The following is a 44,380-nucleotide window of genomic DNA, read 5'->3' as shown; positions in this document are numbered from 1 at the left end:
TTAATAAGATTTATAAAGCTCTAAAAAAGGGCGGAATTTTTTATTCTTCCTTTAAATACGGCAATGGAGAAGAAATAAGAAACGGGAGATTTTTTAATAATTATGATGAAAGTTCTTTATGCGAGCTTTTAAAAAACCATCAGTATTTTTCGATTTTAGAAATAAAAATTACCCGTGATGTGAGAAAAGGCAGAGAAGATGAAAAATGGCTGAATGTAGTTTTAAAAAAGGAGTGAAAAAGCTTGATAAATAAGCCTATTATCGGAATAACTATGGGAGACCCTGTCGGGATTGGCCCGGAAATTGTGGTAAAAGCCTTGTCAAAAAAACAAATTTATGAAAAGGTAAATCCTTTGGTAATAGGTTCAAAAAATATCATAGAAAAAGCTATGGAAGTTACAAAGATAAATTTGGACGTTATTGTAATAAATGAGGATGAGATAAATACATGGAGGGAAAAGGATTTTTCCTTTGGTAAACTTTACCTTATGGATCTAAATAATGTAAGAGATGATATACATTTCGGGAAAATTTCAGCCGAGGCGGGAAAGGCCGCTTTTGAGTATATAAAAAAATCTATTGAACTTGCTATGGAGGGGTTAATAGACGGGGTTGCCACCGCTCCGATAAATAAAGAAGCTATTCGCGCTGCGGGAATAAACTTTATCGGCCATACCGAAATATTTGCAGAGCTTACAAAAAGCGAAGATGTTTTGACGATGTTTCAGGTGGATAAACTTCGCATATTTTTCCTTACAAGGCATATATCCTTACTCGATGCTTGTTTTAAAGTAAAGATGGATAATATTTATAAAACTTTAATTGCCTGCGATAAAGCGTTGAAAAATTTAGGGCTTTTAAATGCGACGATAGCGGTAGCTGCCCTGAATCCTCACGGAGGAGACGGCGGGCTTTTTGGCTCGGAAGAGGAGAGGGAGATAATACCGGCAATAAAGAAAGCACGGGAAGAAGGGATAAGGGTGGAAGGGCCGGTACCTGCCGATTCCGTTTTTTATTGGGCAAGGCTTGGCCGATATGATGCGGTATTGTCCCTTTATCACGATCAGGGACATATTGCTGCAAAAACGCTGGATTTTGAAAGAACCGTAAGCGTTACCACTGGGCTGCCGTTTATAAGAACATCGGTGGATCACGGAACCGCTTTTGATATTGCAGGAAAAGGTATTGCAAGCTCTGTTAGTATGGAAGAAGCCATAAAAGTTGCAGGGGAATATGCAAAGTTTTTTACCTCACCATCTTTAAGATTTGATTAATTTTTTCTATATTAAATTCTTCAGGGTCAAATGAACCTCCTATCCATTGTAGCATTAATTTATGTTCCGGATGACGAGGGTTTTTTATTGCTTCAAGGAAGTTTTGATATCCCCAGGGGCCTCCTACGTCTTCGGGAGGACAGTTTCTTTTTCCTGCTATGCATAACGGATATCTTATACCTTCTTGGGGTTCAAGTACTTTTTCAACCAATATGCTGTGTTCCCAGTTATCGCCAAAATCGTAAATATAGAGGAATTTATCTTTTGGTTCAAAATTCATGTTGCTTAATTTGAACCTTTTAGCATTTTTGAATTCATAATCATCGTAAAGGTCCCAACCATCATCCTTTTCACCTATTACCATATCGCCAATCCTGAATTCATAAAGGTGGTATCCAGACCATCCCATTACATACTGTATAATCGTATTTAGCTTATAAAATGTTATATCATCTTTTACCAAAATCCTCCTCCAAACAGGAGGTTTTATATCTTTAAGGGTTATTTTCATCTGAAGGATTTTCATAATGTTTGCCGCTCCTTCCATTTATTCAATAATAAAATTATAATATTATTATGAGTTCTATAAAATTGCTCAAATTCCTTTTTTAAAAATTTTAAAGTCAGAAAAAAGGATTTTTATAAATTAAAGAAGAAAATATACTGTTAAAGCAGATAAAATCGGAGGAAAAAACAAATGGGAGTTTATAATCAGGATTATTTGAGGATGATAGCTTCACCGGAAGTAGTAAAAAGAGGCATTGCCTATTATGAATCAGGTGCTGTGAAAAACATTAAGTTTGAGGGCGAAATACTTCATGCCGTTGTTAAAGGCAGTGAGGATTATGATGTTTTTTTCGAAATAGAAAATAATTTTATCAAGGATTACAGGTGCTCATGCCCGGCTTATTTTCAATTTGATGGTGCCTGCAAGCATGTGATTGCCGTTTTGTGTCATATTTTTGAAAAAGGGCTACCGAGAAAGAATAATAACAAACACAAAGATATCAAAGAAGATTATTACATAGAAGATTATGTTTTATTGGAACTATTTAAAAATAGTAATAGCGAAATTAAAAAGCAAGAAGTAAAGGTGGAATACTATTTTGAGTTCAAAAAGTATAATGTACATGATTTTGTATGCAGCATGCACATGCGCATTGGGGATAAACGTTTATATATTTTAAAGGACATCAAAGAGTTTATTAAAAAAATAGAAAATAATCTGCCCTTTAGTTTCGGTAAATTATTTGAATTTAATCCACTTCTTCACGTGTTTTCAAAAGAAGACGCCGAAGTGTTAAAAATTATAAAAGAATTGTATGAGATAGAACAAAGTATAACGATTTATAGTACTCCTAATGTTTTCTTAGACGGAAAATACGTTAATTTAAATTATAATTTTTTAATGAAAGTTGCTAAAGCATTGGGGAATAAACCTGTTAATATGATAAGCCCCTTCGAAAAGGTAATAAGCTTTGAAGTTAACGATTTGCCTTTCAATATTAAAATAGAAAAAAATAATGACGGTATATATGTTAAACCTGAGGGGGAAATGGGATTACCTTTAGATGGGGAAGAAAGAATTATTTTAAAGGACGATAAGGTATATTTGTTAAATAATAATGAACAAGTATTTCCAATCGTTAAAGGGCTTTATTTGAAAGACTGGAATGAGTTAAAATTTACCGGAGAAAATCAACATAAGCTGTTTTCTGTATTACCGCACCTGCAGAAATGTAAAAATATAAAACTTTCCGAAGACCTGAAATATGCGGTAGAAAGGAAACCCCTTAAATTTAAAATGCATATTGAGGGATATAAAAAAGGAATTGCTGTTGATGTTAAGTTTATTTACGGCGAAGAAGAGTTTAATCCCTTTACAAAGGAAAGTTTACAGCATCTTATTGTAAGGGATTATGAAAAAGAAATGTATATTATAAAACTTTTAGGAGATACGGGTTTTTCAATAGAAAGAGGAAGGGCAGTGCTCCAAGATGAGGAAAAACTTTATATTTTTATAAAAGAAGTGCTGCCAAATCTTACTCAAATGGGGGAAGTTTATTATTCGTCCGATATTAAACACCTTTTTTCCATAAAAACCCCGAAAATAAGGTCATCTGTAAGTTATTTAAGCGGAAATCTTCTTGAAATAAAAACCGATTTTGAAGACATTGATGTGAGGACGGCAGAGGAGATACTGCATTCTATTAAGGAGAAAAAGAAGTATTTTAGATTGAAAGACGGTTCTTTTATTTCTTTAGAAGAAAACCGTATTAATAAATTGGCTGAGCTTTTGGAGGATGTATCAAAAGAAGATATAGAACAAAACAAGGTAAACCTATCAAAATACCGATTTTTAGGGTTTTTAAACAATGTAAAGGATAAATCAAACCTGTCTATTGAACAAGCAGGAGAGTTTGAAAGGATAATCGAGAATATAGTAAATTCAAAGTATCAAAAGGTAGAACCTCCTGAAAGTTTAAAAGGGATATTAAGGGAATACCAGGTTATCGGGTTTAAATGGCTGAAGATACTTGCCGAAAACGGGCTTGGAGGTATTCTGGCAGATGATATGGGGCTTGGTAAAACCCTTCAGGCGATAAGTTTTTTGCTTTCGGTAAAAGAGTCAAAAATTTCACCGCACACTTCCCTTATAGTTGCCCCTTCAACCTTAATGTTTAACTGGGAAAACGAAATTGCAAGATTTGCGCCTCAATTAAAAACGGCGGTAGTATCCGGGTCAATTTTTGAAAGGAAAAAACTAATAAAAGAACTTAATGAATATGATGTAATAATTACATCGTATCCGCTTTTAAGAAATGACCTCGAATTTTATATCCGTCATAACTTTTACTGTGTTATATTGGACGAAGCCCAGCATATCAAAAATTTTGATTCCCTTAATGCAAAATCGGTTAAAAAATTAAAATCTAATGTGAGGTTTGCTCTTACAGGGACTCCTATAGAAAATTCCCTGGCGGAATTATGGTCAATTTTTGATTTTATAATGCCGGGTTACCTTTATTCTTATAAAAAATTCAATGAATACTACCAAAAGCCTATAATAGAAGGAAATAATGAGGCCTTAGAGGAACTTAAAAAGTTAATATCCCCCTTTATTTTAAGAAGAACTAAGAATGATGTTTTAAAGGAACTGCCGGAAAAAACAGAGACCACCCTTTTGGTTGAAATGACTCCCCAGCAGAAAAAAATCTACCTTTCATATTTAAAAAATATAAAAGGGGAGCTGGAAGAAAGGATAGAGCGGGAAGGTTTTGAAAAAAGCAAAATGCATATTTTTTCAGGGCTTTTAAGATTAAGGCAGATATGCTGCCATCCAGCATTATTTATTGAAAATTATAAAGGAACCAGCGGGAAAATGGAGTTATTGGAGGAATTGTTGCAGGAATTGATGGATAGCGGCAGGAGGGTCTTAATATTTTCTCAATTTACATCTATGCTTTCCTTAATAAGAAAAATGTTGGAAGAAATGAACATTAAATACGCTTATCTTGACGGGAGTACATGTGTTAATGAAAGAAAAAGGATAGTAGATGATTTCAATAACGGCTGCGGACGGGTATTTTTGCTTTCGCTGAAAGCAGGAGGAGTGGGATTAAACCTCACATCAGCGGATACGGTTATACACTTTGACCCCTGGTGGAACCCTGCCGTAGAAAATCAAGCCTCCGACCGGGCTCACAGAATTGGGCAGAAAAACAAGGTGCAGGTTTTCAGGCTTATAACTAAAGGGACCATAGAAGAGAAGATAAATGAACTGCAGATGAAAAAGAAGGACCTTATCAATTCGGTGGTAATCGAAGGCGAGCTTTTCATAAACTACTTAACCAAGGAAGAGCTGATGGAATTGTTCAGAATTTAGGAGAGCAGGACGCATTTACAAAAGGTAAGAAAATTGATAATATTAAAGAAACATTATAAGTAGTTTTGAAAGAAGGTGTAAAAATGCCTTTGCCAAAAGAGGATAGAATATATACTTATTCGGATTATATTAATTGGCCGGAAAATCAAAGAATAGAACTGATTAATGGCCGAGTTTACTTGATGACTTCTCCTTCAAGAATTCATCAAAAAACCTTAGGTAAAATTTTTTATCAATTTGCTAATTATCTAAAAGATAAATCCTGTGAAGTATATATGGCACCTTTTGATGTGAGATTCCCAGATAAAAATGAAGAGAATGAAAAAGATATAAAAAATGTGGTTCAGCCGGACATGATAGTTGTTTGTGATGAGGCAAAGCTTGATGAGAAAGGGTGCAAGGGAGCTCCTGATTTGGTAGTAGAAATCGTTTCGCCCTCAACTGCTCAGAAAGATAAGCTGCATAAATTTAACTTGTACGAAAAACACGGGGTAAAAGAGTACTGGATAGTAGAACCCGAAAACAAAATCTTGAATGTGTTTACTTTACAGGAGAACAAAAGATACGGACGGCCTGATATTTATTCTCAGGATGACAAAGTAAAAGTTTCTATTTTCGAAGATTTGATGATTGATTTAAAAGATATTTTTTAATAATTATTTCATTTTTACGCATTTCCTCCAAATCTGATTTGTCTATATTAAGTTCTGTATTTCCGATGCGGTTTGCAAGCTTTTCTAGTTTATACCTCCTTATGAAATCTTCAAGAGCTTTATTTACAGCTTCGGTCATTTTATTAGCCCCCGAAGTTTTTAATCCCAAATATATCGGGGTTTTAATTATAATCCCAAAAGTATGCCTATTTTTTCTTCCAGTTCATTTAGTTTCTCTTGTGGTAACATACCAATTCTTTTTATTAACCTTTCTTTTGAAATTGATCTTATATCTTCAGTTTTTGCATAGGATAATGCATCAAGCCCGCTTTCTTTGGGAAGTATTTCTACATGCAATGGAATATTTTTGTTTTTGGGTGTAATAGGAACGACAATAACTAAGTCTGCAGGGCAGGAATTGAATTCATCAACGGAAATTATAACTGCAGGCCTTATACCGTGTTGCTCGCGGCCGCGTGTCGGGTTTAAGTCTACAAGCCATATTTCACCTCTTTTGGGGTACACTTTTATTCCTCCAAGTCTTCCAAAGTATTATCCCAGAGATTTCTTTCTTCTTTTTCTTCCTGCCAAAGCTTTTCATTAGATTTTAAGTTAGCAAAAGCTTTTGCAGTATTTTCTAATAGAATTTTTCTATGATATTCTTTAACAGCTTTTTCAATAATACTTTGCATAGATTCTTTGAGTTCTGTAGATAATTTTTTAATTGCTTCATAAGTACTTTTGTCAATTCTTACTGTGGTTGTTTTATTCAATTTTAAACACCTTCCTTTTGTAGACTATAAAATCTACTTTTTAGTATAACATATTTTTATAATAGTTCAAGTGATGTAGAAGATTCAATATTATAATTTGTTGTTAGTAAAATTTTTTTGTAATACAATCTTATTAGAAATACCTCATAAAAGAATTACTTTTTCAAGCTTTAAGGGGGAAAAATACACTTTGGAAATAGAATCTTATAGAGAAAATTTAAAAAAAATAATTGATGAAGAAAAACGTGAATTAGAAAATAGGTATAATGGATTTTGGGAAATTGCAATAAAAATAGCTTCTTTACTTAAAGAAAAATACGGTGCAAAAAGAGTATGGGTTTTTGGATCGCTTACTAAAAAGGAAATGTTCAATCAATGGTCGGATATTGATATGGCTGTAGAAGGAATACCCCATGAGATTTTCTATAAAGCTGTAGGAGAGGCAACATCTATTTCATCCGATTGTAAAGTTGATATAGTGGATATGTCGGATTGCAGTCCTGCACTCAGAGAAAATATTCTAAAAGAGGGGATACTGATATGATAAATAAGTTTTTAACCCTTTCTGCAAGGATAAGACAGGAGTTAAAAGAAATTGAAAAGGCGGTTGACCGTTCTAAAAAAGCATGGGAAAAGGCTCATATTCAAAAAGATACTTTGTATCTTGATAGTGTAGCATTAAATATTCACGATTTTTACGGAGGGCTTGAAAGGATATTTGAGCTTATAGCTGAAAACCTTGATGGAATTAAACCTCAAGGATCAAACTGGCATCAAGAATTGCTGAGGCAAATGACAGTGGATATACCGAAAATAAGGCCTGCAGTTATCGATATTAAACTAAAAAATGAATTGGATAATTACAGGGCATTTAGACATATATTTAGGAATGTATATGCGCATAATTTTTTGCCGGAAAAGATGGAACCATTAATGAGAAATATTGAAGAGGTATTTAATAAAATTAAAGAAAGTTTAGAAAGATTTTGTGATTTCCTCGAAAGTGTTTAAAACAGGGGGTATTTTTATGGACCTTATTCAAAAGTTTGAAAATGCCAGAAAGGTATTAGAATTTGCAAAGGATTGCGAAGGCGTATCAAAGGTAAAACTCATAGAAACCAGGGATATTGTGGTGGACGAGAGGGTGAGATTTCAATGCTCTCACTCGGGGTGCAGGGAATACGGGAAAAGGCTCATGTGCCCGCCTTTTGTACCCGAGATGGAGGAATTTAAAAAGGTGTTTTCAAACTATATATTTGCGGTTTTAATTCAGGTGAGCGGACCATCCTGCGATGTTTTGCGGCTTGCTAAACTGCTTCACGAAGCAGTATATAAAACTGAGAAAAAAGCTTTTTCCTTGGGATTTCCCTTTGCTGCCGGATTAATAGGCGGCCCCTGCAGTCTCTGCGAAAAATGCCCCACTGGTGAAAACGCCAAATGCATAAAAAGGGAAAAAGCAAGGCCTTCTATGGAAGCTATGGGAATAGATGTTATAAAAACCTGTAAAAAAGTCGGAATGGAAATAGAATTTAAAGAAGGAGAGGTAACCTGGACGGGTCTTGTGCTATTGGATTAAAAGGGGGAAATTTGTGAAAAATAGCGATTTAAGGCAAAAACCGGAGAAAAACTCCGGCTATTATTTTTTTTATCCAAAAATCTGATAGAATTTAGTTTAATAATTTTTATTTTTATTTCGATAATCACTATAGAAAGCATAAAAAATTATAAAGGGTGGTTCTTGTGCGGGTAGAGGGAATAAAAGGTTCGGATTTTTCTTCGATGAAATCTGTGGTAGAAACGGTACAGGCACCTCAGAAATCGGAGGAAGCGATAAATACTATTTCATCAGAAAAAAATGATTTTATGATCAAAGATGAAGAAAAAGGAAATGAAGATTTTAAAAACCTTATCCAAGATTTAAAAAAACTTTCTATTGAAATCAAAAACACCCGCTTTGAATTTGATATTCACGAGGCAACCAAGAGGGTAATAGTCAGGGTTATCGATAAAACCACGGATAAGGTTGTAAGTGAAATACCTCCCGAAAAATTCCTCGACCTCATTGCTGATATATGGAAACAGGTAGGGCTTATTGTGGACAAGAAGGTTTAATAAAAAGAGGTGGGTAAAATGGTAGACAGCATTTCCAGGACATTGAGGATAGGTGGCCTTGCTTCGGGAATGGATATAGACCAGATAGTTTCGGACCTTATGAAAATCGAAAGACAAAAAGTGGATAAGCTCTACCAGCAAAAGCAGATCCTTGAGTGGCAGAGAGAGGATTACAGGAATATTAATTTAAAGATCAAAGCTTTATACGATTCGGCATTTAATATGAAACTTCAGGGGACGTATTTGAAATACAGAGCAACGGTTTCCTACGACGACGGCACCGCCCCCGACAGTATATTTACAGCGACACCCGGAGCCTCTGCAATGCCGGGGACTTACAGTGTGGAAGTAAAAAAGATTGCTCAAGAAGCTAAAATAGAAAGTTCGGGTTCGATTTCAAAAAATTATATTTTAGGAAATATCCTTGACCTTTCTCAGAATCCTATTACTGTAAATGATAGCAATTATAAATTCGTAATTTCCTTAGATGGAGTGGAAAAAACAATTGAGCTTACAAAGGGTGTAACCTATGATGGAACCACTAAAACCCTTGATGAATTAAAGAATGACATTCAAACAAAAATTAATGCAACTTTTGGTAATGATCAGATAACCGTTTCGGTAGAAAATAATCAAATTAAATTCAGTCCGGGAACATCCTACAGCGGGGCTTATAAACCCAACATTGTGCTAAAAAATTCGTCGGTTGCGAATATTCTTGGAAACCTCGGCTTTACCAATGGAGTAAGTTCGAAAATAAATATCTATGCCAAATTGAAGGATGAAGCTTATAAATTTGAAAATAATCCCCTTAATAATGGGGAACTAATAAAATTTAAGATTAACGGCAAGGAATTTACTTTTGATTTTAGCGATACAGGGTTGGAAAAAAATTACACATTAAACGATGTACTGAATAAGATAAATCAGGATGCGGATGCAAAGGTTACTGCTTATTACGATGCAATAACGGATAAGATAGTGATTAAATCAAAAGAAACGGGTCTAAGTGCCAAGGTTGAAATAGTAAATTTATCAGGTAACCTTTTTGGGAATACGGGGGCTTTAAAAATTGCCTCTGGAAGCGTGGATTTCGGCGAAAATGCATTAATTTCAATAAATGGTATTGATATATCGAAACCCACAAACACCTTCACAATAAGCGGGATACAATTTTCATTGAAAAAAGAAGCACCTGGCAAGACGGCTACCCTCACCATCGAGAGAGATGTGGATACTGTTGTAGAGACAATAAAAAATTTTATAAACACGTATAACGATACAATTAGTGCTATAAATTCAAAACTGACCGAAGAAAGATACCGGGATTACCTGCCGCTAACCGATGAACAGAAAAAAGAATTGAAGGAAGACGAAATCAAAAAATGGGAAGAAAAGGCAAGGAGCGGCTTATTGAGGGGAGATACGGTTCTTTCCGGGCTGGTAAACAAATTAAGACAAGCGGTATACGGAACAGTAGAAGGACAGCCCTCTGATTTCGATACCCTGTTCGATGTGGGTGTAAAAACGGGAAGTTATTATGAGAAAGGAAAATTATACATTGATGAAGCAAGATTAAAAGAAGCCATATCCCAAAATCCGGAAGCGGTTGCAAATCTTTTTGTTAATATAACTTCTTCAATATACAACATTGCAAAAAGTGGAATGGACAGCATAACGAAAAAGGCAGGAAGTTCCACCCAGTATTTCGATAACAGCTTAATAGCTCAAAACATCCGTAGCTTAAACGATAGAATTTCAAAAATGGAAGAGGATTTGAAAAAGGTAGAGGATCGCTACTGGAAGCAGTTCACCGAAATGGAAAAAGCGATCCAGTCCATGAATCAGCAAAGCATGTGGCTGGCAAATCAGCTGGGTATGTATCAATCACAGTGAGGAGGAGATAAAGTATGATAAATGCCTACCAGCAGTATCAGCAAAATGCTATTTTATCTGCGCCGCCGGAAAAACTCGTTTTAATGCTCTACGAAGGCGCTCTTAAATTTTTAAAACTTGCCAAAAAATCCATAGAAGAAAGAAATTTTGTGGAGGCTAACAACAATATAATAAGGGTAGAAGATATAGTGATGGAGCTTAACATGAGCCTTGACACCAATTATGAGATTTCAAAGAATTTAAGAAGCCTGTACAATTTCATATATGAAAAATTGATTGATGCAAACATTAAAAAGGATGTGAAAATATTAGAGGAAGTAGAAGGGATTTTAGGGGGCTTGAAGGAGGCATGGCAGGAGGCCTACCTTGAAGTAATGAAAACAAAGAAGGCTGCCTTGTAAATTTATAAAGCCGGTGTCATTTACCGGCTTTTTGCATTATAATAGATTTATTATAGCGTTAAATTAAAAGGCAGAATGGAAAGGGAAAATTTATGGAAGAATTGAGGAATTTGCTACAACAAAAAAAAGAAAATTTAGAAGAAATTTCTTCGGTTACCAGTAAAATGAAAGATGCTTTGCTTTTGGAAAATGTGGAAGAATTTATATTGTTGCTGGATAAAAGGCAGGGATTGATGGATATTTCTGCTGATATCGATGAAAAAATATCAAAAAAAGGATTAAATGCTTTAGGAGATGAAAAAATAAGCATTATGAAAAAAGAAATCTATGAAAAAGTTAACGAAATAATAAAAACGGATGAAGAAGTTTTAAATCTTGCAAAAATATTTCTTAATAATATAGAGAAAAAAATAGAGGATCTTTTTTTAGCAAGAAATGTTTCCAGAAAATATAATTCATTATATGATAAGGTAAATTATGATGAAGGTATTTTTATTGATAAGAAGGAATAAAAAGTGATAGAATATTTTTGAAAACTTACGAAACGGTTTAAAGAACTTCCAAAAGATTTTCAAATGCAAATTATAGAATATATTGAGTTCCTAATTAATAATCATCCTATGATTGATGGGAAGTGGTTATATTATGCGAATTAAATGGCATAAGATTGAGTTATTCTCAAGAAGAATTGGTAGAGTTAGGATTGGGTATTGCAAAAGGAGAATTTAAAAAATTTCTAAGAAATTCTATTTTTTCCTTGCTTTTTAAAAAGATTAGGTATATAATAGAGTAAGGCATTCTAAAGGGATTATTTTTTCGATGCTTTGCGAAGGCAAAGGACCGGAAAATGGTACTCTAAGGAATGCCGGAGAATCTTATTAATAAGTGAGGGGTTTTTTAATGGCATTCCAGGACAAAGTGTTAGTATGTAAAGACTGCGGTAAAGAATTTGTATTCACCGCAGGGGAACAGCAGTTCTATGCTGAGAAGGGCTTTGAAAACGAGCCTTCCAGGTGCAAAGCCTGCCGTGACGCAAGAAAGGGCAGAACAAGAAACGAACGCGAATACTCGAGGAGAGAAGGCGCAAAAACACTTTACGATGCAGTTTGCGCTGAGTGCGGTGCACCTACAAAGGTTCCCTTTAAGCCAAGAAACGACAGACCTGTCTACTGCAGCGAGTGCTTCCAGAAGCATAAGGCTGTTCGCGCTTAAATAGGGAGAACAAAAGGGTTCGGGAAATTCCGGACCCTTTTATTTTTTTGTAATTTACTTTATGCATAAAATGTTTTCAGAAAAATAAAATTTTATTGGAGCTATTGCAATATTATACATTTGCAATTATAATTATACTCATCAAGCATATATATAAATATACAAGAATATAAATAAATATACAATTATTAAGTTTAGGAGGAGAATTATGAAAAAATACTTTAAAATTACGGCTTTATTGATGGTAATTTTACTTATGGCGACGGTTTTATTCGGATGTGCCCAGAAAGAAACTTCACAGAATAATCAAAGCCAGCAGCAAACAAATCAGCAAAACAATAACTCAAATCAGCCGGTAGATACGGTAGATGCTATAAAGAAAGCTGGAAAATTGGTTGTAGGTACCAGTGCGGACTATCCGCCTTTTGAATTTCACGATATTTCTTCGGGCAAAGACGTAATAGCCGGTTTTGATATAGACCTTGCTAAAGCTATTGCAAAAGAACTGGGAGTAGAGCTGGAAATAAAAGATATGTCCTTTGATACGATAATCTCGGCGGTTTTAACGAAAAAGGTGGATATGGGAATAGCGGGATTCACTATAACCGAAGAAAGAAAAAAGAGCGTAAATTTCTCCATACCCTATATTCAGGGTGGACAGCAAATAATAACTTATAAAGGCAGCGGTATAACCGGCAAAGATGATTTGAAAGGCAAAACGGTGGGCGTTCAGCTCGGGACAACCGGAGAAGAAATTGCCAAAAAGATCGAGGGTGCAAAACTAAAGCAGTTTGACAAGGTAGATACGGCGGTTCTTGACCTTCTCAATAAAAAGGTGGATGCGGTTATTGTGGATTTTGCGGTAGCAAAAGCCTACGCATCCCAGAACTCGGATAAGTTGGAACTTGTAGGCAATTTGCTGGATGATGCGGCTAAAGCGGTAGTTTTAAGAAAGGAAGACGAAAAACTGCTGGAAGTGGTGAATAAGGTCATCACTGACCTGAAAAACAGCGGTGAACTGGATAAGATGGTTCAAAAGTGGTTTGTGGAATTTAAGCCAAAACAGTAAAATTGAAAAAAATTATAAAGGGCTCGAGGGGAGCCCTTTGCCTTTGAAAGGAGATAAGGATGAGGAATCTTGATTTTACAATAGTACTTCCCTACATTACACTTTTTATTCGCGGTTCATTAATAGCAATTGAAATTACTGCCCTGGCGGTCATGATGGGTGTGGTAATCGGAACCTTTGTGGGAATGGGTAAGATGTCCCGGATTTTCATCATCCGCGCATTATGCACCGTATACGTGGAGGTTATAAGGGGGACGCCTTTGCTGGTGCAGATATTGATATTTTACTTTGGGTTGCCTCAGCTTACAGGATATTCTCTGTCGGAATTCCCCGCTGCGGTGATAGCGCTGGGTATTAACAGCGGAGGATATGTAGCGGAAATCGTAAGAGGTGGAATACTTGCGGTGGATAAGGGACAGATGGAAGCTGCCAGGTCCCTCGGTATGAGTTATGCCCAGGCCATGAGGTATATAATCCTTCCTCAGGCGTTTAAAAAGATGATACCGCCCCTCGGAAATGAATTTATTACTCTATTAAAAAATTCTTCTCTTGCAACTACAATTGGTTTTCCAGAGCTGACAAGGGCAGCACAGGTAGTTGCGGGAAACACCTACAGGCCTTTCGAACCCTATATTACAGCAGCGCTATTTTACCTAATTATGACTTTGAGTTTTACCCAATTACTCGGGGTAGTGGAAAGGAGGCTTGCCAGGAGTGATTGAAATTAAGGATGTGCACAAGTATTTTGGGAAATTAGAGGTATTAAAAGGAATAAGCAATACCATCCACAAAGGAGAAGTAGTGGTAATTATAGGTCCCTCGGGGTCGGGCAAAAGCACCCTCCTTCGCTGCCTCAATATGCTGGAAGAACCCACAAAAGGTGAAATTTGGATTGAAGGGAAGCCTTTAAACCATAAAGCGGTGGATATAAATAAAGTGAGACAGGAAGTTGGAATGGTTTTTCAGCATTTTAACCTTTTTCCTCACAAAAAGGTGATTGAAAATGTAACCCTTGCTCCAATAAAGGTGAAAAAAGAAAATCCGGAAGAGGCCAGAGAAAAAGCCTTAAAACTTCTTGACAGGGTAGGTTTGAAGGATAAAGCGGAGTGTTATCCTGCATCCCTTTCTGGTGGACAAAAGCAGAGGGTAGCAATAGCAAGGGCTCTTGCCATGAACCCGAAGATTATGCTTTTTGATGAACCTACTTCAGCCTTAGATCCCGAAATGATAAAAGAAGTACTGGATGTAATGAAGGATTTGGTCCAGGACGGCATGACAATGGTAGTGGTTACTCATGAGATGGCCTTTGCAAGAGAAGTAGGGGATAGGGTAATTTTCATGGATGAAGGAGTGATAGTTGAAGAAGGCACTCCTGAAGAAATCTTTGAAAATCCCAAAAACCAAAGGACAAAAGAGTTTTTAAGCAAAATACTGTAAATTTATATACACCCCTCCCGTAATAGGAAATGCCCGGGTTTACGCCCGGGCAAAAATATTTATAGTAACATTTCCCTCGATTTATAAAGATAATAAGCCATGATAAAAGAAGATGCTAAGAGAACTAAAGCAAAAACTGGCGGCACTATTACAAAAAATTTGGCTATGTTAACGGGTTTCCCCAGGGTATGGGCGGTATCAAAAACAACTTTTTGAAAGTTTAAAACCGCATTTATTCCAAAACGAATCCATAGAGCCGCAACCCCAAGAGCAACGGGAAATATCATCATTGCCATTTTAAATCCAAAAATCCTTCGCCTTTTAAGTCCATTAAGACCCAGGAAAATAGGAACTAAAAATAATAGAGAAAAGGCACCTCCTAAAAACTGGGGAGAAAGGCCGATAAATAACGCTGACGTAAGTGCAAAAAGGCGAATTCCTGTATTTAAAGGTTTCAATTGGTCTTTAAAATCAAAATAAGCAGCCCGTATATAGAGTAAAAAGGATAGAATGTATTTTTCTTTTTCCTTTGAATCAATATTCTTAGATTTTAATTTTTCCAGTAAATCTTTACCCTTTACGGTAATCCCCTGGTATACCTTCTTTTTTTCCTCTCCAGCTATCTCCTCTTGATTAATTTTTTCATACCTTTGTTTCTGGGCAGCAATATCTTTTGATATCTTTTCCTTTCTTTTTTCAGGGATATTTAACTTTGATAAAGCATTTTCAAGGGATTCGAGTATTTCCAGGACAGGATTATTTGAGTTTTTCAAAAAAATATTCACCCTTTCATATGTTTAGCGCTTTTTATTTCTTAGAAAAAATTTATAATTAAATCTCCTTTGTGTCAAGATGAAGTTTATTATTTTAAGCTTATTTATAAATAATAAAAAATTAAAAACTGAATAAATTAATATTTTTTTAACAAAAAGGAATTTTTAGACAAATAAAGAATAAATTAAATATAAAGGAATAATATTCCGCATTATGAAATAAAAAATATAAAGGGGGGTATTATTTTGAAGAATAACAAAGTAAAAGATGATCCGAGGTATCTACAAACAACGAAGGAAACCTTGACAGTATTTATTCTTCTAATTGTAAACATAATTTGGTGGTTTGCCTTTGCTTATGGTTTAGGCTCCAAATCTCCGGATGAATACTCTTATGTTTTAGGTTTTCCTGCATGGTTTTTTTGGAGCTGTATAGTCAGCCTCTTTGTTTTTAGCATCTTAGTAGTTTTAGTTGTATCTTTTGTTTTTAAAGATATACCTTTAGATCCTTTGGATAAAGAAATGTTGGGAGGGGATGATAAATGAACCTAAGCAAAGATATTTTATTAGAAATTTGGGTGCCACTTATCATATATCTACTTGTGGTATTGTATATTGGTTTTTACAGCAATAGGATAGCAAAACAAAAGGAAGGTGGTTTCTTAAGCGAGTACTTTTTAGGCAACAGGAATTTTGGTGGTTTTGTGGTTGCTATGACATTAGTCGCTACATATACGAGTGCTTCCAGCTTTTTGGGAGGACCAGGGACGGCCTATAATCAAGGGTTAGGATGGGTTTTACTTGCTATGACCCAGCTCCCCGCTGCATACGTAACCTTGGGTATTTTAGGTAAAAGATTTGCTATTATTTCAAGAAAAGTAAAGGCTGTTACCTTAATTGACGTTATAAGGGAAAGATACGATAATAATCCTGCCGTTGTATGGTTATCATCTTTGGGGGCTGTTATCTTCTTAATAGTTGCGGTCGTCGCGCAATTTGTAGGAGGGGCAAAATTATTCCAGACTATAACGGGTTTGCCTTACATTTGGGGGCTTATATTATTTGGCGGTGTTGTACTTGTATACGTAACCTATGGTGGATTTAGGGCGGTTGTATTAACGGATGCAGTTCAGGGAACGGTGATGTTTTTTGGCACCATTATTCTATTATTAATGGTATTTTCTAAAGGCGGCGGAGTTTATAATGTGATGCAGACGCTTTATAAAATAAATCCGGAACTTATTACACCTTTTGGGGTCAAAAAATTTATTACTGTACCGTGGATATCTTCCTTTTGGGTACTGGTTTGTATCGGAATTTTAGGACTTCCACAAAATGCATTGAGGGCAATGGCTTATAAAAATTCAAAGGCTATGCATTCTGCAATGATTATTGGGACTGTGGTAGTTGGAGTACTTATGTTAGGTCTTCACCTTGTAGGTGCAGCGTCAAAGGCAATTTTGCCAGAGATACCCAAAGGTTTATCCAGCGATACTGTTATTCCACTTGTGGCTATAAAACTTCTCCCGGGATGGATTGCAGGAGTTTTATTAGCTGCTCCTCTTGCAGCAATAATGTCAACTGTTGATTCACAGATGATATTGATTTCAAGCACTATAGTAAAGGATTTATATTTGAATTACATTAACCCTAAGGCGACACAAAAACAGATTGTAAATTTGAGCATATTATCTACTGCTTTAATCGGTATAATTATCCTGCTGCTATCAATAAAACCTCCTGCCTTAATAATTTGGATTAACCTTTTTGCTTTTGGAGGTCTTGAAGCTACCTTCTTTTGGATAATAATACTAGGTCTTTATTGGAAACGGGCAAATGCAGAAGGTGCTATAGCGTCTATGATTACAGGAGTGGCATGTTTTATAATTACAAGCAAGTATTGGCCAAGGCCTTTTGGTATGCACCCAATAGTTATTACTCTTGTATTGGCTTTTGTGGCATTTTATATAGTATCTATTTTGACAAAGCCACCTAAGGAAGAAACAATAGAAAAGTTTTGGTCAATTTAAAAGAGGATATAAAATAAAAGAGTCTATACCATGGCTGAAATTTTTAATGACGGTGGTTTTGTAAAAACCAAAATGAATACGTATTATAAAGGGTTTAGTAATGGCTTATATATTTTAAGGGAGTGGTTAAATTGGACGAAGTAATAAATAGTGTGATGAGGTTTATTAAAGAAGATGATTTGGTTTCGCTTACTAAAGAACTTATAGAAATACCCAGCGTGTATGACCCATTGGATGATAATGCGAATGAAGAAAAGGTAGCAAAATATATATACGAAAAGCTTAAACAAGTGGGATTTGAAGTCTACATTGAAGAGGCGGCACCAAAAAGGCCTAATGTGATTGCCGTTTTAAGGGGCAATATGCCGGGAAAGACGATACTTTTGGAAGGTCATACAGATGTGGTTACACCCGGGGATGCAAGTAAATGGAAATATCACCCTTTTAAAGGAGAAGTTGTTGATAGGAAAATATACGGAAGGGGGGCATGTGATACTAAAGGTAATCTTGCAGCTTCTATAATTGCGGCTAAAGCTATAAAAGATTCAGGGATTTCTTTCCCCGGAAAGATAATTCTTTGTATACCCGTTGATGAAGAGGGTATGATGACAGGCATAAAGGATTTTATTAGGCGCGGCTGGGCTGATGACGTAAATGGAGCAATAATTTGCGAGCCTGTGGACAATAATATATGTCTTGATATAAAAGGTGCAATAAGAATTCTTGTTAGGATAAAAGGGAAAATGGCCCATGGTTGCATGCCCTATGCTGGGATAAATCCCAATATAGGGATGGCAAATGTGATATTAAAGCTTAAAGAATTAGAAGAAAAGGAAAAAGAAAGGTTAGGACGTCACAAGTATTTAGGATTTCCCAGTATAACTCCGACTGTGGTTATGTCGCCTTCGAACGGAAAAGGGCAGTTAAATGTGGTTCCCGAAGACAGCTTAATTGCTTACGATTTACGGACAATTCCTGGGCAAAAGGAAGAGGTACTTTTAGGGCAAATAGAAGAAATTTTTAATCAATTAAAAAAAGAAGTAGAAAATTTTGACTGCGAATACGAGGTCATAGAAAAAAGACCATGTGTGAGTACTGAAAGGAACGATCCGATAGTTAAATCTGTAGAAAAGGCTTACACAAAGGTTACGGGAAGTGAGCCTGTTTACAACGGTGTACCTGGGGCTACCGATGGTACATTCTTGCGTGCGTGGAAGAACATACCGGTAGTTGTAATAGGAGCCGGGGAAAGAGAAATACCACATCAGAGAGACGAATACGTTAGTATAGACCAGTTGATGGAAACTACTAAGATTTATGCAGCAAGCATCTTAAACTTTTTAAATGAAAATTTTTAAAAGGGGGATTTTAAGATGAATACTGTGCAGAAATATAAGGAATATGTAAACACAAGCATGGTAAAGGCTATAGAACCTGTTGTAATTGAGCGGGCAAAAGGAGCAATTATTTATTCTGAAGATGGGAAGGAATATATAGATTGTTTTTCAGGTATATCTGTTGTAAATGCCGGTCACTGCAACGAAGAAATATTGAAGGCAGCAAAAGAGCAGATGGAAAAATTGGTTCACGCTTGTACATATGTTTATTACATAAAGCCAGTAGCTGATTTAGCGGAAAAATTAGCACAAATTACCCCGGGAAGGCTAAAAAAGACCTTTTTTGCAAACAGTGGAGCAGAAGCAAATGAAGGTGCAATGAGGGCTGCAAAGCAGTTTACAGGACGTTACGAATTTATATCGCTTCAATGTTCTTTCCATGGAAGGTCCGTAGGGACTTTAAGTATTACCGGAAATATGGCTAGGAAAAAAGGCGGGGGTCCGTACCTTTCCGGTACGGCATTTTCTCCTGCACCTTATTGTTATAGATGCTCATTTGGGCTTTCCTATCCCGATTGCGAGCTTAGGTGTGCAAAATTTTTAGAAGATGTGATAAAGTATCACACTAGCGGAAACGTGGCGGCCTTTTTTGCAGAACCGGTAATGGGCGAAGGAGGTATAATAGTACCTCCTCCCGAATATTTCAAAGAAATCAAGAAAATATTGGATAGGTACGGAATCCTTTTTGTTGTGGATGAAGTACAAAGTGGTTTTGGGAGGACAGGTAAATTGTTTGCTATTGAGTATTATGATGTAGAACCTGATGAATTGACAATGGCAAAAGGCATAGCGGATGGGTTCCCATTGGGAGCATTCATTGCAAGGGAGGAAGTAGCAAATTCCTTTAAACCCGGCGATCATTTGAGCACCTTCGGTGGCAATCCTGTATCCTGTGCTGCCGCAATTGCCAATATAGACTTTATTATAAAAAACGATATATGTTCTCAGGTATTAGAAAAAGGAAAGTGGTTTATGGATAAACTTTATGAGATGAAAGAAGAGTTTAAGATAATAGGCGATGTAAGAGGTAAAGGATTAATGATAGGATTGGAATTGGTAAAAGATGATAATAAAACTCCAGCAGCAGAGGAAGCAGGCATGCTTAGAAATCATTGCAGGGAAAATGGCGTCCTCGTGGGATTAGGAGGCGTTAACGGCAACGTAATAAGGATACAGCCGCCTCTAATCATATCAAAGGACCAGTTGGATTATGCTTTTAATGTAATAAAAGAGAGCATTTCAAAAATATATAAGGCATACTAAAATATTTTAAATATTTTAATTACGGGAGGAGATTAAATTGGCAAAGGTAACGATACAAAAGTTACAAAATATGAAAGAAACAGGCGAAAAGATAACCATGACTACAGCATATGATTACCCGACAGCTTATTTTGTCGATAAAGCGGGTATAGAAGTCATATTAGTAGGTGATTCGCTTGCAATGACTGTGCTTGGACTTGACTCTACTGTCCCTGTCACTATGGAGCAGATGATACACCATATAAGGCCGGTGGCAAAAGGAGCGCCAAATGCGATGATAGTAGGCGACATGCCTTTTGGATCGTATAATCAATCACCCGAGCAGGCGGTTTACAACGCAACTCGGTTAATGAAAGAAGGGGGGTGTGATGTAGTTAAGTTGGAAGGTGGAAAGGAAGTGGCTGATAAGGTTAAATCCATTGTAGATGGTGGAATTCCTGTTATGGGCCATATTGGTCTTACTCCGCAAACTATTTCTAAATTAGGCGGGTTTAAGGTTCAAGGGAAAACTGTGGATTCTGCTAAATCCTTATTGGAGGATGCTCTTGCACTTCAAGAAGCCGGAGCTTTTTCTTTGGTTATTGAATGCGTGCCAGAAGAGGTAGGGAAATTAATAACGGAAAAAGTAAAAATTCCTACGATAGGAATAGGAGCCGGTAGATATTGCGACGGTCAGGTGCTGGTGTTTCATGACATGGTAGGACTCTTTGAAAAGTTTCTGCCTAAGTTTGTAAAAAGATATGCTAATTTGGGTGAAGAAATTTTGAAGGCACTGCAAGAATTTAAAAAAGAGGTAAAAGAAGGAAAATTTCCAAGCGATGAGTTTGTTTTTAAAGGGGTTGACGAGGAGGAACTTAAAAGACTTTACTGAGGAGGTATTGTTGAGTGGAAAAAGAAAATGAAAGCAAAATCAGGCATGCTGAGACTTTTAAAGATCAACTTACTTTAAGGTCTATAGTTTTAGGAGCTATTGGTTCTGTAGTAATTACTGCAAGTTCCACTTATGTTGCTCTTCGCATGGGTGCTTTGCCTTGGCCTACAATTTTTGTTGCTATACTGTCGTTAACCATTTTGAAAGCTTTGGGTAAAACTAATATTAATGAGATAAATGTAACTCATACAGCTATGTCAGCAGGAGGCCTTGTTGCGGGAGGTTTGGCATTTACCATACCGGGTATATGGATGGTAAATCCGGAAGCTAAAGTCAGCTTTTTTACCCTGGTAGTAGTTACCTTATGCGGAACTGTTTTGGGCTTGATATTTACTGGGCTTATTAGGAAGCATTTTATTGAAGGAGAAAGACTGCCTTTTCCTATGGGAATAGCAGCTTCGCAGACATTAATCGCCGGTGATGAAGGTGGCAAAAAAGGAAGGTATTTATTTTCTTCGCTTGGTTTTGCAGCTATTTTTACAGCTTTAAGGGATCAATTTGGAGTGATACCTGCAGCACTGACTTCACAAACGCTTTTTGCGAAAAACATATTTTTTGGTGCCTGGTTATCTCCTATGGCTGCTGGGATAGGATATATAATAGGGCCTCTATACATGGGGACCTGGTTTTTGGGAGCTGTTTTAAGCTACTTTTTGATAATTCCATTAGGAGTATCCTCTGGTATTTTTTCAAGTGTAGATGCTGCTACTGCCTTTAAAAACAGCATGGGAATTGGCTTAATAGTAGGTTCCGGCGTGGGTGTCCTTATTAAAGGAGTTTTACCTAAGGCAAAGGAGATTTTTGCGCCAATGATAAAGGGTGAAGTTGAAAAAGGCGAAGTAAATATGAGGTGGGCACCTTTTGTTTTTGCTTTGGCTGCATTGATATTGACATTTTTGACTGAAATGAGTCTAATTTCGAGTATTCTTACTATAATAGGTGTATGGGTGACAGTTGCAATGGCTGCAACTATTACAGGTCAAACGGGCATAAATCCTATGGAAATATTCGGTATATTGGTATTGCTTTTTATAAAGATTTTTGTAAAACTCGGTTTTATAGAATCTTTTTTAATCGCTGCTGTTGTTGCGGTTGCCTGCGGGCTTGCAGGTGATGCTTTGCAGGATTTCAAAGCTGGATATATATTAAAGACGGAACCTAAAGCTCAGCTGATATCGGAAGGAGTTGGGGGATTAATTGGTGCTTTTGTATCTGTAGTTGTACTGTTTATAATGCATAATGCCTATGGTTCTATGGGTCCCGGAACCGAGTTGGTGGCTCCTCAAGCATATGCGGTTTCTACAATGGTAAAGGGGCTACCAAATCCTTTTGCATTCATAGTTGGGCTTTTACTAGGTGCTATACTTTATTTTATTAAGATTCCGGGTATGACAATCGGTATAGGTATGTACCTCCCAATGGTGATATCCACTACTGCGGGATTAGGAGGAATTGTGAGGTTTATTATGGACAAAAAATACCCGAATTCCAACGAAAACGGGACGTTAATTTCTTCAGGGTTTTTAGGAGGTGAAGGGGTTACTGGTGTGTTACTTGCGATTATTAAGGTTATGACTGCTGCGTGATAAATAAAAAATATAAAATAAAGGTGTCAAGGAGAATTAAAATTTTTTTACCTTGACACCTTTTTGTTGAAACATTAAGATTAATTTACAAAAACAAAAAACCAATAATATAATGAGATCAATTAATAATAAGATAATTTCAAATTTAAAAAATGGGTAACAAAAGTGCGAATGGAATATGGAATACGGGGAGAGTGGTTTGATGAAAACAAAAGAAAATACCATTTTAGAAGTTCCGGGTATAAAGGTAGGTCAAATAAGTGATTTGGAAGCACTGACGGGCTGTACAGTTATTTTATGCGAAAGAGGAGCTGTTTGCGGTGTTGATGTAAGAGGAGGGGCACCGGGAAGCAGGGAAACCGATCTTTTAAGGCCTGAAAACCTTGTGGAAAAAGTCCATGCGGTGTTCCTTGCGGGCGGCAGTGCTTTCGGATTGGATGGTGCATCGGGGGTTATGCAGTATTTAGAGGAAAAAGGCATAGGATTTGATGTGGGTGTTACTCATGTACCCATTGTGCCCGCTTCTGTACTGTTCGACCTCACGGTTGGAGATTATAAAGTAAGGCCTGACAAAGAGATGGGGTATAAAGCCTGTGAAATAGCTACTGATGAATACATTGAGGAAGGAAATGTGGGAGCGGGGACCGGGGCAACGGTGGGAAAAATATTGGGAATGAAAAACTGCATGAAAAGCGGACTTGGCACCTTTGCAAAAAGGGTGGGGGATCTGGTGGTAGGGGCAATTGTTGCCGTCAATGCCTTCGGAGATGTTGTTGACCCCGGAAACGGGCAAATCATCGCAGGTGCTTTAAAAGATAATTTAGAGGATTTCGCGGATACATTGAAAATAATGGAAAGCATTGGTGTGAATCAACAAAATAAAAATGTATTCATAGGAAACACAACAATAGGTGTTGTTGCGACAAATGCAAGGCTTACAAAAGCTGAAGCGAAAAAAGTTGCATCTATGGCTCATAACGGCTTTGCAAAAACTATAAGGCCCTGTCATACCATGTATGATGGGGATACTATATATGCCCTTTCTACTTCCGATTTAAAGGCAGACATAAACCTTGTTGGGAGCTTAGCCTGTGAGGTAATGGCACAGGCTGTCATTAAAGCTGTTGTCAATGCCGGAGGAATAGGAGGAATAAAATCTTATAAAGACATAAAAGAAAAAACATGAGGTGATTAAAAATGAAGATTGCTGTGCTGGGAGCTGGAGCAATGGGGTGTCTGTTTGGAGGACTATTGGCTGTAGGAAAAAATGAAGTATGGCTTTTGGATGTATGGGAAGAACATGTGAAGGCTATAAATGAAAAAGGGCTTTTAATAGAAGGGATAAAAGGAGAAAAAAATATAACAAATATTAAGGCGACTACTGATGCAAAAGAGGTTGGGGAAGCGGATTTGGTAATTGTTTTTGTTAAGTCTACGCATACGGAGGAAGCTATAAAAAACTCTATTTCTTTGATCGGGGAAAAAACGGTAGTTATTACCTTACAGAACGGGCTGGGGAATGTGGAAAAATTGCAAAAAATGGTGGGAGAAAAAAGAGTAATAGCGGGAGTAACATCCCAGGGGTCTACTTTGATAGGACCTGCACATATAAGACACGCAGGGGAAGGGGAGACTTTAATAGGTGAAATTGACGGGAGGATTACAGAAAGGCTTAAAACTATAGAAGAGCTTTTCAATAAAGCGGGAATAAAATGCTGTATAAAGGATGATATAATGAGTCTCATGTGGAGCAAATTGATAATTAACGTTGGAATAAATGCTATTACTGCAATAATCGGTGTAAAAAACGGAGAAATAGTTAACCATCCTGCTTCTGAAGAGATATTGAAGATGGCTGTATATGAAGCTGTAGAGGTAGCAAAAGCGAAAGGTATAAAAATTGTTTACGCAGACCCGGTAGAAAAGGTAAAGGAAGTTTGCAAGCTTACAAAAGAAAATATTTCTTCAATGCTTCAAGATATTATTAAAAAAAGAAAGACGGAAATTGATGTAATTAATGGGGCGGTTGTTAGAGAAGGGGAAATTTTGGGTATTCCTACTCCTGTAAATAAAGTGCTTACAAACCTTGTTTTGACAATCGAAGAGACTTATGACAAAAGGGTTTTACTGTAAAGGAGGTTAAGATTTTATGATATATGGAATTTGGGGCAAAGTTTTAGAAGTTGATTTAGGGAAAAAGGAAATAGCAGAGAAAGAATTGCCGAAAAATCTTTGGCTTGAACATCTTGGAGGTTCAGGACTTGCCGCAAGGTTGATGTATGAGGAAAAAATTTACAATGTAGATCCATTAGGTAACGATAATGTACTTATTTTTATGACCGGGATGCTCACGGGTACCCCTGCACCTACCAGCTGTAAAATGAGCATATGCGCAAAATCTCCCCTTACAGGATATTGGGGAGAGGCTACGGTAGGAGGGTACTTTGGAGCAGAATTAAAAAAGGCAGGTTATGATGGCATAATACTTAGGGGAAAATCTAATAACCCAATTTATATCGTCATAGAAGACGAAAAAGTCGAAATAAAGGATGCCGGTTATTTATGGGGGTATGATACATACAGGACGACAGAAGTAATAAGGAAAAAAGAAGGAGAAAAATTTCAAGTAGCCTCCATAGGGCCTGCTGGAGAAAAGATGGTATTGATATCTTCGATTATAGTAGGTGGTGTGGAAGCCAGGGCTGCAGGAAGGATTGGAATAGGGGCGGTAATGGGTTCTAAAAATATAAAGGCTATTGCAGTAAAAGGCACTAAAAAGCCAAATTTAGCTGACAAAGAAAGATTGATGAAAAATATGAAGGAGATCTTACAAACTATCAAAAACAACACGAAGATGTTGGGAGAATTTGGGACTGCAGGTGGAGTCCAGGCCGTGGAAGCGTTTGGAGACCTCCCTATAAGGAACTGGTCTCTTGGAGCCTGGGAAGAAGGAGCTTCAAAGACCTGTGGGCAGTATATAGCAAAAACTGCATTTGCAGGACATTACGGGTGCTTTGCATGTCCCATAAGGTGCGGAAAAGATGTAAAGGTTTTTATAGGTCCCTACAAGGAAACGATAGCCCATGGACCTGAGTATGAGACCTGCGCCGGCTTTGGTGCAAATCTTCTAAACGATGATATCAACGTAATAATAGCAGCTAATGACCTTTGCAATAGATATGGTCTTGATACTATATCCACATCATCTGTGATTGCTTGGGCAATGGAATGTTACGAAAATGGATTAATAAGTAAAAAAGATACCGGTGGATTGGAATTGAATTGGGGAAATGGAGAAGTTATTATAAAATTAGTAGAGCTTATAGGTCAAAACACTGCTTTTGGAAAGTTTTTAGGGCAAGGGGTTAAACGTGCATCAAATGAAATAGGAGGGCTGGCAAAGGAGTTTGCTGTAGAGACTAAGGGATTGGAATGTGCGTACCATGATCCGAGAGCTTTTACGTCAATGGCGGTAAACTATGCTACTGCAAACCGTGGAGCATGTCATTTAGAAGCTTTGAGCTATATGGCTGAACAAGGAGTATTTCCATTATCATCCTTAGGGTTTCATAAAGATTACGACTTTCACGGTGCAGAAAACAAAGCAGAGATTGCCGTTCTAATGCAAAACTATATGGAAATTTTTAATGCTTCAGGTTTATGTAAATTTTTGATAAGGGGTAAAGTAGGTCCTAATATAATAGCGGATTGGTTATCAAGCGTAAGCGGTCAATCATTTAATGAAAGTTTACTCATAAAAGTGGGAGAAAGGAACTTTAATTTAAAAAGGATGTTTAATTTTAAGCTTGGGGTTACAAGGAAAGATGATTGCTTGCCACCAAGGCTTGGTATTCACGACAAGAAAACCGGTAGGACGGCGGGAGTAATACCTTATATCAATAGGATGCTGGTGGAGTACTACAGGCTTAGGAACTGGTCTGAAGAAGGGGTGCCTACCAAGGAAAAGTTAGCCGAATTAGGGCTTGATCATTTATTATAGGAGGAAATATGGATAATAAAAATTTGGTAAAGTCGGTAATAAAAGCACTTGAGATAATTGAGCTTCTTGATGAAGAAGGAGAACTCAGCATTAAAGAAATAAGTACAAAACTTGGATTGGAAAAAACCACCGTCCACCGATTGATAACTACTTTAAGAGAAAAAGGTTATGTAATTCAGAATGATAAAGACCGAAGGTATTCTAACAGTTTCAAACTGTTTGAAATGGGGAATAGGACAATTGAAAGATTGGGGTTAAGACGTCAGGCACAGCCTTATTTGGAGGAGCTTGCTGAAAAAAGTCATGAGACGGTTAATCTTGCAATTTTAGATGGAAAATATGTGATGTACATTGATAAAATTGAAAGTAGCGAAACTATAAAAGTAGCATTGGAAATCGGTAAAAAGCTTCCGTGCTATTGTACCGGGTTGGGGAAAGCCATACTGGCATATATGAGCGAACAAAAAGTGCTGGAGCTTTTAAAAGACGAACCCCTGAAAAAATTTACTCCAAATACTATTAATGATTTAAATAAATTAATGAGAGAACTAAAAAAGATCAGAGAAAGAGGATACAGCATTGATAATGAAGAATATGTGCAAGGATTAATATGCGTTGCTTCACCTGTAATTAACAGGCATGGAGAGCCAATTGCAGCCATGAGTATAGCAATACCAAAATTTAGAATAGATGAGGGGAAAAGGGATTTAGATTATTTTGCTGTCTTGGTAAAAGAGGCAGCGCAAAAATTCTCAAAAGAGCTCTGGGGTTCTTCTAAATCCCCCTTGACAAATAAGAATCGATAGCATTAAAATAATTAATAACATTTGAACGATTTTATAAAGTAATAATTTAATCGGATAAAGGTAATGAGGGAAAGAGTAGTCCGTAATACCTTATAAGAGAGCTGGCGGTGGGTGCGAGCCGGCAGGTTTGCGGATGAAGTACATTCCCGTAACCGCAGGCTGAAAAAAAGTAGGCCGGGCCGTTTTCCGCGTTAAAGGAACATGAGGGGATTTATTCCGGTTTACCGGAATAAATCAAGTAGGGTGGTACCGCGAGGAAACTCGCCCCTTTTTGGGGCGAGTTTTTTTATTCGGTAAAAATTTTATTTTAGATAAAACTTAATAAAATAAATTAGCGAGGGGGATTTAAAGAATGCTTTTTAAAGAGATTGAATCTATGCCGAGAAAAAAATTGGAAGAATTGCAGCTTGAACGGTTAAAAAAAATAGTAAATTACGCTTATGAAAATGTACCTTTTTACAAAAAAACCTTTGACAATATCGGATTAAAGCCTGAGCATATAAAAAATTTAAAGGATATAGAAAAAATACCCTTTACTACTAAAGAGGATTTAAGGGAGAGCTATCCCTATGGGATGTTTGCGGTACCTCTAAAAAAGGTGGTAAGGCTTCATGCGTCCTCGGGGACGACCGGAAGGCCTACAGTGGTGGGATATACAAAAAAGGATCTGGATACCTGGTCGGAACTGGTGGCGAGGATTGCTTATATGGCAGGAGTCAGGGAAGAGGATGTGGCACAGATTGCTTTTAGTTACGGGCTTTTTACCGGGGCTTTTGGCCTGCATTACGGACTGGAGAAAATAGGAGCAACGGTAGTCCCCATCTCCAGCGGGAATACCGAAAGGCAAATAACTATCATGAAGGACTTCGGCTCCACCGTTCTCGTAAGTACACCTTCTTATGCCCTATATATGGCGGAAGTGGCGATGGAGATGGGCATTAAGAAGGGAGATTTAAAATTAAGGCTTGGCCTTTTTGGAGCTGAAGGTTCCACAAAAGAGATGAGGAAGGAAATTGAACGACTCTTTGGAATAAACGCTACCGAGAATTACGGACTGAGTGAAATAATAGGACCGGGGGTATCGGGAGAATGTGAAGAAAAAGATGGTCTTCACATTGCCGAGGACCATTTTCTGGCGGAAATAATTGACCCCAATACCGGGAAGGTGCTGGATTACGGACAGAAAGGAGAACTGGTCATTACCACCCTTACCAAAGAGGCAATGCCCCTTTTAAGATATAGAACAAGGGATATAACGAGCTTAAATCCGGAGCCCTGCAAGTGTGGCAGGACATTGGTAAAAATGAGCTCTGTAGAAGGAAGAACCGATGACATGCTTATTATAAGGGGTGTGAATGTATATCCTTCTCAGATTGAAAGCGTTCTTATGAGCATAAAGGGCATAGGGCCCCATTATGAGATAGTAGTTACCAAAAAAGGACATTTAGATGAATTGACGGTAAATGTGGAGCTGGCAGACCCCGATGTTTTGGATGAATATCATAAGCTGGAAGAGCTCAGGAATCTTATTAAAAATAAATTGCGCTCGGTTATTCAAATCGATGCAAATGTAAAACTGGTAGAACCCAAAAGCCTTGCCAGATTTGAGGGAAAGGCAAAAAGGGTTAAGGATTTACGAAATAAATAAAAGTATATACAATTAATTTAAAAAAGTATAAAATTGTATACGGGTGATAAAATGACGGTAAAGTTAAACGGAAATTCGGAACATGTGGCTCAGTTATTAAAAACAATTATTTCCCTTATACCTGACGCTGTAATGGTAACGGATGAGAAGGGCTTATGCGTGATGGTAAACCGGGCTTATACCGAAATCAGTGGACTTTCTCAGGAGGATGTACTGGGGAAACCTGCCAATATAGATATTGCGGAAAAGGAAAGTATTTTAATGAAATCTTTGAAAGAAAAGCGCCCTATCTTGAATGAACTAAGGAGGGTAGGGCCGGAAAAAAAGGAAGTCCTTTGCAGTGCTACCCCAATATTTCTCGATGGAGAGCTGGTGGGCAGCGTCGGTGTTATGCACGACATTTCCGAAATAAAAAGACTTTCCAGGGAATTGGAGCATAAAAACCAGCTTCTTAAGAACCTCCAACCCACTTATACCATTGATGATATTGTCGGAAAAAGTGAAGCTATTATAAAAGCAAAAGAAAGGGCAAAAGCCTGTGCAGAATTTTTTGCTACAGTATTGATTTCCGGGGAAAGTGGTACAGGGAAGGAACTTTTTGCCCATGCCATACACAACCTTAGCAAAAGGTCCCAGGGTCCTTTTGTAAGGGTAAACTGTGCTGCTATTAATAAGGATCTTCTGGAAAGTGAACTTTTTGGCTATGAAGGAGGAGCTTTTACCGGTTCCCTTAAAAAGGGTAAAAAAGGTTATTTTGAAGAAGCTGATGGCGGCACCATATTTCTCGATGAAGTAAGCGAACTTTCCCTGCCGGCACAGGCGAAATTATTAAGAGTTTTACAGGAACAGGAAGTAATAAGGGTAGGGGCTACGGTACCAAGAAAGGTAGACGTAAGGGTAATAGCCGCGACCAACAGGGATTTAGAGGAGGAGGTAAAAGCGGGTAACTTCAGGAAGGACTTATTTTACCGGTTGGATGTATTATCGATTAAAATACCGCCCCTCAGGGAAAGAAAAGAAGATATACCCCTTCTTTGCCGTCATATTTTAAAAAGGCTGAATCAAAAATACGGCAGAGGTGTAAATAATATATCCGATGAGGCATTGAAACTGCTTTTTTCCTATGATTGGCCGGGTAATGTCAGAGAACTGGAAAATGTCATCAGCAGAGCAATGATAAATATGGATATTTCGGAAAAGGAAATAAAAAAGGAACACCTTCCCCCCATCAATATTTTAAAAGAGGAGAAAAATAAAGAAGAAGATGGCGTCATTTCCATAAATATAAAGAATAAAAAATGGAAGGAAATTAAAAAAGAATTTGAGAAAAAGGTCTTTGATTATTACCTTAAAGGTAAAAAGAAGAAAGTGGATATAGCAAGGGAACTCGGGATTACCCGTAGGTCGCTTTATTTAAAAATTGATGAAAAGGCGAATTAAAAGAGAACAAAATTATACATTTTTTGTTCTCTTTTTTTGTTTGTTTAGCCGGGCGAATAAAAAGTAAATAAAAGTATACAAAAAATGTATATTAAAATAAACGTTATCAAAACCTTTTGTCATTTTTATCTTATTCTTAATTGTGGCACAATTATTGCTTAATTTAAAATATAAGCTGAAAAACTTTTTAAAAATAATAATGGGGGAATAAGGATGAAAATAGATATATTTAAAGAGATGGAAAAACACGGGTTTGAGCAGATTATTTTCAATTACGACAAAACCACCGGACTTAAAGCGATAATAGCTATTCATGATACCACCTTGGGTCCCGCTCTCGGCGGTTGCCGCATGTGGCCTTATGAGACTGAAGACGAAGCCCTTTTTGACGCCATGAGGCTTGCAAAAGGAATGACCTATAAGTGCGCTATAGCTGATACGGATTTTGGCGGAGGAAAGACGGTCATAATAGGGGATCCAAAAAAGGATAAATCCGAAGGGCTTTTTAGAGCTCTGGGAAGGTTTGTACAGATGCTGAAAGGGCGTTATTTCACCGGCACGGATCTTGGGACAACCGGGATGGATTTTGTCTATGCCAGCAGGGAATCGGATTATATGGTAGGTCTGCCCGAAGAATACGGCGGAAGCGGAAATTCGGCAGAACCCACAGCCTACGGTGTTTATATGGGTATGAAAGCTGCCTGCAAAGTAGTTTATAATGATGCTTCTTTGATGGGAAGAAAAATCGCAATTCAGGGTATCGGTAAAGTAGGCTCTATACTTGTGGATTTTCTCGTTAATGAAGGAGTAAAAGATATAACTGTTACGGATATAAGCGAAGAAAATGTTACAAAGTTGTTGCAGAAATACCCCTTTATAAAGGCTGTTTCTGCAGAAGAAATTTACGAAGTAGATTGCGATATTTTTTCACCCTGTGCCCGCGGTGGAATAATAAACGACGAGACGATAAAAAAGTTAAAGTGCAAAATTATTGCCGGGGCCGCTAATAACCAGTTATTAGAGGAAAAGCACGGGGACATGCTTCATCAAATGGGAATTTTATATGCTCCCGATTACGTAATTAACGCGGGAGGACTTATTCAGGTAGCGGATGAATTAGAAGGGAAAAATAAAGAAAAAAGAAAGGAAAGGGTAATGAAAAAGACCGAAGCTATATACAATATTTTATTAAAAATCTTTACGATAAGCAGAGCAGAAAATATCCCCACCTATAAAGTGGCGGATAAGTTAGCGGAGGAAAGGATAAATATTATTGGCAGAATGAAAACAAATTATATTCCAAAATAAAAACCATTGTAATTTCTCTAATAATTTAATAAAATAAAATTCAAACAGGAAAGGGGATATGGGTGAGCAGGATACTCGCCATTAATCCGGGATCAACTTCCACTAAGATTTCCGTATTCGAAGATCACAGGGAGATACTCACCGAAAATGTTTTGCACGATTATGAAGAACTTAAGGCTTTTAATAAAGTAATTGAACAGGAAGAATTAAGGTACAAGGCTATAAAAGAAGCACTTTTCAAAAGAGGGTTAAATTTTTCCGATTTTGATGTTATAGCTGCAAGGGGAGGAATTCTAAGACCGGTAAGAGCTGGAGTTTACGCCATTAATGAATTAATGTTATCGGATTTAAAAAATGCGGTGGCAGGAGAACATGCTTCAAATGTAGCGGCGTTTATAGCAAAAAGGATAAGCGAAAATTTCGATATTCCCGCTTATGTAATAGATCCGGTGTCGGTGGATGAAATGGAAGAAGTGGCACGGATTTCTGGACTTGCAGGGATTGAAAGGAAAAGCCTTTCCCACGCTCTGAATATCAGGAGGGTCATTTTTTCCACCGCAGAAAAATACGGTTTTTCCTTTAAAGAAAAAAATTTTATTGTGGCGCATCTCGGCGGTGGCATCTCAATAGCAGCGGTCAATAAAGGGCGCATGGTGGATGTGGATAGCGCCAACTGTGAAGGCCCATTTTCCCCCGAAAGAGCCGGCGGCCTTCCGATACTGGAGCTGGTGGAACTATGTTATTCTGGAAAATACACGAAGGAAGAAATGATAAAAAAGCTTATTCATGAAGGAGGAATTTATTCATATCTTGAAACAAAGGATGTTAAAGAAGTTGAAGAAAGGGCTAAAAGTGGAGATAACAGGGCAAGGCTAATTCTTGATGCTATGATATATCAGATAGCCAAGACAATCGGGGAAATGGCTACGGTTTTAAAAGGGGAAGTGGATTACATTATCCTTACCGGCGGAATAGCAAAATCCGAATACATTTGCGAAAAGATTAAGGAAAGGGTGGGTTTTATAGCAAAAGTAGAAAGGGTTCCCGGGGAAGAAGAAATGCTGGCTCTTGCGGAAGCTGCATTAAGGGTAATCAATGGAAAAGAAAAAGTGCAGGAATACGGGGGTGATTACGTTGATTAAAAACTTTAAAGAGATATTTGAGAAACTTGCAGCCTTTCCCCCCGTAAAGGTAAGCGTAATTCAGGCAGCGGACGAACCTGTGCTTGAAGCTATAAGGGACGCCAAAGGAATGGGTTTTATTAAACCCATACTGGTAGGGGAAAAAGAAGATATATTAAAAAAGGCAGGAGAGGTAGGATTAATGCTTGAAGAAGATGAGATTTTAGACTGCCCTGTCGAAAAGGCAGCAAAGCAAGGAGTAAATCTTGTTTCTCAAAATGCTGCAGAGGTGCTTATGAAAGGGCTTATAGACACCGCTGCTTTTATGAAAGCCGTCCTGGACCCGGAAGCGGGGCTCAGAACGGGAGCACTACTCAGCCACATGGCAGCCTTCGAAGTCCCTTCCTACCACAAATTATTATTTTTAACAGATGGGGGAGTGAATATTTCACCAACGCTGGAAGAGAAAATATCAATTTTGCAAAATGCAATTTTTGCACTTCATTGTTTGGGTTATGAAAAACCCAAAGTGGCGGTGCTGTGCGCTGTAGAAACCGTTTCTTTAAAAATGCCCGCTACCGTGGATGCAGCGATAATAAGTAAAATGGCAGAAAGAAATCAAATAAAAGGAGCCTTAATTGATGGGCCTTTAGCTCTTGACAATGCGGTAAATAAAGATGCCGCTATTCATAAAGGGATAAAAAGCCCGGTAGCCGGTGATGCGGATCTTTTGCTCGTTCCCGACATCGAAGCCGGAAATGCCCTGGGGAAATCTTTATCCTTTCTTGCAAATGGAGCGATGGCGGGAATTGTCCTGGGTGCAAGGGCACCTATAGTCCTTTCCTCCAGGGCAGATAGCAGTTTTTCAAAACTTGCTTCAATTGCTCTGGCATGCTTAGTAAAGAGGGGTGGAAAGATTTGAAAAAAGAATTTTTAACCGGAAATGAAGCTATAGCAAGGGGGGCATACGAATACGGCGTAATCTTTGCTTCTGCATACCCCGGTACTCCCAGTACCGAAATTCTCGAGAATATAGCAAAATACAAAGAAATTCATGCAGAATGGGCTCCTAACGAAAAAGTCGCATTAGAATCGGCTGCGGGTGCGAGCCTTGCGGGAGCCAGATGCCTAGTTTCTATGAAACACGTAGGGGTAAATGTAGCTGCGGATCCATTGTTTACCCTTGTTTACACGGGGGTAAATGGAGGGCTCGTGCTTGTGAGTGCCGATGATCCCGGTATGCATAGCTCGCAGGATGAACAGGATAATAGAAACTACGCTCCTTTTGCCAGGATTCCCATGTTTGAGCCTTCGGATAGTCAGGAAGCAAAAGACCTTATTGGCATAGCCTTGGAAGTAAGTGAAAAATACGATATCCCGGTTTTATTCAGAATAACGACCAGGATTGCCCATAGCAGGGGGATAGTCCGGCTGGGAGAGCGAATAAAAAGGGAACTTGCGGCTTATAAAAAAAATCCGCAAAAATACGCAATGATCCCCGGATTTGCAAGAAGAAGGAGATTGGATTTAGAAGAAAGATTAAAGGCCTTAAAAGATTTCAGTGAAAGCTTTTCGTACAATAAAATTGTATGGGGTAGTATTAAAGAATTCGGTATTATAACCAGCGGTGTAAGTTATCAGTACGTAAAAGAAGTATTCGGCGATGATATAAGCATATTGAAATTAACCATGACCTATCCCCTGCCTGAAAAATTAATTTCGGAATTTGTAAATAAATTCGAAAAGGTATATGTAGTCGAAGAACTTGATCCATATTTAGAAAATAGTATAAAAGCCATGGGATATAAAAATATTATTGGAAAAGAGGTAATTCCTGCGATTGGAGAACTTTCTCCTGAAATAATCCGGGAAGCCTTTGGAGCAGGTAAGGCAAAAGTTTACTATAAACCCCAGGGGAACCTGCCCATGAGACCTCCTGTATTGTGTGCCGGATGCCCGCATCGAGGAGTATTTTATGTTTTACGAAAAATGAAGGCGGTAGTTACCAGCGATATCGGTTGCTACAGCCTGGGTGTTTTACCGCCTTTGGAGGGAATTGACAGTATTCTGTGCATGGGCGCCAGCATTGGTATGGGGCACGGTTTTAAAAAGGCATACGAACAGGAAGGAAAAGAAAGCCCGCTCGTAATAAGCGTGATAGGGGACTCTACTTTTCTGCATTCCGGCGTAACGGGACTCATGAATGTGGTATATAATAACAGCAATACCATAACCATGATCGTAGATAATAGCATTACTGCTATGACCGGACACCAGCACCATCCCGGAACCGGATACAATGCAAAAGATGAACCTGCATATGCGGTTTCCTTGGAGGAAATCTGCAAGGCTCTTGGTATTAAGAACATTTATACGGTAGATTCTTATGATTTAAGTGCTGTGGAAAATGCTATAAAAACTGCGGCAAATAATAAAACCGAACCCTCGGTAATAATAGCAAGAAGGCCGTGCGCATTATTAAAAGGAAAAGGGCCTAAGGGGCTTTATAAAGTAAATCAGGAAAAATGCAAAAAATGCAAGATGTGTTTGAAGGTAGGCTGCCCTGCGGTGCAGATTCACGGGGAAGAAACAATAATAAACCCATTGAGCTGCGTAGGTTGCTCCGTATGTGCTCAGGTATGTCCTTTTGATGCAATTGAAAAGGCGGGTGAAGAAAGATGACGGTAAAGAATATTTTTATCTCCGGTGTAGGCGGGCAGGGGACTATACTTTCGGGCAAAGTAATAACCCGGGCTTTGATAGAGCACGGATTTGATGTGAAGATGTCAGAGATTCACGGAATGGCCCAGAGGGGAGGAAGTGTTGTTACTCAGATCAGGTACGGCGAAAAAGTGTATTCTCCAGTTATAGAAAAAGGGAAAGCCGATGTGTTACTCGCCTTTGAAAAATTGGAGGCACTTCGTTATATTGATTTTTTGTCCAATGATGGAACATTAATTTTAAACGATTTAGAAATACCTCCTTCCACGGTGCTTGCAGGGAAGGAAGAATATCCCGAAAACATAACGGAGTTTGTAAAAAATAATATTAAAAATGCAATAATCATTGATGCTGTTTCAAAAGCAAAGGAGCTTGGCGATGTCAGGGTTCAAAATATCATTTTAACCGGGGCATTGGCAAAAGTAATGTACTTTAATAAGGAGAAATTTGTAAAAGTAATTAAGGAGGTGGTACCGGAAAAGTACGTAGAGATTAACGTGAAAGCTTTCGAACTCGGGTATAAACTGGTTTAAATCAAAATTATATTAATTCAGTAAACATTATTTTTTTAAAGAAAAACAACAGAAAATTATAAATAAAGAAAAATTTATAGTATAATATGAAAAAGAGTGATTATTTCGCATAATAAATCATGTATTGTAAATTTAGAAGATTTAATGTATAATAATAAACAACTTTTTAACATTTTAAATTAAAAAATAATTTTTTAACAAGGGGAGGTTTTTTATGGCAGAAGGCAGAGAGAACTGGGGAACAAAACTTGGACTTATTCTTGCTATGGCGGGAAACGCTATAGGTCTTGGAAACTTCTGGCGCTTCCCGTACCAGGCCGCGAAAAACGGCGGCGGCGCTTTCATGATCCCTTATTTTGCAGCACTTATAATTCTTGGTATTCCTATCATGTATGTGGAATGGATGCAGGGAAGGTACGGCGGTAAGTACGGACATGGGACGGTAGGCTGCATGGTTTATCTGCAGTCGAAGGAAAGGACATCTCACACCACGGCAGCTATACTTGGATCCTTAGCCGGAATGCTTGTATTTTCCGTAGTTAGCCTTGTAAACGCCTATTATACACAGATCATAGGCTGGACTCTTGGATATTCTTACCTTTCATTAACCGGCGGTTACATGGACAAAGCAAAATCTACAGGAGAAGTTTTCGTAAACTACATTCAGACACCGGGTCTTTCGATTACATTCTGGGTAATTGCTCTTTTCCTTCTTGGCCTTGCGTTAACCCGTGGTGTTCAAAAGGGTATTGAAGCCTGGGCAAAGGTCATGATGCCATCATTATATGTTCTCGGATTTATATTGATTATCAGAGCTTTAACCCTTGGCACCCCTGTAAATCCCGATTGGTCGCCGTTAAAAGGACTTGATTACCTCTGGAGCCCTCACTGGAATGAACTGAGCTGGCAGTCAGCACTTGCTGCAGCAGGACAAATATTCTTTACACTATCCCTTGGTATGGGAATTATTCAAAACTACGCTTCTTACTTGAAGCCCGACGATGATATAGTGCTTTCGGCTACTGCAACGGTTTTTTTAAATGAATTTGCGGAAGTAATACTGGGTGGAAGTATAGCGATACCCATTGCTTACACATTTTTAGGAATGGATGGCATTAAATCGGGCGTAGGCTTATCTTTTATAGCGCTGCCTAACGTATTCAGAATGATGCCTGCAGGGCAGATTTTCGGAGCTTTCTGGTTCTTGATACTTTTCTTTGCCGGGTTCACTTCAGCAATAGCCATGTATAACTACCTGATAGCCCTTTTGGAAGAAGATTTGAATATTCCAAGAAGGATTGGTTCCTGGCTGATCTTTGCTCTTTATATAATAATTGGTCTACCCGTAGCTCTCGAACCTGTTTTGACAAAGACTGCGGAACTTGTTTTCCTTACAGAACTTGATAACTGGGTAGGTTCTTACTTCCTGGTAGTAGTAGGTTTGTTGGAAGTATTTGTGGTAGGATGGCTGTTTGGTGAAAAGAAATCCTTGGAGGAAATCAACAGAGGAAGCTACTGGAAGATTTCCTCCGCGTTCTTCAATATTATGATAAAATGGATAACACCATTGGCAATAGCAATCCTCCTGGTATTTTCCACAAGAAGCTATATCAATGATGGATATTTCAGATGGGTACCCAGCTTTGTAGAAAAGATGCCCAATTTGGTCCCCTGGGTGCAGGGAGCAAGGCTATTACTCTTTGCCATATTAATTATTGGGTTTATTGAAGCCTATACCACTATTCAGAAAAAGTATGGTCCCGGTGCAGCAGCCCAAAAGGCCTACAAGGCGTAGAGGGGAGGAAATATAAATGTCCGGTGGAGCTCTTGGATTTATGCTTTTAGCGTGGGTTGTAATTTTAGGTGGAGTATATGTAACGATGTCCAACTTGATAAAATACCAGCAAAAATAATTATAAATTTAATACAAAATAAGAAACAATGAAAGCTGCGGCAAAAACCGCAGCTTTTTTACGAAATATTTAATAATTTGACAAATATTACCAAAAAATAACTGCATATTAATTTTTTTATGGGTCACAATAAATAGTGTAAAGGGTATGTAGCAGTTGAGCTAAGACTCATATATGATCCTACGGGGTCGTATATGGGTCGACCAAAGGTTGCATGCAGGCTGACAAGGCTTGCATGCAGCCGGAGGGCAGATCCTGCATGGTGGGGAAAAGCTTTGCTGCAGTCGATCATTTTTGATTGCAGCAGGGTTCCAACCTATCATGCCGGGTCGAGCTAAGATCACTCAGGGTATTGAAACTTTTTGTTATGATTTAGCTGGCCACTATTTCATGCGCTTGTATGCAGCCGAGAGGTTGCATACAGGTGCGTAGATATCCTGAGTGGTCGAACGGCCCATCAGTACTGGTGGTGAACTGCTCTATCATGGTCGGAAGATCATGGTTGGGTAATAAGCTATCAGTATTGGTGCAAGGTAGATTGCTATATGCCCTTTTTACTTTTTTTATTCTTCCTCTTCCATAACAGCAAAAAGGGAAAGGATCTCCTGAGATTCCTCATGAGAAAGTTCTTCCACATCTTTTAATTTCCTGTCTATAGTGCGAGTCCTTTTAGAAGCGTTTTCTATTACATTCTGCGCTTCCTGAAGTTTTTTATTCACTTTATCTAAAAGTTCGCCAAATTTTCCAATTTCGGATTTTACTGCCGCTAATAATTTCCATACCTCTTCCGCTTTTTGTTCTATTGCAAACATTTTGAAACCCTGCCGCAGGCTGTTTAAAAGGCCGGAAAGGGTGGTAGGACCGGTAATCAAAACCTTATATTCCCTGTGAATATTTTCAATAAAGCCCGGCTTTTTTAAAATTTCAGCAAAAAGACTTTCTGCAGGTAAAAACATTATGGCAAAATCGGTGGTATGAGGAGGATTTATGTATTTATTCTTGATATCCTTTGCACACTGCTTTATGCGGTTTTCTAAATCTTTTTTTAATCTTTCACTTTCTGCTAAATCGCATCTTTCCTCCGCATCAACCAATCGTTCAAAATCTTCCATAGGAAATTTGGCGTCAATGGGAAGCCATATGTAGTTCTTAAAAGGCCCGTTTTCGACGGGTATCTTTATGGCAAATTCAACTACCTCATTGCTTTGAGGGTTTACTTTTACGTTCTTTTCAAACTGGCCGGGTGATAGAATATCTTCTATTATCCCTTCTAATTGAACCTCTCCGAGAATTCCTCTGGTCTTTATGTTAGATAGCACTTTCTTAAGGCTACCCACATCGCTCATCAAGGTTTGCATTTCCCCAAGACCGTTATGTACCTGTTCCAGCCTTTCGCTGACCAGCCGGAAGGATTCGGATATTCTGGCATTAAGGGTAGACTGCAGCTTTTCATCGACCACCTGTCTCATTTGTTCAAGCTTTGTGCTGTTTTCGTTCTGTATTTCTTTCAGCTTTGTTTCAATTGTTTCCCTCATTTTATTTAACCTTTCTTCCGTTTTATCAGCCAGGGAAGAAACGGTATCAGAAAAGTTTTTGATCAGGTTTTGCTGTGTCAGATTCATGTTGTTGATATTTATCGAAATAGTGTTTCCCAAATTGCTAACCAGATTTGCCGTCTCTTCTTTACTGTTTTTAATGTCTTCTTTTATCAAACTTTCCAGATACTTTTGACCGTTTTCAAGGGTGGACAGCACTTTTATAAGTTCCGGGTCCTGCCTTTTTTTTGAGTTTAAGGAAAATATTTGTAATGCGATAATAATGCCTAAAAGGGCAATTATAAGAATTATTGAAATATCCATTTTATGTCCTCCTTGAATTTTATTTATAGGCAAAATATATTTTATCAAATTTTGTTAAGTTCAATAAGAATAATTTGTTTTAATTTTAAAAAATTTAGGCTATAATTTATGAAGAGGTGGAAAAAATGGGCGAGAGATTAAAATTTGATGATTATATAAATAAATTAAAAAAGGATTCATTTAAAGTATACAGCTTATTTGAATCCAAAAGGTCAGGTTATAAAGCAAAAAAGAGAAGACTCCGGGATCCTGAGGAATCCTTTATACTTTTTTTATTAGATTATAAAAGATGGGAAAAAGCATTGAAAACCGGTGCAATTGTCGAAATTGGACCGAGGAGGTTCAGATTAGATTGGACGAAAGATTTATAGATGATTATTTACAATTATTGAAAAAAGAAAATAATCCTTTAAAGAAAGCTCTAATCCTTACAGCAATTATTACGGAAATGCTTAGAAAAAAGAAAGTAATGCCTATACTTGTAGGTGGTAGAGCTTTAGAATTTTATACACTTGGAGGATATGCTACTAAGGATATAGATTTAGTTATAAATGATAGAGAAAGTGCCAAAGAAGTACTGGCAAAATTGGGCTTTACAAAGAGACCGGGTGAAAGACATTGGTACAATGAGGAAATAGATTTAGCTATAGAAATACCTGATGAAGAACTTGCAGGATCGCTGGAAAAAATCATTAAAGTTGAAATTGATGATTTAGAAGTAAATGTAATAGGGATCGAAGATTTAATTATCGATAGACTATTAGCAGCGAAATTTTGGCAAAGTGTTGATGATGAGGAATGGGCAACAAAAATTTTAGCTATTCATTATCAAAGAATAGATTTTAATTATTTAAAAGAAACAGCTATTAAGAACCAGGTTAATGATTATCTGGATAAAATTATTAATGAGAGCAGGAAAATATTAGATAAATTGACTTAAAGTGTTGTAGTTTCCTATATTATTTGAAATTCTATATATACAATTTGGAAAATTTATTTTATAAATTTTAAAGGATTATTAACTTTTTTGTAGAATAGAAAATATTGCTACTTTATTTTGAGTAACGGGGGAGATAGATTGAAAGTCGGGATAATAGGAGCCGGAAGAGGGGGCACTAATTTTTTAAAAACTCTTCTTGAGATTAAAGAAGTAAAAATAGTAGGAATTTGCGACGTAAATGTTGAAGCACCGGGTATAAAACTGGCCAAGGAAAAGGGGATAAATACCTTTATCGACTGCAGAGAAATATTAAAGGAAAAACCCGATGTGATAATTGAATTAACGGGAAGACAGGAAGTAAGGGATATAATTAATTTAGAAAAAAATGAGGAAACCCATATTATTGATTCGAGTGCCGCAAGGCTGATTGCAATGCTTTCAGAACATCAAAACCTGCTCAATCAAAAACTATCGGATTCCTTGGAAAACTTGAAAGGAATGCTTAAAAATTTATCGGAATATATAAATTCCTTGAATGATTCTTCAAAACTTATCACCAAAACCTTTAATGATTTTTCCGATTCAATTGCCAGCTCCATGGAAGATATTAAAAAGACGGATGATATCATAAGAACTATTTACGATATTACCAGCATGATTAAAATTCTAGGAATAAACGCTTCTATTGAAGCGGCAAGAGCGGGGGAGCACGGTAAGGGCTTTCAGGTGGTTGCCCAGGAAATTGGAAAGCTTACCAATTCTTCCGCAACCGCTACTTCTAATATTACAAAGACCCTGTTAAATATAAGGAAAAACCTGGAGGAATTGTCGGAAGGCGCTAATGTGCTAAAACAGATCGTCAGCTCTCAGGAAAACATCGCTACTTCATTGGACGGATACAGAGAAAAAATTAAAGAAATTGTAGAGGATAAAAAGTAAAAAATAATAGGAAGCTTCATTGAGCTTCCTATTATTTTTTTTATTCCGATGGGAAGAGTCCCTCCACGCTCAAATATCTTTCACCCGTATCGGGAAGCACGGTAACTACCAGATTGCCCGGCTTTAATGATTTGGCCACTTTTATTGCAGCGCAAACAGCCGCTCCGGAGGAAATTCCTGCCAAAATACCTTCCTTTAATGCAAGCTCTCTTGCATAGAAAAAGGCATCTTCATTGCTAATTTTTATAATCTCATCAATATTGTTAAGGTCAAGGACTTTTGGAATAAACCCGGCTCCGATACCCTGTATTTTATGAGGTGCCGGTTTTCCGCCGGATAATACCGGTGAGGCTTCCGGCTCCACGGCAAATATTTTAATATTCGGGATTGCTTCTTTTAACACTTTTTTTACTCCTGTAATAGTTCCACCGGTTCCCACACCGGCTACGAAGGCGTCAATTTTTCCTCCGGTTTGATTTAATATTTCCAAAGCTGTAGTTTTTTCGTGAATTTCAGGATTTGCAGGGTTTTCAAACTGCTGAGGCATGAAGTAACCGGGATTTTCCTTTAAGATTTCCAGAGCTTTTTCAACAGCTCCTCTCATACCCAGTTCCGCAGGAGTAAGTACCAGCTCCGCACCATAGGCTTTTAATATTTTTCTCCTTTCAATGCTCATAGAAGAAGGCATTACCAGGACAAGTCTATATCCTTTAACCGCACATACCATTGCAAGGCCTATACCGGTATTTCCGCTGGTAGGTTCGATAATGGTATCTCCGGGCTTTAAAAGTCCTTTTTTTTCCGCATCCAGTATCATACTATATGCAATTCTGTCTTTTACACTACCTCCGGGATTAAAGGATTCCAATTTTGCTGCTATAGTGGCTCCATCCTCAGGTGATAGCCTGTTGAGTTTTACCATAGGTGTCATTCCTATAAGGTCCAGTATAGATTCTTTTATTTCAAAAATTTTCTTTTCCATTTAATCCTCCCTCTCAATATTATTATTTTCACAGATAAATCCGTATTCTCCTTTAAGGTCTTTTATGGATGGATTCTGGCCGCAAACAGGGCATTCCGGGTTGTTTTTTATTTCGGGTGTCCTGAAGTCAAGATCCATAGAATCAAAAAATACAAGCCTTCCTTTTAAGAGCTTACCGGCTCCGGTAATAATTTTTACCGTTTCGGTAGCTTCAATAAAACCGAGGACACCGGGTACGGGTCCAAGGATACCGGTTTCGGAACAGGAGGGAATGCTGCCGGCAGGCGGCATTTTTGGAAATACGCACCTGTAACATGGCCCTTTACCCGGGACGATTGTCATCCCGAGCCCCTCGAAGCGCAACACTCCCGCTTCAGCAAGAGGCTTTTTACTGATTACACATACATCGTTTAAAAGATAGCGCGTAGGAAGGTTATCTACGCCATCTATCACTGCGTCGTAATCTTTTACTATTTCAAAAGCATTTTCCGGAGTAAATCGGGTATGGTATTTTTTAATATTTATTTTTGGATTCAACCTTTTAAGGAAAATTTCTGCCGAATCCACCTTTGGCATATTTATCCTTGAGGTGGAATGTAAAATCTGCCGGTTGAGATTGCTGATTTCTACGTTGTCGCTATCCACAAGGCCGATGGTGCCAACTCCAGCCAGGGTAAGGGCAAGGGCAGCGGGTGAACCGAGTCCGCCGGTGCCAACTATCAAAACCCTTGCCTTTGAAAGAAGTTCACGGAAATTATTTTCTTCAATTAATCCGGATTCTTCAGAATTCACAGGCTCAAAGGCATAGTTAAATTCCATATTCAAAAGGTCGTAATAAAGGGGGGAATCAAGGGTCTTTCCTATTTTCAATACCAGCTTAGCTGCTTCTATAGAACAAATTGCTCCTGAAAAACTTCGGGATAAAATTGTTCCGGTAGAATTTTCCTTTATTTTTTTCAGGGATTCGGGAGATAGCAAATTTTCCTCCTCTAAGAATGTGGCGCCCTTTGATGTTTTTATTATACCCCGCCAGGGAGAAGTTAAAGCAAAAACTGCCGGAACCTCTTTGAACTTTTCTGGAATAAAAAATTCGTCAAAGAGAACGCAAAAATCTAATTCATCGATGCTGCTTTCAATTTCCTCCTCACTTAAAAAGGAAAGTTTAAGGTCAGGGTTGAAATCCTTCAGGTTTTCCTTTAAAAAGGAGTAATTTTCGTCATAATTTTTAAAATAAAAGTATAAATTTTCAATACCCAGAGCTGCAAGGTAAAAAACTAATGGTATGGCGCTTTCTGGAGAAGGAGAAACCACAAGCCCTTTTGATTCTATTAATTTTTTCTGGCCCGGCCCGCTTATTTCCGGCATGATGATATGCCTCAGAAATCTGTTAATTTTTTCTTTTGGCAGCAGCAAAAGGACTCCTCCCTCATTAAAATTAAAATCCTACTAAAATGATAGGAATTCTATAAATTTATTT

General features: G+C 37.8%; 45 protein-coding genes, 1 pseudogene and 1 other annotated feature. Of the genes and pseudogenes, 38 read left to right on the top strand and 8 right to left on the bottom strand.

Going from position 1 to position 44,380, the window contains the following annotated elements:
* A pseudogene (locus ACPLOV_RS02975) lies at window positions 1-236 on the top strand (SAM-dependent methyltransferase); the annotation flags it as partial.
* A gap of 6 nt (window positions 237-242) precedes the next feature.
* Entirely contained in the window at window positions 243-1,274 is a 1,032-nt protein-coding gene (pdxA, locus tag ACPLOV_RS02970) for a 4-hydroxythreonine-4-phosphate dehydrogenase PdxA (protein WP_424910604.1), read from the top strand.
* Here the strand turns inward: pdxA and ACPLOV_RS02965 are convergent.
* Window positions 1,246-1,800: a plasmid pRiA4b ORF-3 family protein gene (locus ACPLOV_RS02965; RefSeq protein ID WP_424910603.1), complete on the bottom strand. Its 555-nt coding sequence runs from the start codon at window positions 1,798-1,800 to the stop codon at window positions 1,246-1,248. The two genes, pdxA and ACPLOV_RS02965, sit on opposite strands and share 29 nt — an antisense overlap.
* A gap of 171 nt (window positions 1,801-1,971) precedes the next feature.
* Here ACPLOV_RS02965 and ACPLOV_RS02960 point away from each other — a divergent pair, with 171 nt between their 5' ends.
* The gene (locus ACPLOV_RS02960; RefSeq protein ID WP_424910602.1) at window positions 1,972-5,160 is read left to right on the top strand and encodes an SNF2-related protein; all 3,189 of its coding nucleotides are present in this window, start codon (window positions 1,972-1,974) and stop codon (window positions 5,158-5,160) included.
* 83 nt (window positions 5,161-5,243) lie between these two features.
* Window positions 5,244-5,813, top strand: coding sequence for a Uma2 family endonuclease (locus ACPLOV_RS02955; protein ID WP_424910601.1), 570 nt, complete (start codon window positions 5,244-5,246; stop codon window positions 5,811-5,813).
* Here ACPLOV_RS02955 and ACPLOV_RS02950 read toward each other — a convergent pair.
* From ACPLOV_RS02950 to ACPLOV_RS02940, 3 genes are read right to left on the bottom strand one after another with little or no spacing between them, the layout of a single operon-like run.
* Window positions 5,770-5,952: a hypothetical protein gene (locus ACPLOV_RS02950; protein ID WP_424910600.1), complete on the bottom strand. Its 183-nt coding sequence runs from the start codon at window positions 5,950-5,952 to the stop codon at window positions 5,770-5,772. The genes ACPLOV_RS02955 and ACPLOV_RS02950 overlap by 44 nt on opposite strands.
* 47 nt (window positions 5,953-5,999) lie before the next feature.
* Window positions 6,000-6,338: a type II toxin-antitoxin system PemK/MazF family toxin gene (locus ACPLOV_RS02945; protein WP_424910599.1), complete on the bottom strand. Its 339-nt coding sequence runs from the start codon at window positions 6,336-6,338 to the stop codon at window positions 6,000-6,002.
* A gap of 2 nt (window positions 6,339-6,340) precedes the next feature.
* A complete protein-coding gene (locus ACPLOV_RS02940; protein WP_424910598.1) occupies window positions 6,341-6,586 on the bottom strand; it encodes a CopG family transcriptional regulator in 246 nt (81 codons plus the stop codon).
* A 190-nt stretch (window positions 6,587-6,776) separates the two neighbouring features.
* Between ACPLOV_RS02940 and ACPLOV_RS02935 the strand changes: the two genes are divergently transcribed.
* From ACPLOV_RS02935 to ACPLOV_RS02885, 11 genes are all read left to right on the top strand, one after another.
* Window positions 6,777-7,130 (top strand): nucleotidyltransferase family protein, encoded by a 354-nt coding sequence (locus ACPLOV_RS02935; RefSeq protein ID WP_424910597.1) that lies wholly within the window; start codon window positions 6,777-6,779, stop codon window positions 7,128-7,130.
* Window positions 7,127-7,597 carry a hypothetical protein gene (locus ACPLOV_RS02930; protein WP_424910596.1) on the top strand — a complete coding sequence of 157 codons (471 nt, stop codon included), beginning with the start codon at window positions 7,127-7,129 and terminating at the stop codon, window positions 7,595-7,597. The genes ACPLOV_RS02935 and ACPLOV_RS02930 overlap by 4 nt, the downstream gene beginning before the upstream one ends.
* Before the next feature lie 16 nt (window positions 7,598-7,613).
* The gene (locus ACPLOV_RS02925) at window positions 7,614-8,162 is read left to right on the top strand and encodes a DUF2284 domain-containing protein (protein WP_424910595.1); all 549 of its coding nucleotides are present in this window, start codon (window positions 7,614-7,616) and stop codon (window positions 8,160-8,162) included.
* A 164-nt stretch (window positions 8,163-8,326) separates the two neighbouring features.
* Complete coding sequence (locus tag ACPLOV_RS02920) at window positions 8,327-8,698, top strand: flagellar protein FlaG (RefSeq protein WP_424909977.1); 372 nt, start codon at window positions 8,327-8,329, stop codon at window positions 8,696-8,698.
* Between the two features lie 18 nt (window positions 8,699-8,716).
* Entirely contained in the window at window positions 8,717-10,594 is a 1,878-nt protein-coding gene (gene fliD, locus ACPLOV_RS02915) for a flagellar filament capping protein FliD (protein ID WP_424910594.1), read from the top strand.
* 14 nt (window positions 10,595-10,608) lie between these two features.
* Window positions 10,609-10,995 (top strand): flagellar export chaperone FliS, encoded by a 387-nt coding sequence (gene fliS, locus ACPLOV_RS02910; RefSeq protein ID WP_424909975.1) that lies wholly within the window; start codon window positions 10,609-10,611, stop codon window positions 10,993-10,995.
* Between the two features lie 92 nt (window positions 10,996-11,087).
* Window positions 11,088-11,507, top strand: coding sequence for a hypothetical protein (locus ACPLOV_RS02905; RefSeq protein WP_424910593.1), 420 nt, complete (start codon window positions 11,088-11,090; stop codon window positions 11,505-11,507).
* 388 nt (window positions 11,508-11,895) lie between these two features.
* Complete coding sequence (locus tag ACPLOV_RS02900; protein ID WP_068749226.1) at window positions 11,896-12,207, top strand: zinc-ribbon domain containing protein; 312 nt, start codon at window positions 11,896-11,898, stop codon at window positions 12,205-12,207.
* 208 nt (window positions 12,208-12,415) lie between these two features.
* Window positions 12,416-13,276, top strand: coding sequence for a basic amino acid ABC transporter substrate-binding protein (locus ACPLOV_RS02895; RefSeq protein WP_424909989.1), 861 nt, complete (start codon window positions 12,416-12,418; stop codon window positions 13,274-13,276).
* A gap of 59 nt (window positions 13,277-13,335) precedes the next feature.
* Window positions 13,336-13,998, top strand: coding sequence for an amino acid ABC transporter permease (locus tag ACPLOV_RS02890; RefSeq protein ID WP_424910592.1), 663 nt, complete (start codon window positions 13,336-13,338; stop codon window positions 13,996-13,998).
* Window positions 13,991-14,713: an amino acid ABC transporter ATP-binding protein gene (locus ACPLOV_RS02885; protein ID WP_424909987.1), complete on the top strand. Its 723-nt coding sequence runs from the start codon at window positions 13,991-13,993 to the stop codon at window positions 14,711-14,713. The genes ACPLOV_RS02890 and ACPLOV_RS02885 overlap by 8 nt, the downstream gene beginning before the upstream one ends.
* Window positions 14,714-14,772: 59 nt before the next feature.
* On the opposite strand, the gene ACPLOV_RS02880 is transcribed toward ACPLOV_RS02885, so the two are convergent.
* Complete coding sequence (locus ACPLOV_RS02880; RefSeq protein ID WP_424910591.1) at window positions 14,773-15,486, bottom strand: hypothetical protein; 714 nt, start codon at window positions 15,484-15,486, stop codon at window positions 14,773-14,775.
* Window positions 15,487-15,732: 246 nt separating this feature from the next.
* On the opposite strand from ACPLOV_RS02880, the gene ACPLOV_RS02875 reads away from it, so the two are divergent.
* The 20 genes from ACPLOV_RS02875 to ACPLOV_RS02780 all read left to right on the top strand — a co-directional run bounded on the left by ACPLOV_RS02875 (window position 15,733) and on the right by ACPLOV_RS02780 (window position 38,521).
* On the top strand, window positions 15,733-16,032 hold the full coding sequence (locus ACPLOV_RS02875) for a YhdT family protein (RefSeq protein ID WP_424909826.1): 300 nt from the start codon (window positions 15,733-15,735) through the stop codon (window positions 16,030-16,032).
* Window positions 16,029-17,516, top strand: coding sequence for a sodium/pantothenate symporter (gene panF, locus ACPLOV_RS02870; RefSeq protein WP_424909825.1), 1,488 nt, complete (start codon window positions 16,029-16,031; stop codon window positions 17,514-17,516). The genes ACPLOV_RS02875 and panF overlap by 4 nt, the downstream gene beginning before the upstream one ends.
* Before the next feature lie 143 nt (window positions 17,517-17,659).
* Complete coding sequence (locus tag ACPLOV_RS02865) at window positions 17,660-18,874, top strand: M20 family metallopeptidase (RefSeq protein WP_424910610.1); 1,215 nt, start codon at window positions 17,660-17,662, stop codon at window positions 18,872-18,874.
* Window positions 18,875-18,889: 15 nt separating this feature from the next.
* Window positions 18,890-20,176, top strand: a complete 1,287-nt coding sequence (locus tag ACPLOV_RS02860; protein ID WP_424910590.1) for an aspartate aminotransferase family protein — start codon at window positions 18,890-18,892, stop codon at window positions 20,174-20,176.
* Window positions 20,177-20,213: 37 nt separating this feature from the next.
* Entirely contained in the window at window positions 20,214-21,047 is an 834-nt protein-coding gene (panB, locus tag ACPLOV_RS02855) for a 3-methyl-2-oxobutanoate hydroxymethyltransferase (protein ID WP_424909823.1), read from the top strand.
* Between the two features lie 14 nt (window positions 21,048-21,061).
* On the top strand, window positions 21,062-22,693 hold the full coding sequence (locus tag ACPLOV_RS02850) for an OPT/YSL family transporter (RefSeq protein ID WP_424910589.1): 1,632 nt from the start codon (window positions 21,062-21,064) through the stop codon (window positions 22,691-22,693).
* A gap of 202 nt (window positions 22,694-22,895) precedes the next feature.
* On the top strand, window positions 22,896-23,879 hold the full coding sequence (locus tag ACPLOV_RS02845; RefSeq protein WP_424910588.1) for a P1 family peptidase: 984 nt from the start codon (window positions 22,896-22,898) through the stop codon (window positions 23,877-23,879).
* A gap of 11 nt (window positions 23,880-23,890) precedes the next feature.
* Entirely contained in the window at window positions 23,891-24,826 is a 936-nt protein-coding gene (locus tag ACPLOV_RS02840) for a ketopantoate reductase family protein (protein WP_424908612.1), read from the top strand.
* 16 nt (window positions 24,827-24,842) lie between these two features.
* Window positions 24,843-26,693, top strand: a complete 1,851-nt coding sequence (locus ACPLOV_RS02835; RefSeq protein WP_424908611.1) for an aldehyde ferredoxin oxidoreductase family protein — start codon at window positions 24,843-24,845, stop codon at window positions 26,691-26,693.
* Between the two features lie 8 nt (window positions 26,694-26,701).
* Entirely contained in the window at window positions 26,702-27,499 is a 798-nt protein-coding gene (locus ACPLOV_RS02830) for an IclR family transcriptional regulator (protein WP_424908610.1), read from the top strand.
* Between the two features lie 54 nt (window positions 27,500-27,553).
* Window positions 27,554-27,771, top strand: a binding site (T-box leader).
* 80 nt (window positions 27,772-27,851) lie between these two features.
* Entirely contained in the window at window positions 27,852-29,147 is a 1,296-nt protein-coding gene (locus ACPLOV_RS02825; protein WP_424910587.1) for a phenylacetate--CoA ligase family protein, read from the top strand.
* Window positions 29,148-29,198: 51 nt separating this feature from the next.
* Window positions 29,199-30,587, top strand: coding sequence for a sigma-54 interaction domain-containing protein (locus tag ACPLOV_RS02820; protein ID WP_424908608.1), 1,389 nt, complete (start codon window positions 29,199-29,201; stop codon window positions 30,585-30,587).
* Window positions 30,588-30,800: 213 nt separating this feature from the next.
* Complete coding sequence (locus ACPLOV_RS02815; protein WP_424908607.1) at window positions 30,801-31,895, top strand: Glu/Leu/Phe/Val dehydrogenase dimerization domain-containing protein; 1,095 nt, start codon at window positions 30,801-30,803, stop codon at window positions 31,893-31,895.
* Between the two features lie 62 nt (window positions 31,896-31,957).
* Window positions 31,958-33,037, top strand: coding sequence for a butyrate kinase (gene buk, locus ACPLOV_RS02810; RefSeq protein WP_424908606.1), 1,080 nt, complete (start codon window positions 31,958-31,960; stop codon window positions 33,035-33,037).
* A complete protein-coding gene (locus ACPLOV_RS02805; RefSeq protein WP_424908615.1) occupies window positions 33,033-33,938 on the top strand; it encodes a bifunctional enoyl-CoA hydratase/phosphate acetyltransferase in 906 nt (301 codons plus the stop codon). The genes buk and ACPLOV_RS02805 overlap by 5 nt, the downstream gene beginning before the upstream one ends.
* Window positions 33,935-35,698, top strand: coding sequence for an indolepyruvate ferredoxin oxidoreductase subunit alpha (iorA, locus tag ACPLOV_RS02800; protein WP_424908604.1), 1,764 nt, complete (start codon window positions 33,935-33,937; stop codon window positions 35,696-35,698). The genes ACPLOV_RS02805 and iorA overlap by 4 nt, the downstream gene beginning before the upstream one ends.
* Window positions 35,695-36,270, top strand: coding sequence for an indolepyruvate oxidoreductase subunit beta (locus ACPLOV_RS02795; protein ID WP_424910586.1), 576 nt, complete (start codon window positions 35,695-35,697; stop codon window positions 36,268-36,270). The genes iorA and ACPLOV_RS02795 overlap by 4 nt, the downstream gene beginning before the upstream one ends.
* A gap of 214 nt (window positions 36,271-36,484) precedes the next feature.
* Window positions 36,485-38,065, top strand: coding sequence for a sodium-dependent transporter (locus ACPLOV_RS02790; protein ID WP_424910585.1), 1,581 nt, complete (start codon window positions 36,485-36,487; stop codon window positions 38,063-38,065).
* 16 nt (window positions 38,066-38,081) lie between these two features.
* Complete coding sequence (locus ACPLOV_RS02785) at window positions 38,082-38,183, top strand: MetS family NSS transporter small subunit (protein ID WP_157074761.1); 102 nt, start codon at window positions 38,082-38,084, stop codon at window positions 38,181-38,183.
* Between the two features lie 194 nt (window positions 38,184-38,377).
* Entirely contained in the window at window positions 38,378-38,521 is a 144-nt protein-coding gene (locus tag ACPLOV_RS02780; RefSeq protein ID WP_424908601.1) for a hypothetical protein, read from the top strand.
* 225 nt (window positions 38,522-38,746) lie between these two features.
* Here the strand turns inward: ACPLOV_RS02780 and ACPLOV_RS02775 are convergent, their stop codons facing one another.
* Window positions 38,747-40,042, bottom strand: coding sequence for a DNA recombination protein RmuC (locus ACPLOV_RS02775; protein WP_424910584.1), 1,296 nt, complete (start codon window positions 40,040-40,042; stop codon window positions 38,747-38,749).
* 125 nt (window positions 40,043-40,167) lie between these two features.
* On the opposite strand from ACPLOV_RS02775, the gene ACPLOV_RS02770 reads away from it, so the two are divergent.
* From ACPLOV_RS02770 to ACPLOV_RS02760, 3 genes are all read left to right on the top strand, one after another.
* Window positions 40,168-40,413, top strand: coding sequence for a hypothetical protein (locus tag ACPLOV_RS02770; protein ID WP_424910583.1), 246 nt, complete (start codon window positions 40,168-40,170; stop codon window positions 40,411-40,413).
* Window positions 40,395-40,982 carry a DUF6036 family nucleotidyltransferase gene (locus ACPLOV_RS02765; protein WP_424908598.1) on the top strand — a complete coding sequence of 196 codons (588 nt, stop codon included), beginning with the start codon at window positions 40,395-40,397 and terminating at the stop codon, window positions 40,980-40,982. The genes ACPLOV_RS02770 and ACPLOV_RS02765 overlap by 19 nt, the downstream gene beginning before the upstream one ends.
* Before the next feature lie 138 nt (window positions 40,983-41,120).
* A complete protein-coding gene (locus ACPLOV_RS02760; RefSeq protein ID WP_424910582.1) occupies window positions 41,121-41,921 on the top strand; it encodes a methyl-accepting chemotaxis protein in 801 nt (266 codons plus the stop codon).
* Between the two features lie 40 nt (window positions 41,922-41,961).
* Here the strand turns inward: ACPLOV_RS02760 and cysK are convergent, their stop codons facing one another.
* Together cysK and ACPLOV_RS02750 are read right to left on the bottom strand one after the other, a co-directional pair.
* Window positions 41,962-42,903, bottom strand: a complete 942-nt coding sequence (gene cysK / locus ACPLOV_RS02755; RefSeq protein WP_424908596.1) for a cysteine synthase A — start codon at window positions 42,901-42,903, stop codon at window positions 41,962-41,964.
* The gene (locus ACPLOV_RS02750) at window positions 42,904-44,316 is read right to left on the bottom strand and encodes a HesA/MoeB/ThiF family protein (RefSeq protein WP_424910580.1); all 1,413 of its coding nucleotides are present in this window, start codon (window positions 44,314-44,316) and stop codon (window positions 42,904-42,906) included.
* Window positions 44,317-44,380 lie beyond the last annotated feature (64 nt).

It is taken from the genome of Thermovenabulum sp., from assembly GCF_049723235.1.
Lineage (GTDB): Bacteria > Bacillota > Thermosediminibacteria > Thermosediminibacterales > Thermosediminibacteraceae > Thermovenabulum.
Note: the sequence above shows the minus strand (reverse complement) of the source record. Positions and strands in the feature narration are given on the sequence as shown.

What these genes read in the sequence shown, in the direction of transcription:
- ACPLOV_RS02955 (WP_424910601.1), top strand. Translation starts at nt 5,244, where the DNA reads ATGCCTTTGCCAAAAGAGGATAGAATATATACTTATTCGGATTATATT.
- ACPLOV_RS02900 (WP_068749226.1), top strand. Translation starts at nt 11,896, where the DNA reads ATGGCATTCCAGGACAAAGTGTTAGTATGTAAAGACTGCGGTAAAGAA.
- ACPLOV_RS02790 (WP_424910585.1), top strand. Translation starts at nt 36,485, where the DNA reads ATGGCAGAAGGCAGAGAGAACTGGGGAACAAAACTTGGACTTATTCTT.
- ACPLOV_RS02840 (WP_424908612.1), top strand. Translation starts at nt 23,891, where the DNA reads ATGAAGATTGCTGTGCTGGGAGCTGGAGCAATGGGGTGTCTGTTTGGA.
- ACPLOV_RS02950 (WP_424910600.1), bottom strand. Translation starts at nt 5,952, where the DNA reads ATGACCGAAGCTGTAAATAAAGCTCTTGAAGATTTCATAAGGAGGTAT.
- ACPLOV_RS02775 (WP_424910584.1), bottom strand. Translation starts at nt 40,042, where the DNA reads ATGGATATTTCAATAATTCTTATAATTGCCCTTTTAGGCATTATTATC.
- ACPLOV_RS02845 (WP_424910588.1), top strand. Translation starts at nt 22,896, where the DNA reads ATGAAAACAAAAGAAAATACCATTTTAGAAGTTCCGGGTATAAAGGTA.
- ACPLOV_RS02785 (WP_157074761.1), top strand. Translation starts at nt 38,082, where the DNA reads ATGTCCGGTGGAGCTCTTGGATTTATGCTTTTAGCGTGGGTTGTAATT.
- panF (WP_424909825.1), top strand. Translation starts at nt 16,029, where the DNA reads ATGAACCTAAGCAAAGATATTTTATTAGAAATTTGGGTGCCACTTATC.
- fliD (WP_424910594.1), top strand. Translation starts at nt 8,717, where the DNA reads ATGGTAGACAGCATTTCCAGGACATTGAGGATAGGTGGCCTTGCTTCG.
- ACPLOV_RS02905 (WP_424910593.1), top strand. Translation starts at nt 11,088, where the DNA reads ATGGAAGAATTGAGGAATTTGCTACAACAAAAAAAAGAAAATTTAGAA.
- ACPLOV_RS02825 (WP_424910587.1), top strand. Translation starts at nt 27,852, where the DNA reads ATGCTTTTTAAAGAGATTGAATCTATGCCGAGAAAAAAATTGGAAGAA.
- ACPLOV_RS02895 (WP_424909989.1), top strand. Translation starts at nt 12,416, where the DNA reads ATGAAAAAATACTTTAAAATTACGGCTTTATTGATGGTAATTTTACTT.
- ACPLOV_RS02795 (WP_424910586.1), top strand. Translation starts at nt 35,695, where the DNA reads ATGACGGTAAAGAATATTTTTATCTCCGGTGTAGGCGGGCAGGGGACT.
- ACPLOV_RS02860 (WP_424910590.1), top strand. Translation starts at nt 18,890, where the DNA reads ATGAATACTGTGCAGAAATATAAGGAATATGTAAACACAAGCATGGTA.
- cysK (WP_424908596.1), bottom strand. Translation starts at nt 42,903, where the DNA reads ATGGAAAAGAAAATTTTTGAAATAAAAGAATCTATACTGGACCTTATA.
- ACPLOV_RS02965 (WP_424910603.1), bottom strand. Translation starts at nt 1,800, where the DNA reads ATGAAAATCCTTCAGATGAAAATAACCCTTAAAGATATAAAACCTCCT.
- ACPLOV_RS02780 (WP_424908601.1), top strand. Translation starts at nt 38,378, where the DNA reads ATGGGTCGACCAAAGGTTGCATGCAGGCTGACAAGGCTTGCATGCAGC.
- ACPLOV_RS02815 (WP_424908607.1), top strand. Translation starts at nt 30,801, where the DNA reads ATGAAAATAGATATATTTAAAGAGATGGAAAAACACGGGTTTGAGCAG.
- ACPLOV_RS02960 (WP_424910602.1), top strand. Translation starts at nt 1,972, where the DNA reads ATGGGAGTTTATAATCAGGATTATTTGAGGATGATAGCTTCACCGGAA.
- ACPLOV_RS02830 (WP_424908610.1), top strand. Translation starts at nt 26,702, where the DNA reads ATGGATAATAAAAATTTGGTAAAGTCGGTAATAAAAGCACTTGAGATA.
- ACPLOV_RS02835 (WP_424908611.1), top strand. Translation starts at nt 24,843, where the DNA reads ATGATATATGGAATTTGGGGCAAAGTTTTAGAAGTTGATTTAGGGAAA.
- fliS (WP_424909975.1), top strand. Translation starts at nt 10,609, where the DNA reads ATGATAAATGCCTACCAGCAGTATCAGCAAAATGCTATTTTATCTGCG.
- ACPLOV_RS02820 (WP_424908608.1), top strand. Translation starts at nt 29,199, where the DNA reads ATGACGGTAAAGTTAAACGGAAATTCGGAACATGTGGCTCAGTTATTA.
- ACPLOV_RS02890 (WP_424910592.1), top strand. Translation starts at nt 13,336, where the DNA reads ATGAGGAATCTTGATTTTACAATAGTACTTCCCTACATTACACTTTTT.
- ACPLOV_RS02930 (WP_424910596.1), top strand. Translation starts at nt 7,127, where the DNA reads ATGATAAATAAGTTTTTAACCCTTTCTGCAAGGATAAGACAGGAGTTA.
- ACPLOV_RS02770 (WP_424910583.1), top strand. Translation starts at nt 40,168, where the DNA reads ATGGGCGAGAGATTAAAATTTGATGATTATATAAATAAATTAAAAAAG.
- ACPLOV_RS02925 (WP_424910595.1), top strand. Translation starts at nt 7,614, where the DNA reads ATGGACCTTATTCAAAAGTTTGAAAATGCCAGAAAGGTATTAGAATTT.